The sequence below is a fragment of the Marinococcus halotolerans DSM 16375 genome (assembly GCF_000420725.1).
Taxonomy (GTDB): domain Bacteria; phylum Bacillota; class Bacilli; order Bacillales; family Marinococcaceae; genus Marinococcus; species Marinococcus halotolerans.
The window spans coordinates 1-56,682 of sequence record NZ_ATVM01000012.1 but is presented as its reverse complement, the minus strand read 5'-3'; the positions used below and the strand labels follow the sequence as shown (position 1 = coordinate 56,682).

Here is a 56,682-nt window from a genome sequence, read left to right as displayed (position 1 = left end):
TCAGGGAAATCAGGGAAGAATTTTCTCACCTGTGGTAAAAAAAGCCTTCAGCCTGTGCAGAGAAAGCTGCTGGCTAAAAGCTTTTATATAAGACATTGATTAACTATTGCTGCTTTCGACGGCGTTGGTAAGCGTATTGAATTCCTCATCGCTCAGTTTAATGCCGGCTGCAGCGATATTATCCTCAAGGTGGCTTACCGTGGACGTACCAGGAATTGGAAGAATGACGTCAGAGCGTTTCAACAGCCACGCGAGCGCAAGCTGAGCCGGTTTTGCATTGTGCTCTTCAGCCAGCTGGGCCAGCGGTCCGCCGTCCTGGGCCAGTTCACCGGTAGCAAGAGGGAACCACGGGATAAATGCAATATTGTTATCCGTACAATAGTCGAGCATTTCTTCGGATTCACGATTGGCCAGGTTATAGCGGTTTTGCACAGATGCAATGGAAGCTGTCTTTTGAGCTTCTTTAAACTGCTCTGTATTCACTTCACTGAGTCCAATGTGCCGGATTTTCCCTTCCTCCTGCATTTTTTTCAGTTCGCCGATCTGATCTGCAATCGGCACTTCAGGATCTACGCGGTGCAGCTGCATAAGATCGATGCGTTCGAGTCCTAAGTCCATCAGGTTCAGCTCCACCTGCTGACGCAGGTATTCCGGACGGCCCACAGGACGCCAGTCATTCGGGCCTGCACGGGTGAGACCGACCTTTGTAGCAACTGTCATGTTCTCATTATATGGATGAAGGGCTTCTTTGATGAGTCGGTTGGCCGTAAACGGGCCATAGGCGTCTGCCGTATCAATAAAATTCACCCCAAGCTCTGATGCCCGGCGGAGCACTCGGACAGCTTCATCGGGATTGGAAGGTTCTTTCCATACTCCTTCACCAGTCAGCTGCATTGCTCCGTATCCTAAACGGTTTACTTCTATATCGCCGCCGACCCGGAACGTGCCGGCCTGATCTGCGGTAATGTTTGAATTGCTCATATATAGTCCTCCTTCGGTAAAAAACAAAAGTTTGTACACCTTGTTTATCATACCCGCACCGGGGTCTTTTTAATCAAATGCTATTTTTCCGAAGAATAAAAGCCGGCAGGAAATGTCTTTATATTAAAGAAGATGTCAGAAAGGGAGTTTTCGAGCGGGCACGTAAAGGTATAGAACAGAAGACGCATGAAATTATTCTTAGGCATAAAGAATAATATTCAGCAGAGAAGGGCGTGTAATGAATGAATTCTTCATGGATTGAAATTAACGTAAAGGCTGTACGCAATAACATTCATCAAATTAAAAACCGGATGCCGGATAAATTTTTTGCAGGCATCGTTAAAAGTAATGCCTACGGCCATGGACTGGTTCCTATGGCCAAGTACATTGAAAACGAAGTTGATTATTTAGCTGTAGGGGTGGAGGAAGAAGGCATTGAACTGCGAAACCATGGTGTGAAAGCTCCTATATTAATCTTAGGTCCTTATTTTGACGCAGAACGTACCATTGATTACAATTTAACGCCTACCGTTGATACAACCTGGAAAATGAAAAAATTAGACAGGGCAGCAGGGAAGAAAAACGCAGGGCAGTATCCCTTCCATTTAAAAATTAATATTTCTTTAAATCGTTTCGGTCTGGATGAAAAAGATTTAAGCTCATTTATGGAAGCGTATCAAGCGTTAAAATCAGTGAAGATGGAAGGCGTTTATTCTCATTTTGCTGCCAACAGGCATGCAGAAAAAATTACTGTCCAGAGTGATCGCTTAAAGCAGTGCGTAGAAATCATAACGAAAATTTATGGGATTCATCCTGCATATGTACACATGGCCAACAGTGCGATAGCCGTCAAGTATCCGGACCTTGGCTTTAATATGATTCGTATCGGTAATGCCATGTTCGGTCAGGCAGCGAGCAGAAACGGTCTGCGTTTTGAAGAAACGTTTGAGCTTAAAACACCTCTCCTTGAAACGCGGGAGATAAAAACAGGGAGCACGGCAGGGTACGGAGATACCAAGCCGCTGAATGAGCCGATGACTATCGGACTCATTCCACTTGGAGAAGCACATGGCTTTAACTTTGCCCGCGAGCACCAGTCCGATACGTTAAAAAAGCTGGCCTTTAACATTCTCCGGAATGTTCGTTCCTATGCCCGGCCGCCAGCGAAAATATTCTGGGGCAAAGAGCCTGTTTCGGTCGTCGGGAAGCCAAGTTCGCAGTTTTCGCTGGTGGATGTGACAGGGAAAACAGTCAATGAAGGTGATGCTTTAACAGCAAGAGTTTCAATCATGAATGTGCAGGAATCCATTGAACGAAAGTATATAGAATAACGATAATAAAGCCCACAGCTGCCAGAAAAAGGCGGCTGCGGGCTGTTTTTTTATGGATTTACCAGCTGCTCAAGCACAAAAGCATTTTCCGCGAGTCCATCGGAAGGCCAGCTTCTTCCCTCCAGCAGCCCGAGGGAAAGCGACTGCATGCCGGTAATGTAATAGTTATCTGCGATGGTTTCGCTGTAGGATTCCCCGCTTTCCAATTCGATAGAAACTCTGCACGGTTGTTCTGTTGGAACAAACGCCTGGTGGGCTTTCAGTACGCCTTTCGTACCTACTACTTCGTATTCGTTGCGAAGAGCAGCGTTCATGCCTGAATCAAAGTGGGCGAGCCGGCCGTCGGAAAAAGTAAGGACACCTGCCGCAGCCCAGTCACTGTGGCCGTTTTCATGGAATGAATAAGAAGCGCTCGCATGCGCCGGCTCCCCCATAACCTGGCGAATGGCGTGAATGCAGTAGCAGCCGACATCATACAGGCTTCCGCCGCCGTCAGCCTGGGAATGAAGCCGGATGTTACCTTCGGTATGCTGCAACGGAAAAGTAAACGATGAGCGCATCGTCACCACGTCTCCAATCGCATTGCCTGCAAGCATTTTTTGTACAAGCTGGTGCTGCGGATGGAACCGGTACATGAATGCTTCCATAAACTGAACGCCGTGTTCTGCGCAGGCGTTTTTTATTTCCCCGGCCTCCGCTTGAGTCAGGGCCGCCGGCTTTTCGCATAACACATGCTTCTGCTTTCGGGCAGCATTTATGCTCCATTCTTTGTGGAGATGGTTGGGGAGAGGAATGTAGACCGCATCGATGTCCGGGTCTTCAAGCAGATCATCATAGCTTTGGTACACCTTCGGAATATGAAAGGCTTTGGCTAGTTCCTCTGCTTTGCCGCTGCCGCTTGCGATCGCATACGCCTCGGCATTTTCCGTATGCTGCAGTGCAGGCAGCATCTGTCTTCTGGCGATATCGGCCGTGCCTAAAATGCCCCATCGAATAGTTTTCATCAAAAGCCTCCTAATTAATTACAAAATGCAGTCTCGTGCCCACATTGTACACTATTGTGATAAAAGCTGCCTGCCCGACAGAAATAAGCGGACGACCCGTTGGTTAAAATATTCCCTGCAAAAGAAGAGCCAGTGCCAGGAAAAATCCACAAAGAACCGTACTTTTAATCGAGGCTCCCATGAGCGGTCCGTAGGATTCAGAAGGGTTGGTATCTTCGAGGGCAGCATAGGCCTTGACGAGCGGCCAGGCAGAAGCAATGGCTATCAGCGCGTACCATGGGAGCGCTCCGACGATAATACCTAAGGGGACCGTAAGCATGGCAAGGAGGGTAAAGGCTTTTGAAAGAAGCAGTCCCTTCTTTTCCCCAAGGACTACGACAAGCGTATTTTTTCCGGAATCACGGTCGGCTCTCCAGTGAAGAAAATGATGATTGTAAAGCACCATGGTGGTTAATAAGCCGATCGGCAAAGAGAGAAAAAAGGCCCGGACGTCAAAAAAGCCCGTCTGCACGTAATAGCTGCCAACTACGGGAAGCACCCCGAACGAAAGCAGAATAGCGACTTCGCCGTATCCTTTGCCACGGTAACCGAACTTAAAGGGAGGGGCCACATAAAAATAAGCAAGCAGCCCGCCAAAGGCCGCAAGGATCAAAAGCGGCCACCCTCTGGCAATACTTAAAACGACACCGCATAAAAGGGCCAGGGCCAAAAACGCCCACGTAACAAACGCGAATGTTTCTTCAGAGACCCGGCCTCCTGTCAGCATGCCGGAATTAGTGGAAACGTCGTTTGCCGTGTCCTGTGCCTTTGTATCGACACCGTTACGGTAGTCCCACAAATCGTTCACCATATTGGAAAATAGGTGGGCGCTGAATCCCCCGATCAGTGTAATAACAAACCAGAGCGGCTCAAAAACCCCGTTCCATGCAAAAGCCCCAAGTGCCCCTAACAGGACCGGCATAAGCATAACAGACAAAAAACTTGCCCGGGCTGCCTCCAGCCAGAAAGAAATTGTATGTTTCATAAGCATCGTCCTTTCCACGCGAAGTAAACATAAAGAAGTAAAATAAAACTGCTTATGAATTATATCAAAAAGAAAAGCCGAACACCTGATTAGAGTTTTAAGGAGGCGTGCAGGAGCCCAGGCGGATTACTAATTAAAGGACTCTTCCACAAAAGTGATCCACGCCTGGGCGGCCTGGGTCTGATAGCTGTGCCTGCGCCAGATGAGTGCGAGCCGCCAGTGTAGTAAATCATCGTCCACTGCGAGCACAGAGACATTTCTTGTATCTGCTTTATGAACGACTGTTTCGGGGAGGAGGGCGACACCCAGGCCCGCTACGGCACTCTCAAATAAAAAATCCCACTGAGAGCTTTCATAAAGAATATCTGGTTCAAAGCCGGACTGGATGCATGACTCGAAGACCCGGTCGTACAGGGAAAACCCCTGCTGAAACATTAAAAAGGATTCATGCTTTAAATCCTTCATTTGTATACTTTCACGGCCGGCAAGCGGATGGTTTACCGAGGTGACGGCAAGAATTTTCCGGTCGATGATCTGGCGAACCTCAAACTGTTCGTCATCGACGGGAAGAATGGCTACACCTACATCAATATTTCCTTCAAGCAGCGACTGCTCCATAATTTTTGCGCCTTCTTCGACAATGTGCATGCCGGCTTCGGGATAAGTTCTGCGAAAGCCGGCAATGATTTCAGGGAAAAAGCTGGAGCCGATGACGGGAGGGAGTCCGAGTGTAAAGCTGCCTTTTTTATGCAGCTTGATTTCTTCTGCTTCCTGCCACAAATCCTCTGCGCTGCGAAGTACCTTCCGGGCGTGCTTGCGGATGATTTCTCCTTCTTTCGTTACGAAAAGATGACGGGTGGAGCGGTCGAGCAGACGGAGGCCGATTTCTTCCTCAAGCTGATGAATCGTTTTGCTTAAAGCGGGCTGGGAAATGTGAAGCTTCTCGCTGGCCCGTGAAAAGCTTAGTTCTTTGCATACTTCGAGGAAAAAGCGAAGCTGTTTGATATCCATGAGGCACCTCTTATTCCATTTAGTAATAAATTTATATTATTTATCTATTTTACTTATGAAAGCGCTATTAGTAAAGTGGAAGTACCAATTAAAGAACTGAAAGGGGTTCAAACAATGACGAAGATACAGACGTCTTTTGAAGAGAGCGTAGACCGCATTCAGGAAGGCGATACCCTTATTGTCGGGGGATTTGGTCTGTGCGGCATTCCGGAAAAAGCCATTCAGGCGCTGGCTCAAAAGGGAACGAAAAATTTAACAGTAGTCAGTAACAATTGCGGCATCAACGACTGGGGTCTTGGGCTGCTGCTTGAAAATAAACAGATTAACAAAATGGTGGCTTCCTACGTGGGAGAAAATAAGATCTTTGAAGAGCAGTACCTGAGCGGAGAACTAGAAGTGGAACTCGTGCCTCAAGGGACACTCGCGGAACGTATCCGGGCAGGCGGCGCCGGTATTCCCGGCTTTTACACCCCGACTGGTGTAGGCACCCCAATTGCTGAGGGTAAGGAGCACAAAGTGATCGGCGGCAGACAGTGCATTCTTGAAGAGGCCATCCAGGGGGATGCGGCTCTTGTGAAGGCATGGAAGGGGGATGCCTACGGAAACCTTATTTACCGGAAAACAGCCCGCAACTTTAATCCGCTGGCAGCAGCGGCGGGGAAATTTACAATCGCAGAGGTGGAAGAGCTGGTTGATGTCGGTGAACTCGATCCGGACTTTATCCATACACCGAGCCTGTACGTTCAGCATCTTCTTGTCGGCACCTCGTATGAAAAGCGCATCGAACGTAAAACGGTCCAGCAGGTATAAAAGGAGGAGAAAGACAATGAGCAGTCAAAGAGAAAACATTATCCAGCGGGCGGTAAAGGAAGTCGAAGACGGCACGATTGTGAATCTGGGTATTGGCATGCCAACAATGATTGCCAACTACATTCCGGCAGAGAAAAATATTTTTCTTCATTCCGAAAATGGGCTGCTCGGTATTGGGCCTTATCCCGCGGAGGAAGACGTGGATGCAGATCTGATTAATGCCGGTAAAGAGACAGTGACGGTGAAGCAGGGAGGTTCATTCTTTGATAACGCGGAATCCTTTGCTATGATCCGCGGCGGCCATATTGATCTCGCGATTCTCGGGGGCATGGAGGTTTCCGGAGAGGGAGATCTTGCGAACTGGATGATTCCCGGAAAAATGGTTAAAGGTATGGGTGGTGCCATGGATATCGTGCAGGGAGCGCAAAAAGTAGTTATCATCATGACCCATACGAATAAAGAAGGAGAATCGAAAATCCGTACCGAATGCGCTCTGCCGCTGACCGGCGAAAAGGTAGTGGACCGGTTGATTACGGATATGGCCGTCTTTGATTTCACACCGTCTGGCATGGTGCTAAGAGAAGTACTGAACGGGGCAGACGTAAAAACTGTGGAGCAGTATACAGAAGCTTCTTTTATAATTGATGAAGCGCTGACAGACCGGGAGGGGAAACAATGAAGACAGAAGAGGTTCTGCTGGGCGGAGCGATACGGACTCCGGTCGGCGGCTTTATGGGCAGCTTAAAGGATGTACCAGCTGTAGATATGGGCGCGCTTGTGATTGAAAAAGCGCTTGAACGTGCCGGTGTTCCGAAGGAAGAAGTGGATGAAGTCATTATGGGAAACGTGCTGCAGGCAGGTCTTGGGCAGAACCCGGCAAGGGTCGCTTCTTTAAAGGCCGGTCTTTCTGAAAATATACCTGCAATGACCATTAATAAAGTGTGCGGGTCCGGCTTGAAGGCCGTCCACTTGGCGGCTCAGGCCGTACTGACCGGTGATGCGGACATCGTCGTTGCCGGTGGGATGGAAAATATGAGTCAGGCTCCTTATCTGCAGATGAACGCGCGCAGCGGCTTTGGCATGGGAGACCAGAAGCTCGTTGACAGCATGCTCCGTGACGGACTAATGTGTGCGGTGGAAAACTATCATATGGGTGTGACAGCTGAAAATATTAACCATGAGTACGGCTTTACACGCGAAGAACAGGACACATTCGCCGCAGCCAGTCAGCAGAAGGCCACGGCAGCACGGGATAACGGGGTCTTCAAAGAGGAAATCGTGGCTGTTCACGTACCTCAGCGAAAAGGGGAGCCCCTCGAGGTAGTGGAGGATGAACATATTCGAAGCGGCACCACGGTAGAAAAGCTGAAAAAATTAAAGCCGGCGTTCCAAAAAGACGGAAGCGTGACAGCAGGAAACGCCTCCGGGATCAACGACGGAGCCGCAGCCGTTATTGTTATGAGTGGGAAGAAAGCTAAGCAGCTGGGCATTACAGCCATGGCCCGGATTACCGGCAATGCAAGTGCCGCCGTGGATCCGAGCGTGATGGGACTGGGGCCGGTCCCGGCCATCCGAAAGGCTTTAGATAAAGCGTCTGTTTCGATGGAAGATATAGATCTGATTGAAGCAAACGAAGCTTTTGCTGCCCAGTCACTTGCTGTACAGAGAGATTTGAATATTGATTCAGAAAAGCTGAACGTAAACGGAGGGGCAATTGCGTTAGGCCACCCGATTGGGGCAAGCGGTACAAGAATTTTCGTGACCCTGCTTCATCAGATGAAACGCCAGCAGGTAGATACAGGGCTGGCGGCATTATGCATCGGAGGCGGCCAGGGTGTGGCTACCGTGGTAGAAAGAATTTAAACAAGTGCCTTATATAAGCAACGGGAAACATCTCCGGGCCGTCACCGCTGATCGGCTCCCGGAGATGTTTTTCTTTTAATAAAGAGTCCGGAGCTATTGAAAAAATTCGCAGGACCGTTACCATTTAATCAGAAACGTCAACCGCGATAACGGGGTGGAAATGATGAAGCATTTAGAAGGATTGGATCATATTTACGACATATTGTTTGGCAGTCTGCACCATTGTGTGGTCATTGTCGATGAGCAGGGAATCGTCTCGTATATGAATGAATGCTATTATGATTTTCTCGGCACCAGTCGCAAAAATGCGGTCGGGCGTCACGTAACTGATGTGATTGAAAACACGCGCATGCATATTGTAGTGGCTTCCGGGAAAGCGGAAAAAGCAAATATGCAGTACATTAGAGGCAACTATATGATTGCCGACCGCGTGCCTTTATACGACGAGGGCCGTATTATCGGCGCTCTGGGACTGGTGATGTTCCGGGACAGAAAGGAATGGGCGGAGATGAACCAGCATATTAAAACGTTAATGCTGGAGCTCGAATCGTATCAAAAGCAGGTGGAGCAGCTGAACGGCACATCTTATTCCCTGCAGGATGCGCTCAGCGTGTCCCCTGAAATGGAAGAAGTAAAAAGAAACGTACGCAAAGTAGCTTCAAGCGACGTATCTGTCCTTTTGCGAGGAGAAACAGGGACCGGAAAAGAATTGTTTGCCCAGGGGCTGCATAAGCTGAGCGAAAGAAGCATGAAGCCTTTCGTGAAAGTGAATTGTGCAGCGATACCGGGGGATTTACTGGAGTCCGAGCTGTTTGGCTATGAGGAGGGAGCTTTTACCGGCGCGAAAAAGGGAGGCAAACCAGGGAAATTCCAGCTGGCTGACCAGGGAACCATTTTTCTGGACGAGATAGGGGATATGCCGCTGAATACCCAGGTGAAAATTCTTCGTGTACTTCAGGAGGGAGAGCTTGAACCGCTTGGTGCACAAAGGCCCCGGCAGGTGGACGTACGGGTGGTTGCTGCTACCAATCAGCCGCTCGAACAGCTGATAGAAAAGCAGCAGTTTCGGGAGGATCTGTACTACCGGATCAACGTTATCTCGTTTACAATACCTTCCCTGCGTGAGCGGCCCGAGGATATTCCTCTTCTCAGCAAATTTATGCTCCAAAAAGTTACAGAAAGACTGGGTAAACGAATTACAGCGTTCGATCAGCAGGTGCTTGACCGCTTTTTGGATTACTCGTGGCCGGGCAATGTGCGGGAACTCGAAAATACAATTGAGGCAGCCGTACATCTTACCGAAGGAGAAACAATACAGCTGAGTGATCTTCCGGGACGCATGACGGATGCGGGACAGGTAAGCCGGAAAAGCGGAATAAAACCGTTGAAACAAGTAATCGCTGAAGCAGAAAAGGAAGCGGTAAAGCAGGCACTAAAGGAAGCGGAGGGGGACAAGCGGACAGCATGTGAACTGCTCGGAATAGGAAAATCCAATCTCTACAATAAAATCATGAAATACCATCTGGAATAACAACGGGTTTTTCCAGGTTTCCGGAAACCATTCCATTGTTTTGGAATGGTTTTATTTTTTTGCGCGTGCCTCGTAAAAGAATACGTTAGCGGCGGGTTTCGGAGCAAAAAGTTTTCAAGCAGATGTTGGCACGTTTTTTGCAAATATATAAGATGAGAATGAATTTAAAATGAAATTCGTTTTGTAAGCGATTACTTAAAAACATAATCAGGAGTGATACACATGGTTCAAGGAAGAGTGGTCTTTATCACAGGTGCAGCGAGCGGCATCGGGCTTGCAATCGGAAAAGCATTTGCCCGGCAGCAGGCAAAGGTAGTACTGACAGATATCGATCAAAATAAAGTACAAGCTGCTGCCAGTGAGATTGAAAATGAGGGATTCACCTGCTTAGGCCTGGCCTGCGACGTTACGAATGAAGATGCGGTGGATGAGGCTTTTGCGAAAACGCTTCGAGTGTTCGGCCGGGTGGATATTCTCATTAACAATGCCGGGATGCAGTACGTGGCAAAGCTTGAGGATTTTCCAACCGAAACATTTGAAAAAATGACCAAAATTATGCTGACAGCGCCTTTTTCCATGATCAAAAAAGCGGTTCCGATCATGAAGGAACAAAAGCACGGCCGCATCATTAACATGTCTTCAATCAATGGTGTAATCGGATTTGCCGGAAAAGCGGGATACAACAGTGCAAAGCACGGGTTAATCGGGCTCACAAAAGTAGCTGCTTTAGAGGGGGCAGAGCACGGCATTACAGTAAATGCTCTCTGTCCGGGATATGTAGATACACCGCTTGTTCGTAATCAACTGGAGGATCTGGCGGCAGACCGTGGCGTTACTCTGGAAAAGGTGCTGGAGGAGGTTATCTATCCGCTCGTCCCGCAGAAGCGTCTGCTCGATCCGCAGGAGGTAGCAAACTATGCTCTATTTTTAGCCGGGGATCAGGCAAAAAGTGTTACCGGCCAGAGCGTATTGATTGATGGAGGCTATACGGCGCAATAGTCTGTGTCTGTTTAAGATAGAAAAGGAGGTAAAATTATGCTTGGAATATTGTTAGGCTTAATAACATTAATGGTTCTCGCTTACTTAGGCTGGTCCATCATCTGGGTGGCGCCGGTGGCAGCAGGTATTGTGGCATTGACCGGAGGGCTCGATCTGCTCGATGCATATACAGGCACATACATGAGCGGCTTCGTTGAGTTCGCGCAAGAATGGTTTCCGGTATTTATGCTCGGAGCCGTCTTCGGAAAATTGATGGAAGATACGGGGATGGCGCGTTCTGTCGCTGTAGCACTGACAAAGCTGATTGGCACGAATCGTGCGATTTTGGGAGTCCTGGTGGCTTCTGCCGTGCTTACATACGGCGGTGTCAGTCTGTTTGTTGTTATTTTCGCTGTATATCCGCTTGCCCTATCCTTATTCAGAGAAGCAGATATCAGCCGCCGGCTGCTTCCACCGACAGTGGCATTAGGAGCGTTTACGTTTACAATGACGGCGCTGCCGGGGACGCCGCAGATTCAAAACCTGATCCCTATCGAGTATTTTCGTACAAGCGCCACAGCCGCGCCGTTAATGGGCATCATTGCGGCCCTGGTGATGGCGGTGGGGGGCTACCTCTATTTGCGGTGGCGTGAAAAGCAGATGACGGCCAAAGGAGAGCGTTTCACCGAACCAAAAGACAAGAGTATGATGGAAACAGAAGAGAAAGCCCCGCCCTTCATGCTGTCGATACTTCCGCTGATCACAGTGCTTTTAACACTAAATCTCCTCGGATGGGATATTGTGGTGGCACTTCTGACAGGCATAGTACTTATTATGCTTCTTAACCTGACTAAATTTAAAAAATTCGTCCCTGCCGTCAACGGAGGAGCAAGCGGCTCCGTGCTTGCCATTATTAATACGAGTGCAGCTGTTGGTTTTGGTAGTGTAGTACGGGAGGTTCCGGGATTTGATCAGTTAACCTCATTATTGATGGGAGTGCGCGGCAATCCTTTAATTTCCGAAGCCATAGCTGTTAACATCCTGGCCGGGTCGACAGGGTCGGCTTCCGGCGGGATGGGGATTGCGCTCGAAGCACTTGGGGAAGAATACTACCAGATAGCGATGAATACAGGGGTTGATCCCGAGGCCTTTCACCGCATTGCTTCGCTTTCTTCAGGTGGGCTCGATGCCCTTCCGCACAACGGGGCGGTGCTGACACTTTTAACAATTACAGGCATGAGCCATAAAGACAGCTATAAGGATATTTTTGTTGTCGCTGTATTGATTCCAATTATCTCCGTGATTATCGTTATTCTGCTGAACACGATCGGGATTCTGTAACCAAAGAAAAAGATAATTTTTACGGAAAATTTATGCATTTAAATATATTTATACAAAAGTCTTATGGCTCAAGATAGCGTGCAGCTTGCCACTGCGGTATAAATGGTTAAACAAGCATAAAATCCCTCTGCGCGAAAGACAGAGGGATTTTTCTGTCTTAAATTAATTTTTATGCGTTCATTGTATTGCCTTCCGGCGGGATAGGGTGGGCCTTGAAAAACGAAGCCAGGTGCCATGTGTTGTAGGCAAGCATCTTTACGTGTTTTTTTGTAAACGCGTTTTCTTTTCCAGGGCCATCCATATAGGAGGGCCCTGGACCGGCTTCACCTACCCAGTAAGCATCCACGTTAGGAGGGATAGTGAAGCCAATGTGAGAGAGGCCGTACAAAATAGAAGCCGAGGCGTGCTTTGCTCCGTCTTCATTTCCTGTAACAACAACACCGCCGACTTTGTTGTAGTAAATGGCCTGGCCGGAGGCATTAATTTCTCCGCTGCTGCCATAAAGACGTTCAATGGCAAGTGTGGCCAGGCTGCTTTTTTCTCCCAGCCATAGAGGTGTTCCGATAATAACAATGTCTGCCTTCTGCACTTCTTCAAAGATAATCGGCCACTCGTCTCCCTTCCCTACATCGCCGCTAATGCCATAGGGAATATAGTAATCAGCAAGGCGAATGGTTTTTGTTTCCGCACCTTTGCTTTTTAAAATATCTAGCACTTCATCCGAAAGAGCTTCAGTGTGAGACGGCTCCGGGGACCCTTTCAGGGAGGCGTTTAGCACCAGCGCATATAGATGACTCATAAAACATCTCTCCTTATTATTTATCACGTGGATGAAAATATAGTTCAGAGCACGGCTTACTCCCGATGAGGCAGACGTTCAACTGTAAGAGTCGAGCACTGATGAGAGGGGTATCTGCTTTTTATGCCAGAGAAGAACCGGGGCCTTCACTTCGCCAATGGATGCTAATAAATCATCGACCGCCTGGTCGTCGGTGAAAAGGTTTTTTCCCTGAAGGAAATTTGGTTGTTTTCAAGCGTTTTCCGCCAGCGCCGACAGTCCGGACAGCCGTCAATGGTGTAAAGTGTCACCACTAGAATTACCCCCTTTTATGCTATGATACAGGTATCAGGCATCCAAAGTCCGTAAGGTAACTTACATTTTATAGAAAGAGAGGGCAGAAAAGCATGGACAAACTCTCAATGATTTCTCAGATCAGCTTATTCGAAGAGCTGAAAAAGGACGAGCTTCGCACGATTGATAAAATGAGTGAAATGCGTCCAGTCAAAAAGGGGAGCGTTATTGTTTCGCCGGAAAGGCCTATCCCGGCACTTTTTTTATTGAAGCAGGGTCAGGTGCGGCTGTACCGGATGAATCATCAGGGCAGGCAGTTTACGGTAGATATTTTGACGAGTGGAAACATTTTTGGGGAAACAAGCTCCATTTCTTTAACGGACGAAAATGTTTATGCTGAAGCGATGATGGATACCTACGTGTGCATAATTAACGTGGAAGAGTTTGAACTATTCATTGAACGACATCCAAAGATTTCACTTAAGCTGATTAATATATTATCCAACCGGTTGAAGGAAACCTACTCGATGAGTGAAAAGATCGCTTTGTCGGATGTAAAGTACCGGATTTTGTTTCTGCTGTTAAAGCTGAGCGAAAAGGAAGGGAAACGGCATCATGAATGGCAGTCCATTGAAATGAAATTAACACATGCGGATATTGCAAACATGGTAGGTTCTACAAGAGAAACGACGAGTGCGGTGTTAAGTTCGTTTAAAAAGCAGGGCATTATTAAACAAGAAAAGTTTCTATCCATTAATGCAGACATGGCGTACAAAATATTGGATGAAATATGAGGCGGCAAAAGAGTACCACTTTTGAGAAAGATATATAAACTATACCCATTATAATAGAAAAAATCCGCCCGGTTCATGCTTACTGTGAACTGGGCGGATTTTGTATTTTGATATATGGTTAAAGCAATTCAACCTTCAATCAGCGGAGTAAGCGTAGTGTAGTGGTAATCAGGAGGCAGCTGCAGCTCTTCGGTGGGCTGCTCACTGCGGTTGATCCAGGCCGTAGTAAAACCAAACGCTTTAGCACCGCTGATGTCCCAGCCGTTGCTTGATAGAAAGGTAATTTCATGTCGGGGCGCCCCTGCAGTATCTAAAACAAGCTGGTAAGAAGCCGGCGAAGGCTTAAATTGTTTAATGTCATCGACACTAATAACGTAATCAAGGTATTCACTTACCCCGGCCTGCTCCAGCAGTGGCTCAAGCATGTCTCTTGACCCGTTACTAAATACGATCAGGGTGGCAGACTGGTCTTTCAGCTTCTTCAAAACGTGCAGGCTTTCTTCAAATAGCGTTAAATGTTTGTAGGCCTTCATAAGCTTTTGCTCGGTTTCCTCTGTCCAGTCGGCGTGATGGGCAGCCAAAGAGAACCGCAGCGCATCTTTTGTAACAGAGGAAAAGGGGACGTATTTCCCCATCGCCTGGCGGAGAAAGGAGTACTGGATCTGCTTTTGTCTCCAAAGCTGGCCAATGCTTTCTCCCTGGCCGGGAAAATGCTCCTCGCAGGTGGTATCGACCGATTGAATATTAAACAGTGTTCCGTAAACGTCAAAGGCAAAAATGTTGTTTGCAGACATCGAAAAGCTCCTTTCTAATTTATATTTTTGAAGTAAACATATTTTAAAAAACGGGTAGCCCGTTTACAGCCCAAATGAAGTCATGCCGCCGTCAATGTAAATGTTTTGGCCGTTAACATAGCTCGATCCGGGAGCTGCCAGATACAAAACAGAGGTTTTGAGTTCGTCAAGACGGCCGGTACGCTGGACCGGGGTGCGCTGTTCCACGGAATGCCTGAAATCGTCGCCTTCAAGGGAGCCGGCATTAAAATCTGTTTTAAAGAACCATGGACTGATCGCATTCACCGTAATGCCGTACGGGGCAAGCTCGCCCGACAATTGTTTAGTAAAGTGGATAAGGCCTGCCTTGCTCGGACCGTATACAGAGCTGAAGAACAAGCTTACGCCGCCGGCAACCGAAGCCGTATTCACAATGCGGCCGTAATTAGCTTTTTTCATGTGGGGAACGACGGCCTGAGTCATGAGAAATGCAGACTTCAAATTCGTATTGAACACATGCTCCCAGTCCTCTTCGCTTATATCCTCCACTTTGCCATAAGCGGCGGTACCGGCGTTATTAACAAGTACGTCGATGCGGCCGAAATCATTCATAATACGTGAGACGGTCTGTGCCACCTGGTCTTTATCCGTCACATCGCATACAAGGGGAGTCACCTTCGCATTTGTTTCATTGCTGATCTCGTCAGCTGCCTCTTCAATCTTGCTTTGGGTACGGCCGAGAATGACTACGTGGGCTTCAGCACCGGCCAGTGTTTCGGCCATTGTTTTTCCAATGCCGCTGCCGCCCCCGGTGACAACGGCCACCTGTTTGGAAAGAGAAAATAAGTTCATAGACATACTATCGATCCTTTCATTTTTAGTTCTAAAGATAATACAGAAAGAGAAAACAGGAATACCCTGTACGGATACCCCTGTTGCTATTCATTCAATCCACGGGTTTTTACGCTTTGGCCCAGTTTGCCTGCATATCAACGTCTGCAGCTACCATTGTCGTGAAGACCGGGCAGCGGGCGTCGACTTTTTCCCGGAGCTCTTGGATGCGTTCATCGGATTCACTTGTGTGCACTTTAGCGTTGACCGTGATGCGTTGAAAATAAGGGCGCACATCGTCTTTGCCCATCATGCCGTTGGGATCGAGCTCGCCTTTGACATCAAACTCAATGCCCTGAAGGTCAAAATCGATTTCTTTTGCCACAAAGTTGGCAATTGCATTCTCACATCCGGCTAACGAAGCAAGCAGCGTGCCAAGTGGATTGGCGCCTTCATCGGTGCCTCCCATGCTGGCCGGCTCGTCGATGACAATTTTATGATCCCCGGCAGTGCTTTCGGTGTTCATTCCTTTAGATACGGCGTTAATGTGCTCAATCATAATCAAAATCCTCCTAATGAATAATTGGTGCTGTTTGTCGTATTGCCTTCAGCCTCTGGCCTGAAACAGAGGGTGTAATATAGATTACATTTTCCGTTTCTGATTATTAAAATTGTCTGGCCAGGAAATCATTCATCTGTTCCGGTGTTTTGGCCCTGATCCTTTAGGGCTTGTCAGTAGAAAGGCCGAGCCATCGTTTGACGGGCTCGCGGAAGTAATACGTGATGCCGATTAACAATAAAAATAAAGCCGCAGCAATGATGAATACAAAAATATTGCCCGAAGCAATACTGGCACCAAGAAAGCTGTAGGCAAAAGTTCCAGGGATCATGCCAAGAACAGTAGCAAGAATAAATGAAGAAAAACGGACCCTGGCAATTCCGCCTGCATAGCTGAGCAGATCAAAGCTCACAATGGGAATGAGCCGGAGGACAAAAATGTATAAGAATCCGCGTTTTTCCATCTGATGGAACAGCTTTTCCGACCAGGAGAAGCTGTCCATTTTTAATACAGACCTGCCAAACAGCCTGGCCATGACATAGCCTGTGGAGGCGGCGCCTGTAGCACCGATAATGATATAAAGAACACCGGGCCAGACACCAAAGGCCAGGCCTGCTCCAAGCGACAGTACCGAGGTGGGGAAGAAGACAAAAGGACCAATTGTATAAATAATGAAGAAAATAACCGGCCCCCACCACCCAAACGACAATACGAAGTCGCGGATATCAGGCGGACGGATCTCCAGCTGAAAATGAGTGAAGTAAGAAATGGTGCCGAATGCTAATAAAATTAAAGCAATTTTTAACCAGCGGGGAAGTGGGAGCACAAGTCTTCATTCCTTTCAAAACACAGGCGTACTAAGTGTGACCCGTTGTAAAACCATTTATAACGTTAATAAGCCGGGAACACTATTGTTGAAACAATGTATCACGGTGGAAAGTAATTATTCAAAGTATTAGTACCGGCAGCGTAAGGGAGCTTACATACTAAAAAACGAAACAATATGCATAGTAATCTGGATTACATTAATATTTATACACAAATGAAGAGAAGCCTCGACGGTAGCCCGTCGAGGCTTCTCTTTGCAGATGTATGAAACTGAAGACGATTTTCCTGCTATAATTTATTTTAATTAACTCTCTATATTATCGCTTCATATCTATTCTACGAATTTGTATTGTTAAAAATAATATAATAAAACGAAAGATAGTTAATAAGTAAAATTTCTATACTTAAGCCATTATTAATGGAAATTTATTCAGGGAGGTTTGTTTTGGATAACAACTTCGAACCGCAAAGAAGAATCAAAGAATTGGAAGATAATTTTTTAGTGCAGGATTGGATGGATTCTGTACCTTTGACTGCAGGAGCAGATAACAGTGTACAGGAGCTGGCGGAATTGATGGCAGCTTCCCAAAAAGAGAGTGTAGTAATTGTAAGCAGTGATAACAAACCAATTGGACTCGTCACCCCGCAGCTTTTGCTCCCGTATCTTTTATCTGATACAGGAAACAGTCCCGTTGCTGATTTTTTAGGTAAAGAAGATTTCATTATCATTCAGCAAAACGAACCGCTGCTGAATGTTTATAGAAGTAATGTGGCATGGTTTATCGTGAGGGATGAGAAAAATAAATTATTAGGTTTGCTAAATAGAAATAATATCTCGAACGGGCTGTCGGATTTATTACAAAAAGCAGATAAGCTTGAGCATACAGCTGAAATTTTGGATATCGTTTTAGAAAGAGCTTACGAAGGAGTTGCAGTAGTAGATCATAACGGAGTTGTTATTCAATTTAATGATGCGTACAGTCGTTTTATTGGAATAGATAAACATTACGCGTTAGGAAAGCAAGTAGAAGAAATCATAGAGAACACAAAACTGCATCACACGGTACGTACCGGACTTCCGGAGCGTGGGGCTATCCAGTACATTAATGGCCAGGCAATGGTGGTTCACCGGCTCCCGCTATGGAAGAACGGCAAGGTGGTGGGCGCTGTGGGAATGCTTATCTTTGAAGGGTTAAACGAATTATATAAAATTTATGAAAATATGCAGAAAAGCTATAGAAATGAGCAGTTAACAAACGAAGCTGTGAATATAAGTGCAGAACGCAGTGCCAGGTTCACGCTTGATGAAATCATTGGACAGAGTGAAAGTACAATGCACTCAAAATCATTGGCAAGAAAAATTGCTAAAAAGCAGATAACTGTTCTACTGGCAGGAGAAAGCGGAACCGGAAAGGAGCTGTTTGCTCAAAGTATTCATGAATTAAGCCCTTTCTCCACTGGGAGGTTTATAAGCGTTAATTGCGGAGCAGTACCGGAACATCTAATTGAATCTGAGCTTTTTGGTTATGAGGAAGGAGCTTTTACCGGAGCAAAAAAAGGTGGAAAGCCTGGAAAATTTGAATTAGCTCAGAAAGGAACATTGTTTTTGGATGAAATAGGCGAAATGCCGCCTTACATGCAGACGAAACTATTACGGGTGCTGCAGGAAAGAGAATTTGAAAGGGTAGGAGGCCTCGAGTCAATTAAAACGGACGCGCGTGTTATAGCTGCATCAAATCGAAATCTATATGAAGAAGTAAAAAGGGGCAACTTCCGGGAGGACTTGTACTATAGAATTAATATCGTGGAAATCCCTATTTCTCCTCTTCGGGAAAGAAAGGAAGATATCCCTTCTCTCGTTGCCCACTATTTAACGTCAATATGCAGCAAGCATCAGGTGCAGGTAAAATCTATTTCTTCTGAAGCCCTGCAAGTCTTTATTCAATATAAATGGGAAGGAAATATTCGAGAATTAAGAAATGTAATAGAAAATCTAGTGGTTTTGTTGGAAGAAGAAGTAATTGAAAAGAAACATCTGCCTTCTTACTTATTGGTGGAAACAGAGAGCAGAAGTATAAAAGGAGAACTTCCCATTTTGAGAGCCAATGATGAAGAGAAAGAAAAACAGATTATTAGTAATTACCTTGAAAAAAATCAAGGGAATAAATTAAAAACAGCAAAAGAATTAGGAATTCATCGCACCACTCTCTATCAAAAGTTAAAAAAGTATAACTTGAAGTAAATGTATATCGTAATAACACTTAAACTGTAGATTGTACAAACATTCTACAGTTTTTACTTTGTAAGCGTTATTATAAAGGGGTTTAAAAGTTGGCACGCTTCTTGCAATAAGAATGATATAAAGGAGGAGAAATTTAATGAATATACCTACAGCTTTTCAATCGCCAGCAATTATTCACTATGGTAAAGGGTCCTTTCAACAGGTAGGAAGAGAAACTACCCGAAAAGGGAAAAAAGCACTTATTATCAGCGATCAAATGATGGAAAAATTAGGATACATTGAGAAATGTCGTACTTATTTGCAGGAAGAAAATGTAGAGAGCGTCGTTTATAACGGAGTAGGGTCAGAACCTACAGACAAGTTCGTGGAAGAAGCATTACAATTCTTTCATCAGGAGGAGTGTGATGTAGTTTTATCCATAGGCGGGGGGAGCTGCATTGATACAGCTAAATCGGTAGCAGTGGTCAGTACCAATGGTGGATATATCGGTGATTATATGGGTGGAAAGAAGCAGGCTTCCCGTTTACCTTCGCCTCATATCGCCATTCCCACCACTGCCGGTACTGGCTCGGAAGCTACAGACGTTACGATAATTACAAACACTGCTAATGAAGTGAAAATGATGATAAAACAGCCGGCGTTTTTGCCCGAAGCAGCTATTATCGATCCAGAGCTTTCTAAATCGGTTCCTGCGAAAGTCAAAGCTGCTACCGGAGTAGACGCTTTAAGTCACGCCATTGAAGCATATATTTCTCAAAAAGCACATCCACTGTCAGATATGATGGCACTTTCGGCAATGGAATTAATCGTGCCGAACCTACAAAAAACGTATAACGATTCAGAAGACGTAGAGGCACAGGAAAAAATGGCTTTAGGTGCCCTCCAGGCAGGCTGGGCTTTTTCAAACTCTTCTGTATGCCTGGTTCATGGAATGTCTCGTCCTATTGGAGCTCTTTTTCACGTACCACATGGTTTTTCAAACGCTATGCTCCTGCCAGCTGTAATGGAGTTCAGCCGTGAAGATGCTATTGAGCGTTTAGCTGATTTAGGCAGGATCTTTAAGCCGGAAGCTGAAAAATATTCAAATGAAGAAGCGGCGGATATTGCTATTAGCTCTGTTAAAGAACTATGCCGAAATTTACAAATACCTAACCTGCGGGAATGGGGGATTGAACAAAAAGAATTTGAAAACGCTATCGATAAAATGGTGAAAGATGCATTTGAAAGCGGCAGTCCTGGGAAAAATCCTAAAGTGCCTTCTGCGGAGGAAATGAAAGAGTTGTACCAGGTTTGCTATGACTATAATTATGCTGAAAAAACCGTGAGGTAGCCGGGAGGGGAAAAAATGAGTATTATCGGAATGTTAGGGCTGATTGCTTCTCTTGCTCTGTTAATATATCTTACGATGAAAGGCATCAATATTATCGTAGCAGCACTACTTAGTTCCATTGTTGTTGCATTAACAGGGGGATTAAATCTCCAAAATGCCCTGTTGGATAATTACATGAATGGTTTTACTGATTACTTTGCTTCGTGGTTTTTAGTATTTCTACTTGGAGCAATTTTTGGGAAGATTATTCAGGAAACCAAAGCTGCAGACAGTATCGCTCAATGGACGAAAGAAAAACTTGGAGCGAAGCGGGCGGTTTTTGCGGTTGTAGCTGCTGCTGCTATTATGACGTATGGTGGTGTTAGTTTATTTGTGGTCGGCTTTGCGGTTTATCCTATTGCTGTTTCGTTGTTCCAGGCCGCAAACCTTCCCCATAGGTTTATACCGGCAGCTTTAGTGTTTGGTTCTATTTCGTTTACGATGACAGCCCCGGGATCTCCGGAAATCCAAAATATTATACCAACAGAATTTTTTGATACAGCGCCTACAGCGGGGGGCATCATAGGTGTTTTCAGTGCCCTGCTGGTGATGGTAACCGGTGGTTGGTGGCTTGGGAGAATGGTTAAAAAGGCCAGCGATAATGGAGAGGAATTTTCTCTTCCATATGGACCTTCTAATAAAACGAAGGAAGAAACCGCTGCGGCAGTTGAAGCAGAAGAGCTTGAGCCGGAGCACGATCCGAATCCGGAGAATCAGCAAAAACTGCCGAATATTTTTCTGGCGTTCGCTCCTTTAATTTTAGTAATTATTATTTTAAATGTGTTATCCCAGTTTATCAATCCTACGTCTTCCTTGTTAATCGCTTTAACTACAGGGATCGCATTAGCTTGTGTCAGTATGAGTAAATACCTGCAGGCTTTTTGGGACTACCTGGCTACTGGTACGCAGAATGCTTTAGTAGCTTTAGCAAACACATGTGCCGTGGTCGGATTTGGAAGTGTAGCGGCCCAGGTAGCAGCTTTTGACACCGTAGTTAATGGACTGGTGAATATGCCAGGCCCGCCATTATTAGGTTTAGCTATAGGCGTAACGGTTATTTGTGGCATTACAGGCTCGGCCTCCGGAGGGTTAGGCATTGCACTTCCTATCCTGGCACCTATTTACATGGCTCAAGGCTTGAATCCCGGAGAAATGCATAGAATTTCTGCGCTGGCTTCCGGAGGAATCGACTCCCTTCCGCATAATGGTTATGTTGTCACTACAGTAAGAGTTATTTGTGGAGAAACGCACAAAAGATCTTATAAACCTATATTTTTTGTAAGCGTTATCGTGCCTTGTATTGTTTTATTCTTGGCTGTCATAGCTTATTCAATTTTTTAAACAGTTTACTATATTAAAGGAGGAATTTTATTATGCAGGAACAAGCAGTAACGACCCTGAAAAATTTTATCGGCGGGGAATGGGTGGCGTCCCGGTCCGCCACCGACAAGGTCTACAATCCGGCCACCAGTGAGGTGATCGCCCATGTGCCGCTCTCCTCGAAGGACGAAGTGGACGAGGCGGTGAAGGCGTCGAAAGCGGCGTACCGCGACTGGTCGAAAAAGCCCGTCCCGCAGCGCGCCCGCATCCTGTTTGCCTACCAGCAGCTGCTCATCCGCCACTGGGACGAGCTCGCCGAGATCATTACGCTTGAAAACGGCAAAAACCTGAAGGAGGCCAAAGGGGAAGTGCAGCGCGGCATCGAATGCGTGGAATTTGCCGCGGGGGCCCCGACGCTCATGATGGGCGATCAGCTGCCGGACATCGCGACCAACATTGAGTCCGGGATGTACCGCTACCCGATCGGCGTGGTCGGCGGGATCACCCCGTTCAACTTCCCGATGATGGTGCCGTGCTGGATGTTTCCGCTCGCGATCGCCTGCGGCAACACGTTCGTGATGAAGCCGTCCGAGCGGACCCCGATGCTGGCGAACCGGCTGGCGGAGCTGTTTGAGGAAGCCGGGCTTCCGAAGGGCGTATTGTCCGTGGTGCACGGCGCGCATGACGTGGTCAACGGGCTGCTGGAGCACGAGGACGTGCCAGCGATTTCCTTTGTCGGCTCCCAGCCGGTCGCGGAATATGTGTATAAAAACGGCACGGCGCACGGCAAGCGCGTCCAGGCCCTCGCGGGGGCAAAAAACCACACGCTCGTCATGGAGGATGCGGATCTGGATAACGCGGCCTGGCAGATTTTAAACGCCGCCTTCGGCTCCGCCGGCGAGCGGTGCATGGCCGCCTCCGTCGTCGCGGTGCAGGAAAGCGTCGCTGACGAGCTGGTGGCAAAGATCCAGGCGTATGCCGACGACGTCACCATCGGCAACGGCCGCGAGAAGGACGTGTTCCTCGGGCCGGTGATCCGCGAGGGCCACCTCGAGAAAACGAAGGCCTACATTGATAAAGGCGTCGAGGAAGGCGCAACGCTCGTGCGCGACGGCCGCGAGGACGAGGTCGCCAAAGACGGCTACTTTATCGGCCCGACGATCTTTGACCACGTGCAGCAGACGATGACGATCTGGCAGGACGAAATCTTCGCGCCGGTCTTATCCATCGTGCGGGTGCCGGACCTGACCGCCGGCATTGCATGGGCGAACGAGTCCCGCTTTGCGAACGGCGCCTGCCTGTTTACGAGCTCCGGGCACAGCGTCCGCGAATTCCGGGAGACGATTGATTCCGGGATGCTCGGCATCAATGTCGGCGTGCCGGCCCCGATGGCGTTTTTCCCGTTTTCCGGCTGGAAGGATTCCTTCTACGGCGACCTGCATGCGAACGGCAAGGACGGCGTGGAATTCTACACCCGCAAAAAAATGGTCACCGCACGCTGGTAATCGTACAGCTTCAGCACAATAGCACCACCCCAGGACTGTCTTCTCTTTCCTTTCTATTCTGAGAGAGGAGAAGGCAGTTTTTTTCTTCTATAAAACGACAACAGGAAGGGGATTTTTATGCCCGTATTAACAACAGCACAGGCAATCGTACGTTTTCTGGAGCAGCAGTATATTGAATGGGACGGCGAAGAAATTCCATTTGTAGATGGAATGTTTACAATCTTCGGTCACGGCAACGTACTCGGCCTTGGCCAGGCTCTATCTGAAGCAAAGCGGCTCCGGGTCTACCAGGGAAAAAATGAGCAGGGCATGGGACATGCAGCAATATCATACGCCAAACAGAACAATCGCAAACGCATCATTGCCTGCACGTCTTCTGTCGGACCTGGCTCTGCCAACATGGTGACAGCGGCGAGCGTGGCGACGGTAAACAACATCCCGCTGCTCCTTTTTCCGGGAGACATCTTCGCAAGCCGCCAGCCGGACCCGGTGCTGCAGCAGGTGGAGCAGCCTCATGACTTAACGCTTTCCACTAACGACGCGTTCCGCCCGGTAAGTAAGTTCTGGGACCGAATTACACGACCTGAGCAGCTGATGAACTCCTTAATCCAGGCGATGCGTGTACTGACAAATCCGGCAGAAACCGGTGCTGTTACCGTCTCCGTGCCGCAGGACGTCCAGGGGGAAGCCTATGACTTTCCGGAATCGTTTTTCCAGAAACGGGTCCACCGCGTCTCAAGAAAAGTGCCGGATGAGCGTTCGGTAAAGGAAGCGGCAGCATTGATCCGGAGCAAAAAGCGTCCGTTCATCATTTGCGGCGGGGGTGTCCGTTATTCCGAAGCAGGAGAAAGCCTGAAAAAAATGGCTGAGGCCTGGAACGTGCCAATTGCAGAAACGCAGGCCGGAAAAAGCGCGGTGGAAAGCACGCATGAGTGGAATGTCGGAGGCCTTGGTGTAACTGGTAACCTGGCAGCGAATACACTCGCTCCGAAGGCGGACGTTATTATTGCAGTAGGCACGCGCCTGGCTGACTTTACTACCTCCTCGAAGCAGCTGTTCCGGGATGAAAATGTCGAATTTATTTCGATCAACGTCTCGGAATTTCACGGAGTGAAAATGGACGCCTCGCCGTTGATCGGCGACGCGGAAGCCGTGATTGAAGCGCTTGTAAATGAGACCGGGGACTACACGTCTGAATTTAAAAACGAGACCGAAGAGGCAAAGGCCGCGTGGGCCAGGGAAAAAGAACGCCTTTATTCTGTGCGCTATACGGAGGAAGGATTTACCCCCGAAATTGCCGGGCATCTTGACGAGGAGCTGCAGGAGTACCGTAAAGTACTGGGTACGGACCTGGCGCAGACAACAGCGCTTGGCATCGTGAACCGGGAAATCGATGAAGATGCTGTAGCCGTTGGAGCAGCGGGAAGCCTGCCTGGCGATATGCAGCGCCTGTGGGAGTCGAGCCAGAAGTACCGGTACAACATGGAGTACGGCTATTCCTGCATGGGCTATGAAATTTCCGGGGCGTTCGGGGCCAAGCTCGCGGAGCCGGATAAGGAAGTATATGCCATGGTCGGGGACGGCAGCTTTTTGATGCTGCACTCGGAAATGATTACAAGCGTGCAGGAAAACAAAAAGATTAACGTGATGCTGTTTGATAATTCCGGCTACGGCTGCATTAACAATCTGCAGATGGGTAACGGCATGCAGAGCATCGGGACTGAATTCCGTCATCGTGATGAAGCAAAGGATGAAATGTGCGGCAGCGTGATGCACATTGACTATGCGAAGGTAGCTGAAGGCTACGGCCTGAAAACGTACCGGGTGACGACAGAGGAAGGATTAAAAGAAGCTATCGCTGATGCGAAAAAGCAGACAGTGTCCACGCTGATTGACGTAAAGGTGCTGCCGAAAACAATGACCGGGGATTATGAATCCTGGTGGCACGTCGGCGTTTCAGAGATTTCTGAACGCGAAAGTGTACGGGAGTCCTTTGAAGACAAAGAAAAGCAGCTGCAGCAGGCCCGCAAATATTAAATGGTTAAACGCGTTCAAAGCCCTGGCTTTGAGCGCTTTTTCATATAGAAAGCCAGCTTTTTGATAAATCGCTTACATTTTTTCCGTTTACCCCTTGAATTACCCGGAAGGAAACGATAGTATAAACATAAGTTAAGCGCTTACTCAAAAACAATTATAAATAATAATAAAAAACAGTGCAGGAGGTTTTGAAACGTGAATAAAGTTAAGGTGGGAATACTGGGAGCGGGGCACATAGCCGCTGTTCATGCTGCCCTTTTAAAGCAGGACGAGCGGGTTGAAATTGTTGGGATTGCCGATATTTTTGAGGATAAAGCGAAAGAACTGGCCGCAGAAGCCGGCCCGGACGTTCGCACAGCGGGGTCCATCGAAGAGCTGATTGCGCTAGGCGTGGATACTGTCTATGTCACCACGCCGAACACGATGCATGTCAGTCCGGTTCTTCACTGTTTAAAGAATAATGTAAACGTATTCAGCGAAAAGCCGATGGCAACCTCGGAAGAAGAAGCAAGGCAGATACGCGATGCCGCACGGGAATCCAAAGCCTGCTACAATCTCGGCATGAACCGCCGCTATGCCTATGTGTACAAAAAAATTAAAAGCTACATGGATTCCGGCCAGCTTGATGCGTACTCCGCACATTTCAAAATGAACCGGGGAGAACTGCTGCATCCTGCCTGGACGTCTGATCCGGCGAAGACCGGAGGCTTTTTATACGAAACGCCCTTTCATCTGATGGATCTCTGCCGCTATTATTTCGGAGAAGTAAAGAAAGTAAAATGCGAAGCAACGCAGGCCGTATCAGACAGCGAGCTCGATAATTTTGCGATTCTTTTGACCTTCGAATCCGGCCTGGTCATGACCTTCAATACCTTTGCCCATTCCGGGTGGAGCTTCCCATTTGAAGCAATTGAAATCTACGGGAAATACAGTACAGCATCGACCGCTGAACTCGAAACCGTGAAAATTGCCTGCGGCCTTGAAGGGGAAATTGATTCCTCTGATTACCACCTCATGCCTGTCAGTAAAAAATGGGGCTATGAAGAAGAAGACCGGCTGTTTATTGATGCTCTGGTCAATGGTACAGAACCGCCGGTAAATGCAGAGGAAGCGTACAAATCCACCTTCCTGCTGACAAGCATTTATGAAAGCGCTAAAACCGGTGAAGAAATAAACATTGCCGAGCAGTTAAATAAAGTATTTTCTTAAGGTAAAGAAAGCAGGAGGGGAGAAAAACCAATAGAGGAGAGCGGACAGGAAAATACAGGAGGTGCACAAATGGCACAGAATGATATAAGGGTGGCGGTGCTTGGACTCGGAAGGCTCGGGCTGTTTCATGCAAGCAATATGATGAACAAAGTAAAAGGAGCCGAGCTGATACTGGTATGCGATCCACTCGCCGAGCACGCCGAAATGGTGGCTGAACAGCTTGGGGTCCAGCGCTGGACGTCTGATCCTGAAGAAGTGTTTGCCGACCAGGATGTTGATGCAGTAGTGATTGTAACGCCGACCAGTACGCATGCTGACATGATTACAAAAGCAGCCCGCAGCGGCAAGCAGATCTTCGTGGAAAAGCCGCTGACCTCTACCGTGGCGGAAGCTGAAGAGGTGATTAAGGTCGTGGAAGAAACCGGCGTTGTCTGCCAGGTCGGCTTCATGAGAAGGTACGACCCTGGTTTCCATGATGCCAGAGAGCGCATTGAAGCCGGCGAAATCGGCAAGCCGATTTATTTTAAAGGGTTCTCGAGAGACAGCGGTTCCCCGCCTGCCTCCTTCATTAAAAACAGTGGCGGGATATTTCTGGACTGCTCGATTCACGACTATGACATGGCCCGGTATTTAATGGGCTCGGAAATTTCTTCTGTGTCCGGCCACGGCCGCATTCTTATCAATTCCTTCATGGAAGAATACGGCGACGTCGATCAGGCAATTACGTATTTGGAGTTTGAAAACGGAGGCGCCGGAGACGTGGAAGCAAGCAGAACCTCCCCGTACGGCCATGACATCCGGGCAGAGATTATCGGCACTGAAGGAGCCATCTTTGTCGGCTCCCTGCGCAACAGTGATGTGACGGTGCAAAGCAGTGCCGGGAGCAATCACGAAATAGTGCCAAATTTCCAGACGCGGTTTCGTGAAGCCTATATTCTCGAGCTCGAACAGTTTATTAAATGCGTTAAAGGAGATGAAGAGCCAAGGGTTACTTCGCTGGATTCCAAGATCAATATGCAGGTAGCACTTGCGGCTACCGAATCGTTTAAAAACAATGGGGAACGCATTTACATGAAAGATGTCCACCAGGATAAGGTTTATACCGACTAAAGCAGAAGCGGAAACTATAAGAAAAGGGGTGCAGCATATGGCGGGACTTGGAAACTACGAGTTTCAGCTCGGGATTGCAGCTATAAGCTGGGTGAATGACGACATTCCGGGCCTGGGAGACCACTATTCGTTGGATCAGATTTTAGGAGAAATGCGGGAAATCGGGTACGGGGCGACTGAAATGGGACGTACCTTCCCGCGTAACCTCGAGGAATTAAAAGCGATTCTCGAAAAGCACGATATTACGCTTGCCAGTAAATTCGTCGGAACGCAGTTTTCCAATCTGCAGCATAAGGATCAGGAGGTCCGCGATTTCGAAGAATGGGCCCGGTTTTTGAAAAGCATGGACTGCGAATACGTCATTGTATGTGAAATGGGCAACTCGATGCACTGGGATAAAGATGATCCCGACAAAGCAGAAATCACAGCGCCGTCAGAAGCGCAGTGGAAAAGCATGGTGGACGGCTTGAACGAAGCTGGGCGCATCGCGAAAAAATACGGTCTTGAACTCGTGTATCATCCGCATGCCGGAACGATTGTAGAACAGCGTGAAGACGTCGACCGCCTGATGGCAGAAACCGACGAAGATGCTGTGTCGCTGCTGTACGATACTGGTCATGCCTTTTTCGGCAACTACGACCCAATGGATCAGCTGACACGGTACTACGACCGCATTAAGTATGTACACTACAAAGACGTCCGTGAGGACATTTGGAATAAAACAATTAACGAAAATCTGACGTTCCGGGAAGCTGTGCTCGAAGGCCTGTTTACCGTACCGGGTGACGGATGTATTGATTTTGAACCTGTCCTCGAAGAGCTGATGAAACGGGGGTACCAGGGATGGACAGTGGTAGAAGCAGAGCAGGATCCGGACGTGGCCCCGCCGTACAAATATGCAAAAATGGCAAAGGATCATCTGGATGAAACAATGGAAAAGGTGTTGGAAAAATACGGGGAAAAAGCCGGCAGATAAAACGAACGAAGGCATTTCGAGTGCATATCGAAATGCCTTTTTCTGCTATAGAGAGCCTGAACTCCGGCAGGTCTGCAAATACTGTTGTTTTCCCGCCGGGGAAAAAGCTGAAAAGAGAAGGCTTTCCCGGTGGATAGGAAGGAGCAAAGGATTTATAATAAACGAAACGATAAAAATGAGGAAGATAAAATGAGACCGACAATTTACGACATCGCTGAGCGGGCTGAGGTTTCGATCGCTACAGTGTCAAAGGTGATTAACAATAAAGGAAAAATTGGAGAGAAAACCAAACAGCGGGTGCTCGCCATTATGGATGAGCTTGATTATCAGCCGAGTACGGTGGCCTCGGCCCTGACGGGAAAGCAGACGAATACAATCGGCCTGCTGGTCCCTGATATAGCAAACTCCTTTTTTGCCGAGCTTGCGAGAAGCGTGGAAGATACGGGGCACGCCGGCGGGTTCAATGTCGTTATATGCAATACCGACAACAATCCGGAAAAAGAAATTCAATATTTGTGGTGGCTGAATCAAAAAAGAGTGGACGGTATTATTTTAGGGACAGGGATACAAAACACGAAAGCCCTGCAGGATTTTATGAAACAGAACATTCCCCTCGCGCTCGTGGCAAGAGATGCTTCCGAGATTAACGTAGATACGGTGCTCGTCGATGACTACCGGGGGGGATACGCGGCTACGAAGCATCTGCTTGAGGCAGGACACACCCGGATTGCATTTGTGGTAGGCGAGATGAACAATTCGAGTGATACGGAACGGCTGAAAGGCTTTTATGAAGCATACGATGAACATGGAGTGAGCCGGGAGAAAGCGGTGCTTGTAAAAGACAATCATTCGATTGATGATGCTAAAAAGTCGATGCTTGAGACTCTCCGGAGCACTCCGGATATCACTGCCGTGTTTGCTTTGAATGACTTTTTGGCAATCGGCTGTATTCAAGCAGGTAAAGAAGCAGGGCGCCGGGTACCTGAAGATTTGTCTGTTGTCGGCTTTGATGATACATTTATTGCTACATTGAGCGATCCGCCGCTGACTACAGTAGCGCAGCCTATTCTTGAAATGGGGCGGCTGGTGACCCAGATGCTGGTGGACCGGATCGGCGGTAAAAACGAAACGACACGGACGGTTATTTTAAATCCGGAGCTGCACGTGCGTAAGACGACCGCAGGCATAAAAGAAGCAGAAAGGGATGTTACCAGCTCATGAAATACAACACGCTTGGAAAAACAAACGAAGAGGTCTCTGTCGTAGGTATTGGAACGTATCAATTCGGCGGGGAATGGGGCAAAACCTTCACTCAAAAAGAAGTGGACGGCCTGTTTGAAGCGGCAAGAACGGAAAGCCTTAATTTTATCGATACCGCCGAATGCTACGGAGACCATCTGGCGGAAGAACTGACCGGGGCGGCCATTCAAAAGGACCGCGATCAGTGGTTTGTAGCCTCCAAGTTCGGCCATCATTTTCACGGGCCGAACGACCGGACCCGGCACTACGACCCGGAGGATGTGCAAAAGCAGCTCGAAGCATCCCTAAGGGCACTCCGGACAGACTACATTGATCTTTACCAGTTTCATTCCGGGACAGACGAAGAGTTTCAGGATGATAAGCTGTGGACGATGCTTGATAAACAGAAAAAAGCCGGCAAGATTCGCCACCTCGGTCTTTCCGTAAAAAAACAGGACTACATGGATCAGATCAGGCAGGCAGAGGCTGTCGGTGCAGAAACGATACAGCTCGTGTACAACCGTCTCGATCGTAAAAACGCCGAGGATGCTTTTCCGGAATGTGACCGCCAAAATCTCGGCGTTATCGCAAGAGTGCCGATGGCGAGCGGCTACTTAAGCGGAAAATATACACCTGGAGCTTCCTTTGAAGAAAATGATGTCCGCCACCGCCATCCGCAAAACGAACAGGAAGCGGCTCTTCAGGAAGCCCTGCGGCTTAAGGAAAACCTGCCCGACGATGTGCCTCTTGCCCAGTGGGCACTTGCCTGGTGCCTGTCCAATTCGAGTGTGGACGCGGTCATCCCCGGCTGCAAAACGCCGGAACAGCTGGTAAGCAACGCCAAAGCCGTAGACCTTCTTGATAATAAAGACAATTCCCTGTTCACGATTTAACTAAAACAGCTGACGCCTTTTCCTGAAGAGGAAAGGGCGTTTGGTATGTAAAGAACAAAAAATGTCTTTGTATCAAAGCTGTTGTTTCTTTCGGGTAGCAGAAGGGAATAGTGGTGTAATAATTCATGAACAGGAAGGGTGATGGAGTGTGGCAGAAGTAGAATACTGGAAACAGTTCGTAGTGGAACCGCATATGCTCGAAGCTTCAAAAACTGAAGTATCTGACGTGTTGAAGGTTTGGAAGAACGGGGAAAAGGATGCAATCGTGGTGGTGGACGAAGACAGCCGTCCGGTAGGTATTCTCGATGAAACAAAGGTGTGGAACCACATCTATAAGGAAAAAAGCCTTAATAAAAAGATTAAGGACGGCTGGATTTTAGAAGTGTCCCAGATTACTGAAGGGCAGGTTCCGGAATCATGGGAGCAGCAGTACCCGCCAATTGCGGTCGTAAACAAAAAGGGGAGAGTGACCGGAGTCTGGACGGAAAAAGCATTAAAGGAGCTACATACGTCTGAAACGGCTTCTTCTCCTACCTTCCGGCCCTCCATCGCTTCCTTCCGGCGCATCATAGGGGAAAATGAAGAGATTCACCGGGCTATCCAGACGGCGAAGCGGGCCGCTAAAACGAAAACCCCTGTCTGGCTTTCCGGGGAAACGGGCACAGGCAAGGAATTGTTTGCCCAGGCGATTCATCAGGAAAGCGGAAGAACAGGAGAGTTTGTAGCGGTAAACTGTGCCTCTATTCCGGACACTCACCTTGAAGAAGAATTATTCGGAAAAGAAGTCCCAATGCAGCCCCAGCAGGGTTCTGTCGGTTTACTCGAAGCAGCTCATGAAGGCACGCTGTTTCTCGATGAAGTAGGCAATATGTCTATGGCGATGCAGGCAGCGCTGTTGCGCGTGCTTGAAGATTCGTATGTGCGCAAGATCGGCAACGCGGCACCGATTCCGGTGAATATGAAGATTATTTCTGCCACTAATGAAAATATCGAACAGCTGGTGGAGGAAGGAAAATTCCGCAGGGATCTGTACTACCGCCTGCACGTAGTGCCCGTAGGTCTGCCGCCGCTGCGCGAGCGGCCCGAAGACCTGCCGCTTCTGGTGGAGTACTACAATACCCACTTTTCCACTGAGCTTGGCGTGAAGCCGCTAAAAATAACGAATAAAGCCATGGAAGCCATGAAGCAGTATGATTGGCCAGGGAACATCCGGGAATTGATGAATGTCATCGAACAGCTTGCCGCTATGCACGACGGCGGAAAAATACGTACAGAGGATCTTCCCATCCCTTCTGCAGCAGCACGTGAAGCCGCAGAGCCTGTGGAGGCTCCGCGGGCCGAAAGCGCAAATGCCGCAAACTGGAAGGACCAGAAATCAGCCCAGGAGCAGAATATGATCAAGCAGGCGCTTGAAGAAGCAAACGGTAATAAAACAGAAGCTGCCAAAAAGCTTGGAATTCACCGGACGACGTTGTATAAAAAAATGCGCGATCATCAGATGTAGCAAAAAAAGCAGGAGCTCTCCTGCTTTTTTTGTGCGAAAAATTATAGAGGCTATACTCTTTTTTCTTCGTAGGAATAGACCGACGACTTACGGAAATACAAAAATAAAGCTCCCATCGTCAGCAGTATAATGCCTGCTGTAATTTGATATAAATACTGATAGCCGACAGCGTTCACTAAAAGTCCGAGAAAAAAGGAGCCAAGAGCGATGCCGGAGTCAAACATTATAAAAAATGTAGCTGTTGCATGCCCGCTTCGGTGCGGCTCAGCCGCCTGAATGGACATTGTTTGAAAACCGGGCAGAAGCGTGCCGTAGCCAAGTCCGATCAACGCGGCAGACAACAGCAGCATCCAGCCGGCAGTGGTAAAGCTGAGCGTTACGAGGCCGATGGCAAAAATCAGCAGACAAGGGTACAGAACAGTTCCGGGCCCTCGGGTATCAAATAACGGCCCGGCCACCGGACGTGAAGCAATGACGACTACAGCGAACACAAGAAAAAAGAAACTCGATACCTGAATCAGACCTGCTGCTTCGGCGAACAGGGACATGTATGAAATGACGCCCGCGTAGGAAAAAGAAGCAAGCAGCCCGATAGACGCAATTGGAAGCGCCCGCAGTTCAATAAAATCATGAATGGAGAGCTTCTTTTTTTCAGTAAGCGGCGCGGCAGGGATTCCTGGATCGCGGGCAATGGCGGCACACCAGACGCCAATAATCATAAACACGCCAAGCAGTACAAATAAAAGGGCAAAAGGAGCAAACTGTATCAGCGTCAGTCCGATGAACGGCCCGATAACGACGGCCACATTCATAGAGGTAGTGAAATAACCAAGGCCCTCCCCGCGACGCTCGTTGGGAATAACATCGGCAGCGATAGCACCGGTAGCTGTACTCAAAATGCCAAAGGGGATGCCGTGTATAAACCGGAGCAGCAGCAGCCCCGTGTACGTATCGATAAAAAGGTATAAAAAAGTACAAATAACAAACGCAGCGGCCCCCCAGACCAACGCCCGTTTACGTCCGGTTTTTTCCATGATTTTGCCGGCGAACACCCGGGTGATGATGGTGGCCACAAGCATAATCGTGACGATGAGCCCGCCCTGGGCACTGGTGCCGCCGAGACTGCCAGTAACAAAAAGGGGCAGTGTAGTTAAAAGAGAATAAAATACGGTGAAAACCATGAAATTGGTAATCGTGATACTAATAAAATCCTTTGTCCATATGGGATGGTCGTGCCGGCTCATTGTTCCACGCTCCTTTCGTTCGTAATTTTTCCAAGCAGCTCATGCAGATCTTTTCGTTCCCGGTCTGACAGCTGCGTTAGAGAACGCCTCTCTGCCTCTGCCACCCGTTCTTTAATTCCGGGAAGCATCTTTTTCGTGGTATCGGTGAGGTGAATGATCTGCGTGCGCCGGTCTGAACCGGCACGTTTTTCAATCCAGCCGTTGCGTTCCATCGTGGCAATGGTGCGGGCAATCGTCGGCGCTTCCACCTGCAGATATTTCCGCATATGCGCCTGGGTAGACGGCCCGCCGGTATCAAGCACATACATAATCATATACTGCGCATGAGACAGCCCAAACGGGGCAAGCGTTTCGTTTAGCGTGTTCGAGAGCGTACGCGCCCGCTGATGAATCATATGAACAAGCTGATCTGATTCCATAGAAAAGAAAGCTCCTTTTGAATTTAATTAGCATGCTAACTAATTGCAGCTTTACCAGTATACGAAGTATTTGGATAAAGGTAAACCCTGGAAACGATTACGAAAGGCAAAAAAATTAATAAAGCGTTTGCAATTTAGAAATGTATCTTTTAGAATGAAATAAATCGTTTTACTAAAACGTTTTATCAGGAGGGAAGATATGCGTAAAAATGTGACGCTGCGTGATGTGGCAAAAGAAGCTAATGTTTCCATAAGCACCGTATCCCAGTTTATGAACGGCCGTTTTACATACATGGGCGAAGAAACAAAAGAACGTATCGAGCAGGCTATTTCCCGGTTAAACTACCGGCCCAATGCGATTGCAAGAGGACTGAAGCAGCAAAAAACGACCACGATCGGCGTTATTATAGCAAACGTAGTACACCGGTTTTCTACGCTTGTGGTCAGAGCAATTGAAGATATGTGCATTAAATACAATTACCACGTCATCATCTGCAATGCCGATGACGATGAAACGAAAGAAAAACAGTATATCGACATGCTGATGGCAAAGCAGATTGACGGAATGATTATTATTCCAAGCAGCCAGGACCGAAAAAACTATGAAGACATTCTAAGCTATCAAATTCCGTTAGTATTTCTGGACAGGACGGTAGATCAGTCAGAAGTTCCCTCTGTCGTGGTGAATAATTACAAGGCTTCGTACGAAGCGGTAAAGCATTTAGCAGGCAGGAGCTACCGGAGAATTGGTTTTATCGGTCCGGAGCTGAAAATGAATACAAGAAAAGAACGCTTCCGCGGCTTTGCGGACGCGCTGAAGGCAGCGGGTATCGCTGAAAACGAAAAGCTTGCATATCACGGGGAAGTGAGCGGCGCCCAGGAGGCGCTGAAGGATATGATGAATCAGCAGCAGCCTCCGGACGCGCTGTTTATCTCTAACGACCGCATGCTCGTAGAAGCACTGACATTTGCCAAAGAAAATCAGCTCAATATTCCTGAGGATCTTGCCCTGGTGACGTTTGATGAAGTAGAATACGCAGCTTTCTTTACCCCCTCGCTGACGACCATCGAGCAGCCGGCCTACCAAATGGGGGAAAAAGCAGCAGAGCTTCTGCTGGAGCAGGTGAACGACGGCGTGCCGGCCGAGAAATTGAGCCGTGAATATGTGTATCAGACGACTTTTCATGTACGGGATTCTACTGAAGAAAAAATATAAAAGGAGGTTTTGAACGATGAAAAAAGTAAGCGTTACCATGATGGCGCTCACCGCTGGAATACTGGCAGGCTGCAGCAGCAGTACGGATAGCACGGCCGGGGCAGAAGAAAATGTTCATTTAGTGGCCGCCACCCAGCTTGATGATCAGAGTCCCTACGCTGTTGGGCTGAGAGAATTTAAAGAAGTCGTAGAAGAAGAAAGCGATGGAAGCGTCACGGTGGAGGTACACACGAACGGATCGCTTGGCGGAAGTGAAGCAGAGCTTGCCCAGAGCGCGGAGACGGGCTCAGTGGACCTGGTGGTAGCTTCTCCCGGCTATCTGGCCCAGAAAGTAAAGGAAGTAGATTTTTTCTCCATTTTGTATTTGTTTGAAGACCGGGAGCACTGGAAGCGAGTGGTAGACGGCGAGGTAGGCGATGAAGTAGCACGCGTGACGGAAGAAAAATCAAACTTTAAAGTGCTCGATTACTGGTCGGCAGGCACACGCAATTATTACGGAACGCAGCCGGTGGAAACGCCGGAGGACCTGGAAAATAAGACAGTCCGGACCCAGGATTCACCGGTAGTGACGGATACGTGGCAGGCGCTCGGAGCACAGCCGACGAGTGTAGCCTGGAATGAAATGTATCAGGCGCTTCAGAACGGATTGACGGATGCAGCGGAAAATGATTTTACCAACATTTATTTAGCCAGCCACTACGAAGTAGCGGATCATCTGTCACTCACGGAGCACGACGTTACGACACGGGTGTTTTTCACGACCCAGGAGGCGTATGACGGTATGAATGCCGAGCAGCAGGAAGCAGTTGATACAGCGGTAAGGGAAGCGACTGAAACTGCGCGTGCCACTGATGAGGAATTGGCCAGTGAGTACAAAGAAAAGCTTCAGGAAGAAGGCATGGAAATCAATGAGGTGGATAAGGAAGCCTTTACAGAGCAGACGGAAGACGTACGCAGGGATGCTGTAGAAAACCTCGGGATGGAAGAAGAATACGAGCGGGTCCAGGAACTAAAGGATGAATAGGAGGGTAAGAAGATGAGAGCATTTATCGATACAATACAGCGAATGTTTTTGTGGGGAGGCGCAGCTGCTTTTTCTGTTTTCTTTATATGCGTAGCGCTGCAGGTGATGACCCGCTATATTCCAGGCGTCGCCTTTCTCTGGTCAGCCGAGGTGGCCACATATGCCTTTATATGGATGGTGCTTCTCGGAGCAGCGGCAATGGTTAGAGAACGCCAGCATTTTACTGTGAGCATCCTTTTGGAGAAGCTGTCCGGCAAGTATCTGCTCGCGCTCCAGGTAGTCATTCATTTCTTTTTAATCCTGTTCGGTCTCGCGTTTGTGATCCACGGGGTCCAGATAACAATGCAGTTCAGCAGCTGGACGCTGAACTACCTGCCGGGCGTCAGTCAATTTTTCATCTGGCTGCCTGTGCCAATTGCCGGGGCAGGGATTATGCTGTTTGCGTTTCAGAATGCGATGGACCACTGGCGTCACTACCAAAATATCGTGGAGGTGAATAAAAAATGATAACCGCGATCGGACTTATACTGCTCTTTTTAATATTGATGGTTCTAGGCATCCCTATTGCCTTTGTGATTGGCATTGTGAGTTATATCGGCTTTCTCGTTATGGGTACGGTGCCGCTTGAAGCCGTTATTCAGCAAATGTTTGTCGGCCTGAACTCCTTTATTTTACTTGCTGTACCGCTGTTTATCTTTGCAGCAAACATCATGAACCGGGGAAAAATATCCGAGCGGCTTATCCAGTTTGCGGTGTCCCTCGTCGGTCATATCCGCGGGGGCCTCGCCCACTCCAACGTCGTTGTTTCCATGTTTTTCGGAGGCATATCCGGAGCGTCCACGGCTGATACGGCCGGAGTGGGAAAGATTCTGATCCCAAGCATGAAAAAAGAAAAGTACAGCACAGAAACGTCAGTGGCTGTAACCGCCGCATCCTCCACGATGGGCATGATCATTCCTCCATCGATTCCAATGGTTATTTACGGAAGCCTGGCCGGAGTGTCGATTGGTCAGATGTTTATCGGCGGGATTATTCCAGGACTATTAATCGGCGTTGGCTTAATGGTGTTTATATCAATCATCTCAAAGAAAAATAATTATCCGAAGCATGACCGGCTCGATACAAAGGCGATTGTCAAACACGGCATCCGGAGCTTTCCGCCGCTGCTTACGCCGATTATTATTCTCGTCGGCATCATGGGTGGCTTTGTGACACCGACCGAAGCGTCGATTATCGCCTGCATTTATTCATTTATTCTGGCGTTCTTTTTTTACAAAAGCATCCGCCTGCGGGATATGCCGGAGATCGTTATTGAAACATTGAAGCTCAGCTCGCTTACGCTGTTTGCGCTGGCGACCGCCACGTCGCTTGGACGGCTGATCAGCTTTAACAATATTCCAGCCCACATTTCATCCTTTTTCCAGGAATCGGTGCCGTACGCGTGGCTTCTGATTGTGCTGATTATCGCTTTGTTCTTATTTGTCGGCATGTTTATGGATACCGTGCCTTCGATCATTTTGTTTGTGCCTATTATACTGCCGGCGGCATCAGAGCTTGGCCTCGATCCGATTCATCTCGGAATTGTCGTACTCATGTGTCTGGCTGTAGGCCTTGTGACACCGCCGTACGGTCTGTGTCTGCTGCTTGCAAGTGCGATTGGCGGGCTTTCCATCAGCCGCTCCTTTAAAGCGACGATTCCGTACATTGGCATGATTCTGGTTGTGATTTTAGTAATTGCATTCGTGCCGGGCATTTTCATGTGGCTGCCGAATGCATTTGAATAAGAATGGAGGCAGCAAAGATGCAGGACATCCTTACAATTGGTGACGCAATGATTACAATGAATCCGAAACAGCGCGGGCCGATGCGCTTTACGACTGAGTTTGAACGGAAAATCGGCGGGGCCGAGCTGAACGTGGCCATTGGCTGCGCCCGCCTCGGGATACGTACCGGCATGATCAGCCGTCTGGGCCGCGATGAATTCGGACGCCATATTTTTAACACCCTGCGGGGGGAAGGAATTGACGTTTCGGGAATAGCCCTGGAAGACAACTATGCTACTCCCGTAAATTTTAAAGAAACGCTCGAAAACGGAAACGGACGTACGTTTTACTACCGTTTTCCGTCCCCGACAGAAGAGATAACGCTACAGCACATTAAAGAGCAGCTGAACGGGCAGCCGAAGGTGTTTTATATTACCGGGGTGTTTGCTTCACTCCGCCCGGAAAACGTGGAAATGCTCCGGGAGGCCTTACGCTTTGCAAGAGAACAGGGAGTGCTTACAGCTATGGACCCAAACATCCGTCTGCGCCTTTGGAGCAAAGAAGAGGCCGGGGAGGCGATCCGGTCACTGCTTCCATACGTAGATCTTATGCTGAGTGGAAGGGAGGAAGCGGATATGCTGTTTGGCGTACAGGCAGTAGAAGAGCACCTTGCTTCTTTTCAATCGTACGGCATTGACCGTGTCATTATTAAAGACGGCAGTGCAGGAGCATCGGGAAAAAGCGGAAGCAGTGAAGCCGTACATCAGACGGCGGAAAAGGTAGAAAAGGTGGCTGACACCGTAGGTGCAGGAGACGGTTTTAACGCCGGATTTCTGTACGGCCTGCTGCAGGGCTATCCGCTGGAAAAGGCATTGAAAACCGGTTCGACGGCCGGGGCAAAAGTGGTGCAGGTAGCAGGCGACAATGAAGGGCTGCCGCTTTTAGAGGAAGTGGAGGCAGCGCTTGGGAACGAAGAACGCGTGGAACGTTAAAGGAGGAAGCAATGAACATACAGCTGGCGTTGGACCGGTTACCATGGGACGATTGTTTTTCGATCGTTCATCAAACCGAAGCATATATCGACTGGATTGAAATAGGAACCGGAGTCATTAAAGAATACGGGATGGACATCGTCCGGCAGATGAAGCAGGAATATCCGGATAAAGTGCTGGTTGCCGATATGAAGACTTGCGATGCAGCCAGAGCAGAAACAATCCAGGCCTTTGAGGCAGGCGCAGATGTAACGACGGTAATGGCTTTTGCGTCAGATGCTTCTATTCAGGCCGTGCTGGAAACTGCTGAAGAATACGGCAAAAAGGCCTTTGTGGATCTGTTGAATGTGCAGGAAAAACAGCGCCTTGAGGAGCTCGACAAGCTTGGCATCCGCAGCGCATCGCTGCATATAGGTAAAGACATGCAGCAGGCAGGAACGGGCGACAGTAATTATTACAGGCTGCTGCGGGCATTTCCGCACTGGGAGGTGTCAGCAGCCGGCGGCTTAAAGGCAGATACTCTTCACAAAATCAAGGATGCGCGTCCGGACGTAATTATTATCGGAGGCGCTATTACTAAAAGCGAAAACCCGCGGGCGGCAGCAGAACGCATACGATCGGAGGCAGAAAGACTATGAACGCAGAACATGTGTTAAACACTATTTCCCGGGAAATAACAGAGGTTGTTGGCAGCGTGCGTGCAGAGGAAGTGGAACAGGCTGCTGCACAGCTTAACCAGGCTTCGAGAATTTTTGTAGCCGGAGAGGGGCGTTCCGGACTTGTCGGAAAGATGTTTGCGATGCGGCTCATGCACAGTGGATATAACGTGTTTGTCGTGGGGGAGACCATCACTCCTTCTGTGGATGAGGGAGACTTACTCGTGGTATTATCCGGATCGGGAAATACTTCGATTCTCGTTCATACGGCGGAACAGGCGAAAAAAAGCGGAGCAGAGCTTTTGATCTGCTCCACCAACCGGGAGTCTTCCCTGGGAAAGATCTGCGATACTTTTATTGATGTTCCTGCAGCAACAAAAAAGCGGCTGGAGCACGAGCCCGAAACGATTCAGCCATTGGGAAATCAATTCGACCAGAGTCTGCACCTGATACTGGACGGTCTGATTATTACTGCTGTCCACGTGGGTGGTGAAGCTGACTATGAGCAGATGGCAAGACGCCACTCCAATATGGAGTAGCACATATGTACCAACCGGTCCGGCCAAGAGCCGGACCGGTTGTTTTTTATCGGCCGGGCCGATTTATTCTTCCGCCTGCTGCTCATAGCGGCGTTTGTACTCCCAGAAGCCGGGTACTTCCGGCGGTTCGTACGTGAGTATCTTTTCAATACATTTCAGGCGGAGCTCCTGCTGAAGATCCTCGCGCTCCTGATAGGAAGTCTGGCGCAGCGCCTGCTGGATAAAGGGTTCAAATTTTTGAAGCTCTTCATACAGCGCTTCTTCACTCATGCGCTGAATTTTTGTGGTCCGTTTATTAGTCATCATGCATTGGGTCCTCCTTTTTTGATGAAGAGCATGCCAGGCGTGTCACTTCCCGGCGCAGGTGCTCAATGCGTTGTTCAATCCGCAAAAGCAGGTAAAATGTTACTACGATAGGAAAGCCGACATTGGCCAGCAGTTCGACGACAGCACTGGAATCAATAATATGCATTACCGTCCCTCCTGTTTCCCGGCATAAACACGAAGTGTTTTCAGACCTTTCCGGTGGGCATTTGACACTGCCTGACGGCTGATTTGAAGGTGACTGGCAATGTCTGTATCCTTCCACCCGCAGCTGTATTTTTTAGAGAAAATCCACTGCTGGTACGGGGTCAGCGAACGAAATCCGAGCCAGACCGGATATTGGTGCAGCTCTTCTTCAAGGCTCTGCTCTGCGGCCCGGGTGTAAAAAGAGCCGGCTTCTTCAAACATCTCCTCCTGGTCGGACAGAGGCGTCCGCTGCTGGCGCCGGCGATGGTAGCGGTCATAGCGGATGGACTCCCAGTGCAGGGTTTTTAACATATAAGACCGCCAGATCACATCCTGGTAGTACCGCTTAAAAGATAAATCGACGGCTTTATGAGCCCAGGCAGCATCCTCGTTTAACGCCTGTTTTAACAGCTGCTGATTAACAGCGTCCTCGAGAAATTCGCGGATGAGCCGGGTGTGCAGGAACGAATGATTTTTCTTTCTGAAGTTTTCCCATGCTTCTCTTTTTGACTCAGCGTATGATGAATGTGTCATAGATGCCTCCTCTCCTTACCCCTGTTGTTTATAAAAGACATCTCGCAGATAAAAAGTAAACCATTAATACGAACGTTTGTTCTTATATTTTATACGAACACTTTTCCGATAAACAAGAAAATATTGAAATTAGAGAAATTTACAGGTTAAGTCCTGTTAAAAAAGACTCATTGGTGGCATAATGTGTTTACAAAAAAGATTACTTAAAAACATAAGAGGGAATAAGAAAATATTAGATTTTTGTAAACAGGAGGGGAAAAAGTGAATTTAACATCAGGGCCGTCAAGCAGATACACTTTCTCCATTGAAGAGATGGCTGAAGAAATTATGAGCGTGATCGCTGAGTCCCTTCACGTGGACTCCGTTTATATTGCAAAAAAAGAAGATGCTTATATGGATGTACTGAGTGCCTACAACAATCGCGGGGAGGATCTTGTTTCTCAGGGAATGAAGGTAGAGCATGAAGCCTCGTTTTGTCAGTACGTGCTGAGAAATGACGAACAGGAATACTTTCATTTTTCCGATGCTGTGAATGATGAGGAAACGAAAGAGCTGCTGATGCCGAAAAATTTCAACGTACATACCTTTTTGGGCGTATATATTAAAAACCAGGACGGCGGCCCATTCGGCACGCTATGCGTATTAAACCGCGAGCCGCGTGAATTTAAGAAGGAAGAAATTTCGTTAATGCAGACGTTCGGTAATTTACTGAGTTATCTGATCCGTGTCGACCAGATGAATGAAAAAATAGAAGTGCTCGGGTATCCGATTGTGCCGATAGGCGAAGGAATTGCCGTGCTCCCGCTCGTCGGGGCGATGGATGAAAGCAGATCCAACCGTTTGATGGAAACGGTGCTGCAGGAAGTCTACGGCGGAAAATACGACTATTTTATGATCGATGTGTCAGGTGTTTCCGCATTTAACGAAACGTTTACCACGTATATTTCCCAGGTCATTCAGGCACTGAAGCTGATGGGCATCGATCCTATCCTGACCGGGGTGCGGCCGGACATGGCTGTTCAGGACATCCGCAAAGACATTCTAGGTGAAAATATTATGATCGAAAAAAGCCTGGAGACAGCGCTCAAATCTATTGGCTTCCGGCTGGTCAGAAACGAGTGAACAGCGGACGGCGGGCGATTTACATATCAAGTTGAAAGAAGGAACTGGTATGAGTACAAAAGCAGAACAGATGGATGAAAGAGTGGAAAATGAAAACAAGCTCACCGCTGCCTCGGTGGAACGCATTGTTTCGGAGATTTTCGGCATTTCGCTGCAGAGCATTGCAGCGGACCCTAAAGCGCCTGGTGCCCGGAGGTCGCACCCTGTTTTCACAGCATGGACGACACAGGAATGGGAGGCCGCCGGCAAGGAGGAGCTGCTTGACTATGCACTCGCCCGGCTGCCGGCCGATTCGTCCGGTGAAACGGTGCGGCAGGTTATTAATGACGTGTACCGCGTGAATCTCAGCGGCATTTCCGCTCTCGAAGCCTCGACGTTTTCGCTCTTTTCCAAAGGAAAGTGGATCAAGCAGAACGAAAATGATCTGTTTGTGCTAAACACCGGGTCAACGGATACAGAGGTCAGTGTTTCGGTAACAGAAAGCTTTGAACGCGAGACGGGCTCCCGCGGGCTTCCAGACGGGCTTTGCAGGGAGCTTGAAGCACTGGGGTTTGTTTACCTCCCGGAGAAAAATCAGCTGAATTATTCGAGTCCGGACGGCCGTCCGGTTGACGATGTATTTAAAAAGAAAACGATCGAGGCCCTTGAAGATGCAGGGACGCAGATCCGGACGTAAGCACCCTTTTATACAGAAAGGGTGTTTTTTTATGGTAAATACGCCTTGAGGCGTAGAAAAGATAGACCCCGGGCTGCTCCCGGAATCCTGCGTACCGGCGTAAGATAGAAGTACAGGAAGGGGGAAACACCATGTGGAAAAAAATCGGATTAGCAGCAATAATTACAGTCGCAGCGATCGTCGTTCTGTCTAACCTTGGACCGCTGCTTTTGCTCGCGGCCGGAGTGGCGCTTGCGTATATTGTCTGGCGACAGTTCCAGGAAAGCACATCCACCGCGGCGAGGGTTTTCTGGGTGATCGTGGGTATTACAGCCATACTGCTTGCGCTCACCAATATCTATGCAGTAATCGCGCTTCTCGGCTTGTATGCCATATACTGGAGCGTAAAAAAATGGAACGGGGACGAGGTGGACATCGACCGCCGTTCAAAAACGAAGGACCCGTTTACAGGCTTTGAAGAGGAATGGAAAAAGCTCAAGCGCAGATAAAAAAGGAGGAATGAGCGATGGCAGGCATTTGGCAGCAGTTCAAGGAGGATGTCGAAAACGAATGGGAGCGGTGGAACGTGAAAAAAGAAACAGATAATCCGATCGTATCACTCAACCGCTATATTAAAGAAGCAGAGCGCGAGACGGAAAAGGTAAGCAGGCTCACAGAACGCCAGCGCCGGCTGGTTGAAGAATTTCAGCACGAACAGGACGAAGCAGAGCACATGCTGGATAAACGCAAGCAGCAGGCCGCGGTGGTAAAGCATTATGAAGAGAATGAGCTCTACGATATTGCTGTCAGGGAAATTGAACAGTACGGCGAGCGGGCGCTTAAGCTTGCTTCGATGAAAAAAAAAGCAGAAGAACAGCTGCAGACGCTTGAGAGGCGCCATCAGGAAATGGTGTACAAGCTCAAGGATATGCGTTTGAAACGGATGGAGTGGATGGGCCGGGAAAATGTAGCCCGGGCCAATCACAATATCTCTAAGCTCTACCAGGAGAACGGCCGCGAGCCGGAAGCCCGTTTCAAGGAAGTGGAACAGTATTTAGAAAGCATGGAGCAGCATCATCAAAAGGAGTATGAGCATTCCACCTTCGACGAACGGGTAGCCCGTCTGGAAAAGCGGAAGACAGAGGCGGAGCAGGAAAAAGCGTGATAAAATAGAGACGCTGACTAAGGCGTCTCTATTTTTAACTTACATAAAACAGCAAAGGAGGGTTCCTATGTTTTCCCACATATCAACGAAGATGATCCAATTCGTGTTTTTTACGGGAATCCTCCTGTTCATACTGGAATTTTTTTCGGACGGAGCAGGTTTGCTGCCCATACTCTTTTTCTTCGGTCTGTTTATATTTATCGGAAAACGGACGAAAAGGCGGACACTCTCGGCCGTTTTTTGGTGGACCGGGTGGATCGGCCTGGGTCTTACAGCGGTTACTCTCTGGGCCGTCCAGTTCTGGGTGATCGCCTTTTTTGTTCTGCTGCTTCTGCAGATGCGCCGCTCGGGCCGGGAGCCCGTCGAAGAACAGGCAGAGGTGGAGGAGCCGAGCGGTGGAATGGAGAATTATGACCGGGACGAGCTGCTTGGCAACCGCCTGTGGGGGCGGGAGAAGGTTGGACGGAAGCCATTTCACTGGAAGGATATTAACGTGATCGGCGGCGTCGGCGATAAAGTTGTTGATGCTACCAACACGGTGCTGCCGCAGCAGGCAGTGATTATCGTCCGCCACGGCCTGGGTTCAGTGACTGTCTACGTGCCGTACGAAGTGAACGTGATCATCCGGCACAGCACGCTATACGGGCGCGTACGCCTGTTTGGCAAAGAAGAAGCAAAGCGCTGGAACCAGACGGTTACCTATCACTTGCCAGCGGCAGACGAGGAAGCCTCCACACTTTACATTTTCACTTCGCTTCTCAGCGGGGATCTGGAGGTGGAGCGGCGATGAACAGCTTTGTGAAAGCAGCCGGATGGGGAATTGCCGCAGCCTTCCTTATAAGCGCCGCAGCCGTAATTCCGCTTCTGCTGCTGCTGCCTTTTGACATGTGGGACGTACTGACGGGACAAACCATGAGCGGGCTGCCGTATGTACTTTTGCTTGTAGTTCTGATTGTTCTTCTTGGTACCGCTCTCGGGTTTTTGGTGCTCCGGGCCTGGAACGCCCGCTGGCAGCAGCTGCAGGCTGTGCTGGAGCGGTTGGGCAGAGGAAGCCCTAAAACAATCTGGCCGGCAGAGGTGTACCGGGAAGTAGAAGAGCTGCGTACGGAGCTTGAAATGGTGGAGCGCCAGATGCAGGGACAGGCCGAACGGGGGCAGAAGCTGGCCACAGAACGGGCCGAAGACCGGGAAAAAAGCCTGCAGGAAGTTATCTCGCAGGAAAGAAACCGGATCGCCCGTGAGCTCCATGATTCGGTCAGCCAGCAGCTGTTTGCGGCCTCTATGATGATATCTGCGGTTAATGAACAGGCCGGCGCCGGGGAGGTTTCCCGGGAATGGCAGACCATCGAGCGGATGATCAACCAGTCCCAGCTCGAAATGCGCGCTCTGCTTCTTCATCTGCGGCCGGCCGCACTGAATAAGCAAACACTGCAGGAAGGAATTGCTCAGCTGCTGAACGATCTGACGACGAAGGTGCCGCTGCAGATTAAGCAGGTGATTGAGCCATTTCCGATTGAAAAGGGAGTAGAGGACCAGCTGTTTCGGACCAGCCAGGAATCGATTTCCAACACGCTGCGCCACGCGAAGGCAACTGAGCTGAAGGTTTCCCTGCTGCAGCGGGAAGAATTTATTATTTTGCGTGTCCAGGATAACGGTGTCGGTCTTTATATGGAGGAAGAAAAACCAGACAGCTACGGATTAAGCACAATGAAGGAACGAACGGAGGAAATCGGCGGGCACTTCCATCTGGTGAGCCTGCCGGGAGAAGGCAGCCGCATCGATGTAAAAGTGCCCTGGCTGTCAAAGGGGGAAGAGGTATGATTACCATCCTGTTTGCAGACGACCATGAAATGGTGCGTATTGGGGTGACATCGTATTTATCAACGCAGCCCGATATGGAAGTAACCGCTGAAGCCTCAAGCGGAAGGGAAGCGGTCAGGCTGGCGCTTGAACTCAGGCCGGATATTATCCTTATGGATCTGGTGATGGATGATATGAACGGCATTGAGGCGACAGAAAAAATTATGGAGGCATGGCCTGCAGCCAAAATTATTATCGTCACAAGCTTTATCGATGACGAAAAGGTGTATCCGGCGCTTGAAGCGGGGGCGGTAAGCTATATTTTAAAAACCTCCCGGGCCGGGGAGATCGCAGCGGCGATCCGGAAAACGCACGACGGCCAGTCGATTCTCGAGCCAGAGGTAGCGGGGAAGCTGATGGCAAACATGAAACGGCGGGACCAGAGGGAGCTGCACGAGGAACTGACCGCACGCGAGCTCGAGGTGCTGCGGCTGCTTGCGGAGGGAAAAACCAATATCGAAATTGCCGAAGAGCTGTTTATTGCGCTGAAAACGACGAAAGTACACGTCAGCAGTGTCCTCCATAAGCTCGAGGTGCAGGACCGTACCCAGGCAGTCGTTTATGCGTACAAGCACCGCCTATTTTAAAAAGCTGCCCCCTGAGTAAAGGGGAGCAGCTTTTTTGGTACGGAGGGCTATGCCCACCACATGTCGACCGGACGCTCGGAAATGTTGACGGAATTCAGATTTTGTACGGCCCGCTCGAAGCCTTCATCGAGCGACATAATCGGGTCTTCATGCTCGATGCTGACCACATGGTCATAGCCGAACGTACGAAGCGCACTGATCATATCGCTCCATTCCTTCATGCCGTGGCCGAAGCCGACTGAGCGGAAGCTCCAGGCCCTTGTCTGAACGCTGCTGTACGGCTGCATATCAGTGAGGCCGTACATGTTGACGTTATCCTGGTCAATGTACGTATCCTTGGCGTGAAAGTGGTGAATCGCTCCTTCTTTTCCAAGAATTTTGATCGCGGCTACCGGATCAATCCCCTGCCACCACATATGACTCGGATCAAGGTTGGCGCCCACGGCATCATTGGTCGCCTCACGCAGCTTTAATACCGTATACGGCGTATGAACCAGAAAACCTCCGTGAGGCTCGATACCGACTTTAATGCCGTGCTCTTTGGCGTAGCTGCCGGCCTCCTTCCAATAAGGAATAAGCTTTTGCTCCCACTGCCAGTTGTAAATGTCCGAATACGCGCTCGGCCACGGCGCGACCGGCCAGTTTGGATACCTGGCGCTCTCGTCGCTGCCCGCAACGCCGGAAAACGTATTGACGACTGGAATGTTCAGGAGGCTGGCAAGCTGCACGGTTTTTTTGAACGTATCGTCCGCATCCTTCGCTTCAGCCGGGTCCGGGGAAACCGGGTTGGCGTGGCAGCTGAGCGCACTGACGGTTAACCCCCGGGAGTCCAGGGCTTCCTGAAACTGTTTGCGTGCATCTTCGCTGTGTAAAAGCTCGTCCACATTTGCGTGGGCGCTGCCCGGGTTGCCGCCAGTGCCGAGCTCTACAGCCTGCACTCCGGCACGTTTCACCTTATCGAGCATGTCTGTAAAAGCCAAATCAGCATAGAGAACAGTAAAAACGCCGATCTTCATTATTGAACACCTTCCTTCCCGATAGTAATAAACTGCCCGCGTTCGCTGGACGCAAGAGCCGCCAGAATGACGTCGAGGGCCTGCTTTCCGTCTGCAGCGGATACCGGCACCCCGGTGTCTGAGACGATGCTTTCGGTAAAGGCATCAATCACGCCGGAGCTTTCCTGGCCGTCGGCATCGTTTGTCTGAATGCCGCCCAGCTCGTAGCGGACCGTATGGCCGTTCGTATAGTGGGCAGTCAGCGAATGAACCGGATCATCTTCAAGGCGGAGCGTCCCTTTTTCGCCGTAAATGATCGTGGAGTTGTCCTCGTCAGGGACATACGCCCAGCTGGCCGTGAGGGTGCCGATTAAGCCTCCTGCTGTTTTGAGCAGGCAGACAGCGTTGTCATCCACCGTAATATTTTCCTTCGCATTATTTTCCACGAAAGCGGCCACCTGGGTTACCGGCTCACCGAGCAGAAACTGAATCAGGTCGGATTTGTGCACACCAAGGTCTCCCATGGCACCAATAAAGGCTTCCTCCCTGCGGAAAAACCAGCTGTCCTTACCATCAATGCTCCATCCTTCGGGACCGCCGTGGCCAAACGTCGTCCGGAAGCTGAAGATTTTGCCAAGGTCGCCGCCCACAATCAGCTCCCTTGCCTTCACGTGTGAAGGAACGAAGCGCTGATTGTGGGCAATCATTAGCTTTTTGCCGCTTCGCTTTTCAGCCTCCATCATTTCTTCAGCTTCCTGGGCGCTTGTTGCCATCGGCTTTTCACAAAGCACGTGCTTGCCGGCAAAAAGGGCGTCGATGCTGATTTGGGCGTGCATATGGTTGGAGGTGCAGACACTCACTGCCTCGATCGATTCGTCCTTTAACAGCTCATGATAATCTGTGTACGCCGCAGCCCCGAGATGGGAGGCCGTTTCTGCAGCGCGCTCCTGTACGAGGTCACAGACCGCCCGGATGGTGGTATGAGGATTTGCTTCGTATTCTGGAATGTGGCGGTTTCTCGCAATGCTTCCGCACCCGATAACGCCGATATTTACTGTTTTCATGGGAGTCCACTCCTTTTTATATACGTTGATTATTCTTTTACTGACCCGCTCGTAAGTCCGGAAACAATCCGTCGCTGGAAAATAAGAACGAGAATGACAATCGGGATGGTGACGATAACAGTAGCGGCGGAAATGTCGCCCCACGGTACTGTGTATTCACTCTGATAGAAGGAGATGCCGACCGGAATCGTGCGCCAGGCATCGGCGGTATTGATAGCCAGGGCGAAAAGATATTCGTTCCAGGCTGCGACGAAAACGAGAATTGCCGTAGTAAAGATACCCGGTGTGGCGAGCGGCAGAATGATCTGCCGGTACGTCTGAAATGGCGTAGCGCCGTCCAGCTTGGCCGATTCTTCGAGCTCCCACGGGATTTTTTGAAAAAAGGTGGCCAGAATCCAGATAGCTAGCGGCAGGCTGATGGTAATGTACGGGATAACAAGTCCGATATAGCTGTTGCGAAGTCCCGTGTCCGTCACAAAGTTAAAGATTGGCGACAAAATTGCAATTGGCGGAAACATCGATGATGCCAGGACGAGGCCTAAAATTAAAGTCTTGCCGCGGATGGGCAGCCGCGTAACCGCATAGGCCGTGAACGAAGCAATCAAGAGCGATAAAACCGTGGTCAGGCCGGAAACGACAAAGCTGTTGAGCATGTAACGAAAGAGCGGCCTCGTCGTAATCGCTGATGCGTACGACTCAAGAGTAGCATTGGATGTAAACCATGCAAACGATGTGAGCTCATTCTGGGGCTTCAGGGATGTTAAAAAGATCCAGATGAATGGAAACATAACGAGAAATACGAAGATAGCCAGGAAAATATAAAAGCGGATACCGGCTTGGTTTTTAAGCATGTACAGTCACTCCTTCCACTTATTTTTTCGCTCTTTCCGGAAACAGGTCCGAACCAAGCAGCTTGACGAAGATAAAGCTGATGATGGCCACACAGACAAATACAATGACGGAAAGGGCAGAGCCGGCACCGAAGTTCTGCTGTTCAAACAGGGCCTTGTAGGCAAAGACGGAAATCGATTCCGTAGCGTTTGCCGGACCGCCGCCGGTCAGTACGTAAATCAGGTCAAACACGCGGAAGGCATCAAGGGTCCGGAAGAGCAGGGCCACGAGAATTGCTGACTTTAACAGCGGCAGGGTTACAAAGAAAAACTTCTGGACTCTGCCGGCCCCGTCCACTTCCGCTGCTTCATACTGCGTGTTTGGTATAGTCTGCAGCCCGGCAAGCAGGAGGAGAGCCATGTAAGGCGTCGTTTTCCAGACGTCGGCAAATATGATGGAAAACATGGAGCCGGACGCTGTCGTTAAAAGGGAGCCGGGGTCGGAAATTAATCCGATGGCAGCCATATAGTGGGCGACGATCCCGGACTGCCCGTCGAATAGATAGCTCCACATCATGGCAGCCACGGCTGTTGGAATAGCCCACGGAACGAGGACCGATGCCCGGACGATGCCGCGTCCTTTGAAGGTCCGGTTGATTAACAGGGCGACACCAAGGCCGATGATCAGCTCAGCACCGACAGAAACAATCGTAAAGAAGGTCGTATTCGTTAAAGCGGTCCAGGTCCGGCCATCCGACAGATAATCCGTGTAATTCTGCAGGCCGACAAAGTTCGGGGACAGCACCGAGCCCTGCAGGTTTTCAAGCTGGGCGGCCAGATAGCCAATTTCCAGGGCGATATCACCGTCAGCCTGCTGCTGCACGGAGTTGACGGCTTCAATTTGTTCATCCATTGCGGCTTCAAAATCACTGCCCCATGAGCCGTCGATCGACTGAATGCGCAGGTTATCGTCTGTGATCGGCTCGTAGTCATTGAGCATGCTGTTAACTTCCTGATAGCTTGCCGCCATTTCGTCCTCGGCAACGAGTTCTTCATGATGCTCCTCGACGACCGCCCAGGTTTCGTTAAACGTCTCTTCCCCTTCCGGATAAGCTTCGCTTAACTCGTTAACATTTTGTTCGACAAGGTACCGGTTATCGGCGTATTCTTCGAGATTCAGGCTTTCGCTCATAATACGCTCCGACTTGGTCGGGTCATTCAGCCGGTAGTCAAACAGGCTGTTCCAGCCGGAAAGCATAATGGGCCATATTACGACAAGAAGAATCAAAACGAGCGCCGGGGCGACCATTGCGTAGCCTAATTGTTTTTCGTTTAATTGAAATTTGCGTCCAGGTTTTCCAGCCATGGGGCTTCCTCCTTTGAATCCGTATTATTCTTCATTCAAAACGGCGCTCAATTTGCGTTCCAGGTTGGCAGCAGCTTCTTCAGCCGTAATTTCACCCGCTGCTGCACGCGAAAGCTCAATCTGCATGATATCCGAAACCTCCGGATAGTCCGCCGTCACTGGACGGGGAACTGCATTTTGAAGCGTTTCGACGAACGCATCATCCGCAAATAGAGCATTTGCCTCCTGGATGTCTTCATCGTCATATAACGACTCAATAGTAGGAGCCCGGCTGCCTTCGAGAGCACCGATTTTCTGGCCCTGTTCACTGGACATAAATTTTACAAATTCCCACGAAGCCTCGACCTCTTCAGAATTTTTATTGATCATCGTGGTCCATCCGCCAAGTGCAGAGGCAGTGCCATCGCTTCCGGACGGAAGCGTGGTGAAGCCGACATTATCTGGGATGTTGGATATTTCCGGATCGGTCGAGGTGGATAGCAGATACGGCCAGTTCCTGGCAAAGACGGTGTTACCATTGATAAATGCGTTTTCCGTTTCTATTTCCTGGAAATTTAAAATATTATTAGGCACAAAGTCAGACTGGGTCACATCGATCATTTTTTGAATGCCTTCAATAGCCTCGGGGGAATTAACGACTACCTCCTGGTTTTCATTAATGATCTGGCCGCCATAGGCGCCAATGTATTCAATAGCGTTGGTGACAAGTCCTTCATACTGGGAAGCCTGCATCGCGTAGCCAAAGGACGTGCCTTCCTCGCCCTGAAGATCTGCAGCCATCGTTTCAAGCTCTTCCCACGTTTCCGGCGGTTCGTCTACGATATCCTTCCGGTAAAACAGAAGACCGGCATCTGTGTAAGCTGGCATGGCAAACTGCCGGCCGTTATAGGAAGTGGATTCAATGGTAGCCGGAAAATGAGCGTCAATATCAACGTTATCCCTTTCAATCAGGCGGTCGAGCGGAAGTGCATAGCCGGCCTGGGCAAATTCTGCCGGCCAGACGACGTCAGCGGCAAACACATCGATTTCATCACTGCCGCTGCTTAAAATCGTGGCGTACTGGTTATGCTGTTCGCCTGTATCCGGCGGCATCTCCCGGACCTCCACATTGATATTTGGATGCTCTTCTTCAAATGCCTTGATCGTGGCATCTGTCGCGTTGGTCGTATCCACACCGCGGGCGTACGTAATCGTAACTTCGTCCTCAGCGGTGGGGGAGATGTCCGCAGTTGAACATCCGGCGAGCATTATAAACGCTCCTGTAACGGCTGCAGCTTTTTTCATGCCTATTCCTCCTTATGTGAAATCGATTTCAAAATGCCCGAAACGTTTCGGATGGCGGGGAGAAGTAAAGAAAAAATTACTTGATCCCCGGGGGACTGGTGGATTCCCGGACGGTCAGTGACGCAGGAATTACCAGACTGGCGGGAGTTTTTCTCCCTTCAATCTTATCAATAAGTAATTCGCAGGCTTTGCGACCTAATGTGTACCTGTCCTGATGAACGGTCGTAAGCGGGGGTGAAAAGTACTCCGCGAGCACCAGGTCGTCAAAGCCGATAATGGACAGATCCTGCGGCAGCGCATATCCAAGCTGATGTGCTGCCCGCATGACGCCATGAGCCATCAGGTCACTTGCGCAAAAGACGGCCGTAATGTGCGGGTGGGCCTGAAGCAGCCCGAGCGCTTCCTGCTCTGCCATTTTTTCATCAAAGGCAGCCTCCCGTATGTATTCCTCACGGTAGGGCAGGTTGAATTCCCGGAGTGTTTCTTCGTAGCCTTTCCGTCGCTCCCTGGATACGTAGGCGTAATGATGGCCGTTCATAAATGCGATATGCTCATGACCGAGGCTGATCAAATGTACCAGCGCCTGCCGGGCGCCGTCTGCGTTGTCGGTGGTGACAAAGCTTGCGTTACCGCTGTCCACCTGATTATCGATAAACACGCATGGCAGTCCGGTAGCTGCGAGCTGCTCAGTGGCAGAGTGGTCATGGGGAAGGTTCTGGGTGATTACTCCTTCGAGCTGCCGTTCCCGGCACATTTGATAATACGTACGGTCTCCGGCGGGACGGGATTGAAATAAGATGAGGTCATAGCCGCATTCGTTGGCGTATTCGTTTACGCCGGCCAGAATATCAAGTGTGAACGTATCCTTCGGATTGGAAGGAAAGGATTGGGAGGTTAAAAGCCCAATTGTCTTCGAACGATTCATAACGAGGCCGCGGGCAATATGGTTTGGCGCATAGTCGAGCTGTTCAGCGACCTCCTGAATACGTTGGCGCGTCTGTTCATTGACATCGCTGTATCCATTTAAGGCTCTTGAAACAGTGGTGACGGAAACGCCGGCTGCTTTGGCGATATCTTTGATAGTATTCATGATCAGCCTCCGAAACGTTTTGGAAGAATGACTTTATTATAGAAAACGCTTTCATTTAACGCAACCCTAAATTGAAAATTTTTAAAAATTAAAACAAAAAACAGGGCTTTTCTATGAATCGTAAAAATTGATTAAAACCGCTCTACCTAGTAAACTAGCGGTAAATAAGCGATAAGAAGGAGTGGACAGTATGGAGCATGCTTCAGGCAACAAAAGGACCGTCCAACCTAATAAACAACAAATGCTGAATCGATTAAAGCGCATTGAAGGACAGGTGCGCGGCGTTCACGATATGGTGGAAAACGATCGCTACTGTGTGGATATTTTAAACCAGATTGCAGCCATTCAGTCGGCGACCAATAAAGTGTCACTGGCATTAATGGAGGACCACACCTCGCACTGCGTGGCAAATGCAATTAAAGACGGTGAAGGCGAAGAATCCATTGAAGAGCTGATGACCGTTATGCGGCGGATGATGAAGTGATTTTTGACAATACCCCTGCGGTGTATTATACAATGAGGGTACAGAAAGGATGGTTAAAATGAAAAAAGAAACGATCCAGGTAGAAGGAATGAGCTGTGGCCACTGTGTCTCTGCGGTAGAGGGCGGCGTTGGTGAACTGCAGGGCGTTTCCAATGTAAAAGTAAACCTTGATACTGGAGCCGTAGACGTAGAATACGATCCAGAAGTAACCTCGCGAAAAGATATTGATGAAGCGATAGATGACCAGGGATACGATGTTGTATCTGCGTAAATAAGTAAGAAGGAGCGGATCGTGGCTGCACGATCCGCTTTTTTATCACAGTTTTTGTTTGCTAAATACTATACGGGGGTATAATATTAGAGGAAAGCCTGCGATGGAAATGAGGTGTGGGTATGGAAAAGCAGAAAACCAATAACAACCTTTCCCACTGGAACGCGTCTGTGGAGGGCATGACCTGTGCGGCATGCTCCCGAAGGATTGAAAAGCAGGTGGGGAAAATGGAGGGGGTTTCAGAAGCCTCCGTTAACTTAACGACCGAACAGCTTTCGGTGCAGTATGATCCAGGTGAAGTATCGCCGCATGACATGGAAGAAAAAGTAGAACAGAGCGGCTACAGTATACGCCGCAGTGAAGCAGTGTTTGACGTCTCCGGAATGACATGTGCAGCCTGTGCCAACCGGGTAGAAAAGAAGCTGAATAAACTACCCGGAGTGTCGGAAGCCACCGTCAACCTGGCGATGGAGCGTGCCACGGTCCACTATCTGGACGGGGAAGTTTCTGTAGAGGAGATGGAACAGGCAGTAGACAAATTAGGGTACGGGTTAACCGAACGCACCGAGGAAGAGACGGAGGACCCGAGAGAAAAAGAACAGCAGAAAAAAGGATGGCAGCTGCTGATTTCTGCGCTTTTAACCCTTCCGCTTGTATGGACGATGGTATCCCATTTCGGATTTCTGTCCTTTCTCTGGTCCCCGGAAGTATTGATGAATCCATGGGTTCAGTTAGGCATTGCGACGCCGGTTCAGTTTATCATCGGCTCCACGTTTTACCGGAGCGCCTATAAATCACTTCGGAGCGGCAGCGCCAATATGGATGTGCTGGTCGCCCTCGGAACCTCGGCTGCCTATTTTTACAGCCTGTATTTTGTGCTGACAGGCAATGCATCCGAAGGGCTGTATTTTGAAACGTCAGCAGTGATCATTACCCTTATTCTTCTTGGCAAGTGGTTTGAAGCGAAAGCGAAGGGACGGACCTCGCGCGCGATTAAATCACTGCTCTCGTTAAAAGCTGAAACCGCCCTGGTGGAACGAAACGGAGAAGTAACAGAAATAAAGAGCGAAGACGTCCAGGAGGGCGACATTGTCCACGTGAAGCCGGGAGCCAGGGTGCCGGTGGACGGGGAGGTCATAGACGGCCGCTCGTCTGTGGATGAATCCATGCTTACGGGTGAAAGTATTCCGGTGGAAAAAGACACGGGAGACACGGTGATTGGTGCGACGGTGAATGGAAACGGGCGTATCCGCATGCGCGCCACCCGGGTCGGCAGGGACACGGCGCTGTCCCAGATTGTGCGGGTCGTCGAAGAAGCCCAGGGCGGTAAGGCGGAGATTCAGCGCCTCGCCGACCGCGTATCCGGAGTGTTCGTGCCGATTGTAATCGGCATCGCGCTATTGACCTTTCTCACCTGGATCCTTTTTGTGCAGCCCGGATCGCTTGAAGCAGCGCTCCTGCCGACTATTGCCATTCTTGTTATTGCCTGCCCATGTGCGCTCGGCCTGGCAACCCCGACGTCTATTATGGCGGGCTCCGGCAGAGCTGCTGAAAACGGCGTGCTGTTTAAAGGCGGGCAGTACCTGGAAAGCACCGGGGCAGTGGAAACCATTCTGCTCGATAAAACCGGTACGATTACAAAAGGAGAGCCGGCAGTGACAGATATTGTACCGGGTCCGGACTGGACGGAGCAGGAGCTGCTGAGGCACGCTGCTGGAGCGGAGCAGTCCTCCGAGCATGCGCTGGCTCAGGCGATTGTCCAGGATGCGGCGCAGAAAAATCTTACTCTGCAGCCTGCTTCTTCGTTTGAAGCAATTCCCGGCAAAGGAGTGCTCGCAGTTACAGACGCCGGTACTATAGCAGTTGGGACGAGTGCCTGGCTGGCGGAGCGCCGTGTGGAAGGTGTTCCGGAAGGAGCGGAAAACGAAACACTGGAGGATCAAGGTAAAACAGTTATGGGAGTGGCGGTAAACGACCGCTTTGCCGGCTGGATTGCCGTCGCTGATACAGTGAAAGAGACATCCAGACGGGCAGTGGAACGCATGCAGGCGGCTGGGCTTGAAGTCGTGATGATTACCGGTGATAACGAGAAAACGGCCCGCGCCATTGCAGCAGAAGTAGGGATTGACCGTGTGATTGCGCGCGTACTTCCTGAACAGAAAAGCAGCGAAGTAACACGGCTGCAGCGTGAAGGACGGCGCGTCGCCATGGTCGGAGACGGAATTAACGATGCACCGGCGCTTGCGACCGCTGATATCGGCATGGCTGTTGGCACAGGCACGGACATCGCCGTGGAGGCAGCGGACATTACGCTGATGCGCGGGGATTTAAACAGCGCAGCAGATGCTGTACTCATGAGCCGGGCAACGATGAAAAACATCAAAGAAAATTTATTCTTTGCGTTTGTGTATAATTCCGTCGGCATTCCTATCGCTGCCATCGGACTACTCGCTCCGTGGGTGGCCGGTGCAGCCATGGCGTTCAGCTCAGTTTCTGTTGTACTGAATGCCCTGCGCCTGCAGCGGATGAAAATTTCATAATAAAAAAGAGGCAGAGCTTAGTGAACTGACCCCCGTCAAGTAGACAATGAAAATAAGTAAAACTCTTAAGCGGCTTGATTCCGGTATTCTATCGGGGTCAAGCCGTTTAAATGTTCCTGGTATCGCTGGTGGTTGTAAAACCCGATATAGCGGCGAATCGCGTCCACCAGGTCCTCATAGGTGGCATAAAACGAGTCCGGCAGATAGTATTCCTCGCATTTCAGCGTGCCAAAAAACCCTTCCATGGGCCCGTTGTCCAGACATCGGGACACCCGCGACATGCTGTGATCCAAGCCGTGGGCCTCTACGATGGCTTTAAAGCCGCGCGAGGTGTACT

Annotated in this window: 58 protein-coding genes; 36 read left to right on the top strand and 22 right to left on the bottom strand. The window is 49.3% G+C overall.

Going from position 1 to position 56,682, the window contains the following annotated elements:
* Positions 1 to 99: 99 nt before the first annotated feature.
* Positions 100 to 981, bottom strand: a complete 882-nt coding sequence (locus tag G548_RS0109955) for an aldo/keto reductase (protein ID WP_022794011.1) — start codon at positions 979 to 981, stop codon at positions 100 to 102.
* 242 nt (positions 982 to 1,223) lie between these two features.
* Between G548_RS0109955 and alr the strand changes: the two genes are divergently transcribed.
* The gene (gene alr / locus G548_RS0109950; protein WP_022794010.1) at positions 1,224 to 2,312 is read left to right on the top strand and encodes an alanine racemase; all 1,089 of its coding nucleotides are present in this window, start codon (positions 1,224 to 1,226) and stop codon (positions 2,310 to 2,312) included.
* Between the two features lie 50 nt (positions 2,313 to 2,362).
* Here alr and G548_RS0109945 read toward each other — a convergent pair whose 3' ends face one another.
* From G548_RS0109945 to G548_RS0109935, 3 genes are all read right to left on the bottom strand, one after another.
* Positions 2,363 to 3,316 carry a Gfo/Idh/MocA family protein gene (locus G548_RS0109945; protein ID WP_022794009.1) on the bottom strand — a complete coding sequence of 318 codons (954 nt, stop codon included), beginning with the start codon at positions 3,314 to 3,316 and terminating at the stop codon, positions 2,363 to 2,365.
* Positions 3,317 to 3,419: 103 nt separating this feature from the next.
* Complete coding sequence (locus G548_RS0109940; protein WP_022794008.1) at positions 3,420 to 4,340, bottom strand: prenyltransferase; 921 nt, start codon at positions 4,338 to 4,340, stop codon at positions 3,420 to 3,422.
* A 129-nt stretch (positions 4,341 to 4,469) separates the two neighbouring features.
* Entirely contained in the window at positions 4,470 to 5,351 is an 882-nt protein-coding gene (locus G548_RS0109935; protein WP_022794007.1) for a LysR family transcriptional regulator, read from the bottom strand.
* 114 nt (positions 5,352 to 5,465) lie between these two features.
* Here G548_RS0109935 and G548_RS0109930 point away from each other — a divergent pair, with 114 nt between their 5' ends.
* The 6 genes from G548_RS0109930 to G548_RS0109905 all read left to right on the top strand — a co-directional run bounded on the left by G548_RS0109930 (position 5,466) and on the right by G548_RS0109905 (position 11,874).
* A complete protein-coding gene (locus G548_RS0109930; protein WP_022794006.1) occupies positions 5,466 to 6,161 on the top strand; it encodes a CoA transferase subunit A in 696 nt (231 codons plus the stop codon).
* A 16-nt stretch (positions 6,162 to 6,177) separates the two neighbouring features.
* The gene (locus G548_RS0109925) at positions 6,178 to 6,840 is read left to right on the top strand and encodes a 3-oxoacid CoA-transferase subunit B (protein ID WP_022794005.1); all 663 of its coding nucleotides are present in this window, start codon (positions 6,178 to 6,180) and stop codon (positions 6,838 to 6,840) included.
* The gene (locus tag G548_RS0109920) at positions 6,837 to 8,024 is read left to right on the top strand and encodes an acetyl-CoA C-acetyltransferase (protein WP_022794004.1); all 1,188 of its coding nucleotides are present in this window, start codon (positions 6,837 to 6,839) and stop codon (positions 8,022 to 8,024) included. The genes G548_RS0109925 and G548_RS0109920 overlap by 4 nt, the downstream gene beginning before the upstream one ends.
* Positions 8,025 to 8,187: 163 nt before the next feature.
* Entirely contained in the window at positions 8,188 to 9,555 is a 1,368-nt protein-coding gene (locus G548_RS0109915) for a sigma-54 interaction domain-containing protein (RefSeq protein ID WP_027847325.1), read from the top strand.
* Positions 9,556 to 9,777: 222 nt separating this feature from the next.
* Positions 9,778 to 10,554 carry a 3-hydroxybutyrate dehydrogenase gene (locus G548_RS0109910; protein WP_022794002.1) on the top strand — a complete coding sequence of 259 codons (777 nt, stop codon included), beginning with the start codon at positions 9,778 to 9,780 and terminating at the stop codon, positions 10,552 to 10,554.
* 36 nt (positions 10,555 to 10,590) lie between these two features.
* Positions 10,591 to 11,874, top strand: a complete 1,284-nt coding sequence (locus tag G548_RS0109905) for a GntP family permease (protein ID WP_022794001.1) — start codon at positions 10,591 to 10,593, stop codon at positions 11,872 to 11,874.
* Positions 11,875 to 12,043: 169 nt separating this feature from the next.
* On the opposite strand, the gene G548_RS0109900 is transcribed toward G548_RS0109905, so the two are convergent.
* A complete protein-coding gene (locus G548_RS0109900; RefSeq protein WP_022794000.1) occupies positions 12,044 to 12,673 on the bottom strand; it encodes a flavodoxin family protein in 630 nt (209 codons plus the stop codon).
* Between the two features lie 164 nt (positions 12,674 to 12,837).
* On the bottom strand, positions 12,838 to 12,966 hold the full coding sequence (locus G548_RS19200) for a glutaredoxin domain-containing protein (RefSeq protein WP_022793999.1): 129 nt from the start codon (positions 12,964 to 12,966) through the stop codon (positions 12,838 to 12,840).
* Between the two features lie 93 nt (positions 12,967 to 13,059).
* Here G548_RS19200 and G548_RS0109890 point away from each other — a divergent pair, with 93 nt between their 5' ends.
* Positions 13,060 to 13,740, top strand: coding sequence for a Crp/Fnr family transcriptional regulator (locus G548_RS0109890; RefSeq protein WP_022793998.1), 681 nt, complete (start codon positions 13,060 to 13,062; stop codon positions 13,738 to 13,740).
* A 128-nt stretch (positions 13,741 to 13,868) separates the two neighbouring features.
* Here G548_RS0109890 and G548_RS0109885 read toward each other — a convergent pair whose 3' ends face one another.
* From G548_RS0109885 to G548_RS0109870, 4 genes are all read right to left on the bottom strand, one after another.
* A complete protein-coding gene (locus G548_RS0109885) occupies positions 13,869 to 14,534 on the bottom strand; it encodes a haloacid dehalogenase type II (protein WP_022793997.1) in 666 nt (221 codons plus the stop codon).
* A 63-nt stretch (positions 14,535 to 14,597) separates the two neighbouring features.
* Positions 14,598 to 15,371: an SDR family NAD(P)-dependent oxidoreductase gene (locus G548_RS0109880; protein WP_022793996.1), complete on the bottom strand. Its 774-nt coding sequence runs from the start codon at positions 15,369 to 15,371 to the stop codon at positions 14,598 to 14,600.
* A 103-nt stretch (positions 15,372 to 15,474) separates the two neighbouring features.
* Entirely contained in the window at positions 15,475 to 15,903 is a 429-nt protein-coding gene (locus tag G548_RS0109875) for an OsmC family protein (protein WP_022793995.1), read from the bottom strand.
* 163 nt (positions 15,904 to 16,066) lie between these two features.
* Positions 16,067 to 16,729, bottom strand: a complete 663-nt coding sequence (locus G548_RS0109870) for a TVP38/TMEM64 family protein (protein ID WP_022793994.1) — start codon at positions 16,727 to 16,729, stop codon at positions 16,067 to 16,069.
* A gap of 447 nt (positions 16,730 to 17,176) precedes the next feature.
* On the opposite strand from G548_RS0109870, the gene G548_RS0109865 reads away from it, so the two are divergent.
* The 11 genes from G548_RS0109865 (at position 17,177) to G548_RS17855 (ending at position 32,135) form a co-directional block, all read left to right on the top strand.
* Complete coding sequence (locus G548_RS0109865) at positions 17,177 to 18,973, top strand: sigma-54-dependent Fis family transcriptional regulator (protein ID WP_022793993.1); 1,797 nt, start codon at positions 17,177 to 17,179, stop codon at positions 18,971 to 18,973.
* A gap of 136 nt (positions 18,974 to 19,109) precedes the next feature.
* Positions 19,110 to 20,303, top strand: a complete 1,194-nt coding sequence (locus G548_RS0109860; RefSeq protein ID WP_022793992.1) for an iron-containing alcohol dehydrogenase — start codon at positions 19,110 to 19,112, stop codon at positions 20,301 to 20,303.
* A 15-nt stretch (positions 20,304 to 20,318) separates the two neighbouring features.
* Complete coding sequence (locus tag G548_RS0109855) at positions 20,319 to 21,683, top strand: GntP family permease (RefSeq protein ID WP_022793991.1); 1,365 nt, start codon at positions 20,319 to 20,321, stop codon at positions 21,681 to 21,683.
* 32 nt (positions 21,684 to 21,715) lie between these two features.
* The gene (locus G548_RS0109850) at positions 21,716 to 23,167 is read left to right on the top strand and encodes a CoA-acylating methylmalonate-semialdehyde dehydrogenase (RefSeq protein ID WP_022793990.1); all 1,452 of its coding nucleotides are present in this window, start codon (positions 21,716 to 21,718) and stop codon (positions 23,165 to 23,167) included.
* 117 nt (positions 23,168 to 23,284) lie between these two features.
* The gene (gene iolD, locus G548_RS0109845) at positions 23,285 to 25,204 is read left to right on the top strand and encodes a 3D-(3,5/4)-trihydroxycyclohexane-1,2-dione acylhydrolase (decyclizing) (RefSeq protein ID WP_022793989.1); all 1,920 of its coding nucleotides are present in this window, start codon (positions 23,285 to 23,287) and stop codon (positions 25,202 to 25,204) included.
* Between the two features lie 195 nt (positions 25,205 to 25,399).
* Positions 25,400 to 26,413, top strand: coding sequence for a Gfo/Idh/MocA family protein (locus G548_RS0109840; protein ID WP_022793988.1), 1,014 nt, complete (start codon positions 25,400 to 25,402; stop codon positions 26,411 to 26,413).
* A 69-nt stretch (positions 26,414 to 26,482) separates the two neighbouring features.
* Entirely contained in the window at positions 26,483 to 27,523 is a 1,041-nt protein-coding gene (gene iolG / locus G548_RS0109835) for an inositol 2-dehydrogenase (RefSeq protein WP_022793987.1), read from the top strand.
* Between the two features lie 37 nt (positions 27,524 to 27,560).
* On the top strand, positions 27,561 to 28,499 hold the full coding sequence (iolE, locus tag G548_RS0109830) for a myo-inosose-2 dehydratase (RefSeq protein ID WP_022793986.1): 939 nt from the start codon (positions 27,561 to 27,563) through the stop codon (positions 28,497 to 28,499).
* Between the two features lie 189 nt (positions 28,500 to 28,688).
* Positions 28,689 to 29,720, top strand: a complete 1,032-nt coding sequence (locus tag G548_RS0109825; protein WP_027847322.1) for a LacI family DNA-binding transcriptional regulator — start codon at positions 28,689 to 28,691, stop codon at positions 29,718 to 29,720.
* Positions 29,717 to 30,631, top strand: a complete 915-nt coding sequence (locus tag G548_RS0109820; protein WP_022793984.1) for an aldo/keto reductase — start codon at positions 29,717 to 29,719, stop codon at positions 30,629 to 30,631. Before G548_RS0109825 ends, G548_RS0109820 begins: the two co-directional genes overlap by 4 nt.
* Before the next feature lie 148 nt (positions 30,632 to 30,779).
* Positions 30,780 to 32,135 carry a sigma-54 interaction domain-containing protein gene (locus G548_RS17855; RefSeq protein ID WP_022793983.1) on the top strand — a complete coding sequence of 452 codons (1,356 nt, stop codon included), beginning with the start codon at positions 30,780 to 30,782 and terminating at the stop codon, positions 32,133 to 32,135.
* A gap of 50 nt (positions 32,136 to 32,185) precedes the next feature.
* On the opposite strand, the gene G548_RS17850 is transcribed toward G548_RS17855, so the two are convergent.
* Entirely contained in the window at positions 32,186 to 33,379 is a 1,194-nt protein-coding gene (locus tag G548_RS17850; protein WP_022793982.1) for an MFS transporter, read from the bottom strand.
* The gene (locus G548_RS0109805) at positions 33,376 to 33,798 is read right to left on the bottom strand and encodes a MarR family winged helix-turn-helix transcriptional regulator (RefSeq protein ID WP_022793981.1); all 423 of its coding nucleotides are present in this window, start codon (positions 33,796 to 33,798) and stop codon (positions 33,376 to 33,378) included. Before G548_RS0109805 ends, G548_RS17850 begins: the two co-directional genes overlap by 4 nt.
* 199 nt (positions 33,799 to 33,997) lie before the next feature.
* On the opposite strand from G548_RS0109805, the gene G548_RS0109800 reads away from it, so the two are divergent.
* From G548_RS0109800 to hxlB, 7 genes are read left to right on the top strand one after another with little or no spacing between them, the layout of a single operon-like run.
* On the top strand, positions 33,998 to 35,014 hold the full coding sequence (locus G548_RS0109800; RefSeq protein ID WP_022793980.1) for a LacI family DNA-binding transcriptional regulator: 1,017 nt from the start codon (positions 33,998 to 34,000) through the stop codon (positions 35,012 to 35,014).
* 16 nt (positions 35,015 to 35,030) lie between these two features.
* Positions 35,031 to 36,038, top strand: coding sequence for a TRAP transporter substrate-binding protein (locus G548_RS0109795; protein WP_022793979.1), 1,008 nt, complete (start codon positions 35,031 to 35,033; stop codon positions 36,036 to 36,038).
* A 12-nt stretch (positions 36,039 to 36,050) separates the two neighbouring features.
* The gene (locus G548_RS0109790; protein WP_022793978.1) at positions 36,051 to 36,545 is read left to right on the top strand and encodes a TRAP transporter small permease; all 495 of its coding nucleotides are present in this window, start codon (positions 36,051 to 36,053) and stop codon (positions 36,543 to 36,545) included.
* Positions 36,542 to 37,822: a TRAP transporter large permease gene (locus tag G548_RS0109785; RefSeq protein ID WP_022793977.1), complete on the top strand. Its 1,281-nt coding sequence runs from the start codon at positions 36,542 to 36,544 to the stop codon at positions 37,820 to 37,822. The genes G548_RS0109790 and G548_RS0109785 overlap by 4 nt, the downstream gene beginning before the upstream one ends.
* Positions 37,823 to 37,839: 17 nt before the next feature.
* Positions 37,840 to 38,793, top strand: a complete 954-nt coding sequence (locus tag G548_RS0109780) for a sugar kinase (RefSeq protein WP_022793976.1) — start codon at positions 37,840 to 37,842, stop codon at positions 38,791 to 38,793.
* Positions 38,794 to 38,804: 11 nt separating this feature from the next.
* Positions 38,805 to 39,431 (top strand): 3-hexulose-6-phosphate synthase, encoded by a 627-nt coding sequence (gene hxlA, locus G548_RS0109775; RefSeq protein WP_022793975.1) that lies wholly within the window; start codon positions 38,805 to 38,807, stop codon positions 39,429 to 39,431.
* Entirely contained in the window at positions 39,428 to 39,988 is a 561-nt protein-coding gene (gene hxlB / locus G548_RS0109770) for a 6-phospho-3-hexuloisomerase (protein WP_022793974.1), read from the top strand. The genes hxlA and hxlB overlap by 4 nt, the downstream gene beginning before the upstream one ends.
* 63 nt (positions 39,989 to 40,051) lie before the next feature.
* Here hxlB and G548_RS0109765 read toward each other — a convergent pair whose 3' ends face one another.
* From G548_RS0109765 to G548_RS0109755, 3 genes are read right to left on the bottom strand one after another with little or no spacing between them, the layout of a single operon-like run.
* Positions 40,052 to 40,291 (bottom strand): helix-turn-helix domain-containing protein, encoded by a 240-nt coding sequence (locus tag G548_RS0109765; RefSeq protein ID WP_211219001.1) that lies wholly within the window; start codon positions 40,289 to 40,291, stop codon positions 40,052 to 40,054.
* Positions 40,284 to 40,460 (bottom strand): YvrJ family protein, encoded by a 177-nt coding sequence (locus G548_RS19020; protein WP_022793972.1) that lies wholly within the window; start codon positions 40,458 to 40,460, stop codon positions 40,284 to 40,286. Before G548_RS19020 ends, G548_RS0109765 begins: the two co-directional genes overlap by 8 nt.
* Positions 40,460 to 41,032, bottom strand: a complete 573-nt coding sequence (locus G548_RS0109755) for an RNA polymerase sigma factor (protein ID WP_022793971.1) — start codon at positions 41,030 to 41,032, stop codon at positions 40,460 to 40,462. The genes G548_RS19020 and G548_RS0109755 overlap by 1 nt, the downstream gene beginning before the upstream one ends.
* 261 nt (positions 41,033 to 41,293) lie before the next feature.
* Here G548_RS0109755 and G548_RS0109750 point away from each other — a divergent pair, with 261 nt between their 5' ends.
* From G548_RS0109750 to G548_RS0109720, 7 genes are all read left to right on the top strand, one after another.
* The gene (locus G548_RS0109750; protein ID WP_022793970.1) at positions 41,294 to 42,154 is read left to right on the top strand and encodes a GAF domain-containing protein; all 861 of its coding nucleotides are present in this window, start codon (positions 41,294 to 41,296) and stop codon (positions 42,152 to 42,154) included.
* Between the two features lie 49 nt (positions 42,155 to 42,203).
* Positions 42,204 to 42,830, top strand: a complete 627-nt coding sequence (locus G548_RS0109745) for a hypothetical protein (RefSeq protein WP_022793969.1) — start codon at positions 42,204 to 42,206, stop codon at positions 42,828 to 42,830.
* Positions 42,831 to 42,961: 131 nt separating this feature from the next.
* Positions 42,962 to 43,318 carry a lmo0954 family membrane protein gene (locus G548_RS0109740; RefSeq protein ID WP_022793968.1) on the top strand — a complete coding sequence of 119 codons (357 nt, stop codon included), beginning with the start codon at positions 42,962 to 42,964 and terminating at the stop codon, positions 43,316 to 43,318.
* 17 nt (positions 43,319 to 43,335) lie between these two features.
* Positions 43,336 to 43,974: a hypothetical protein gene (locus G548_RS0109735; protein WP_022793967.1), complete on the top strand. Its 639-nt coding sequence runs from the start codon at positions 43,336 to 43,338 to the stop codon at positions 43,972 to 43,974.
* A gap of 160 nt (positions 43,975 to 44,134) precedes the next feature.
* Positions 44,135 to 44,764 (top strand): cell wall-active antibiotics response protein LiaF, encoded by a 630-nt coding sequence (liaF, locus tag G548_RS0109730; RefSeq protein ID WP_169435240.1) that lies wholly within the window; start codon positions 44,135 to 44,137, stop codon positions 44,762 to 44,764.
* Positions 44,761 to 45,795: a sensor histidine kinase gene (locus tag G548_RS0109725; RefSeq protein ID WP_022793965.1), complete on the top strand. Its 1,035-nt coding sequence runs from the start codon at positions 44,761 to 44,763 to the stop codon at positions 45,793 to 45,795. The genes liaF and G548_RS0109725 overlap by 4 nt, the downstream gene beginning before the upstream one ends.
* Positions 45,792 to 46,421 carry a response regulator gene (locus G548_RS0109720; RefSeq protein ID WP_022793964.1) on the top strand — a complete coding sequence of 210 codons (630 nt, stop codon included), beginning with the start codon at positions 45,792 to 45,794 and terminating at the stop codon, positions 46,419 to 46,421. The genes G548_RS0109725 and G548_RS0109720 overlap by 4 nt, the downstream gene beginning before the upstream one ends.
* 47 nt (positions 46,422 to 46,468) lie before the next feature.
* Here the strand turns inward: G548_RS0109720 and G548_RS0109715 are convergent, their stop codons facing one another.
* The 6 genes from G548_RS0109715 to G548_RS0109690 all read right to left on the bottom strand — a co-directional run bounded on the left by G548_RS0109715 (position 46,469) and on the right by G548_RS0109690 (position 53,050).
* Entirely contained in the window at positions 46,469 to 47,437 is a 969-nt protein-coding gene (locus G548_RS0109715) for a sugar phosphate isomerase/epimerase family protein (RefSeq protein ID WP_022793963.1), read from the bottom strand.
* On the bottom strand, positions 47,437 to 48,480 hold the full coding sequence (locus G548_RS0109710) for a Gfo/Idh/MocA family protein (protein ID WP_022793962.1): 1,044 nt from the start codon (positions 48,478 to 48,480) through the stop codon (positions 47,437 to 47,439). The genes G548_RS0109715 and G548_RS0109710 overlap by 1 nt, the downstream gene beginning before the upstream one ends.
* Positions 48,481 to 48,509: 29 nt before the next feature.
* Positions 48,510 to 49,331, bottom strand: a complete 822-nt coding sequence (locus tag G548_RS0109705) for a carbohydrate ABC transporter permease (protein ID WP_022793961.1) — start codon at positions 49,329 to 49,331, stop codon at positions 48,510 to 48,512.
* 19 nt (positions 49,332 to 49,350) lie between these two features.
* Positions 49,351 to 50,676 (bottom strand): carbohydrate ABC transporter permease, encoded by a 1,326-nt coding sequence (locus G548_RS0109700; RefSeq protein ID WP_022793960.1) that lies wholly within the window; start codon positions 50,674 to 50,676, stop codon positions 49,351 to 49,353.
* A 24-nt stretch (positions 50,677 to 50,700) separates the two neighbouring features.
* Complete coding sequence (locus G548_RS0109695) at positions 50,701 to 51,960, bottom strand: ABC transporter substrate-binding protein (RefSeq protein WP_022793959.1); 1,260 nt, start codon at positions 51,958 to 51,960, stop codon at positions 50,701 to 50,703.
* Positions 51,961 to 52,036: 76 nt separating this feature from the next.
* Positions 52,037 to 53,050 carry a LacI family DNA-binding transcriptional regulator gene (locus tag G548_RS0109690; RefSeq protein WP_022793958.1) on the bottom strand — a complete coding sequence of 338 codons (1,014 nt, stop codon included), beginning with the start codon at positions 53,048 to 53,050 and terminating at the stop codon, positions 52,037 to 52,039.
* Positions 53,051 to 53,231: 181 nt separating this feature from the next.
* Here G548_RS0109690 and G548_RS0109685 point away from each other — a divergent pair, with 181 nt between their 5' ends.
* The 3 genes from G548_RS0109685 to G548_RS0109675 all read left to right on the top strand — a co-directional run bounded on the left by G548_RS0109685 (position 53,232) and on the right by G548_RS0109675 (position 56,345).
* Positions 53,232 to 53,534, top strand: a complete 303-nt coding sequence (locus tag G548_RS0109685) for a metal-sensitive transcriptional regulator (protein WP_425411522.1) — start codon at positions 53,232 to 53,234, stop codon at positions 53,532 to 53,534.
* Between the two features lie 58 nt (positions 53,535 to 53,592).
* Positions 53,593 to 53,805 (top strand): copper chaperone CopZ, encoded by a 213-nt coding sequence (gene copZ, locus G548_RS0109680; RefSeq protein WP_022793956.1) that lies wholly within the window; start codon positions 53,593 to 53,595, stop codon positions 53,803 to 53,805.
* A 122-nt stretch (positions 53,806 to 53,927) separates the two neighbouring features.
* Complete coding sequence (locus tag G548_RS0109675) at positions 53,928 to 56,345, top strand: heavy metal translocating P-type ATPase (protein WP_022793955.1); 2,418 nt, start codon at positions 53,928 to 53,930, stop codon at positions 56,343 to 56,345.
* Positions 56,346 to 56,410: 65 nt separating this feature from the next.
* Here the strand turns inward: G548_RS0109675 and G548_RS0109670 are convergent.
* Positions 56,411 to 56,682, bottom strand: a 272-nt coding sequence (locus G548_RS0109670) for an IS3 family transposase (RefSeq protein ID WP_022793954.1), incomplete at its 5' end; no start/stop codon positions are given.

Bases quoted from the DNA above. Each gene is read 5' to 3' on its own strand.
- G548_RS0109735 (WP_022793967.1), top strand. From the start codon at position 43,336: ATGGCAGGCATTTGGCAGCAGTTCAAGGAGGATGTCGAAAACGAATGG.
- G548_RS0109945 (WP_022794009.1), bottom strand. From the start codon at position 3,316: ATGAAAACTATTCGATGGGGCATTTTAGGCACGGCCGATATCGCCAGA.
- G548_RS0109905 (WP_022794001.1), top strand. From the start codon at position 10,591: ATGCTTGGAATATTGTTAGGCTTAATAACATTAATGGTTCTCGCTTAC.
- G548_RS0109940 (WP_022794008.1), bottom strand. From the start codon at position 4,340: ATGAAACATACAATTTCTTTCTGGCTGGAGGCAGCCCGGGCAAGTTTT.
- G548_RS0109805 (WP_022793981.1), bottom strand. From the start codon at position 33,798: ATGGAATCAGATCAGCTTGTTCATATGATTCATCAGCGGGCGCGTACG.
- G548_RS0109790 (WP_022793978.1), top strand. From the start codon at position 36,051: ATGAGAGCATTTATCGATACAATACAGCGAATGTTTTTGTGGGGAGGC.
- hxlB (WP_022793974.1), top strand. From the start codon at position 39,428: ATGAACGCAGAACATGTGTTAAACACTATTTCCCGGGAAATAACAGAG.
- G548_RS0109725 (WP_022793965.1), top strand. From the start codon at position 44,761: ATGAACAGCTTTGTGAAAGCAGCCGGATGGGGAATTGCCGCAGCCTTC.
- G548_RS19020 (WP_022793972.1), bottom strand. From the start codon at position 40,460: ATGCATATTATTGATTCCAGTGCTGTCGTCGAACTGCTGGCCAATGTC.
- G548_RS0109915 (WP_027847325.1), top strand. From the start codon at position 8,188: ATGAAGCATTTAGAAGGATTGGATCATATTTACGACATATTGTTTGGC.
- G548_RS0109720 (WP_022793964.1), top strand. From the start codon at position 45,792: ATGATTACCATCCTGTTTGCAGACGACCATGAAATGGTGCGTATTGGG.
- G548_RS0109745 (WP_022793969.1), top strand. From the start codon at position 42,204: ATGAGTACAAAAGCAGAACAGATGGATGAAAGAGTGGAAAATGAAAAC.
- G548_RS0109705 (WP_022793961.1), bottom strand. From the start codon at position 49,331: ATGCTTAAAAACCAAGCCGGTATCCGCTTTTATATTTTCCTGGCTATC.
- G548_RS0109875 (WP_022793995.1), bottom strand. From the start codon at position 15,903: ATGATTGAGCACATTAACGCCGTATCTAAAGGAATGAACACCGAAAGC.
- G548_RS0109855 (WP_022793991.1), top strand. From the start codon at position 20,319: ATGAGTATTATCGGAATGTTAGGGCTGATTGCTTCTCTTGCTCTGTTA.
- G548_RS0109825 (WP_027847322.1), top strand. From the start codon at position 28,689: ATGAGACCGACAATTTACGACATCGCTGAGCGGGCTGAGGTTTCGATC.
- G548_RS0109880 (WP_022793996.1), bottom strand. From the start codon at position 15,371: ATGTCTATGAACTTATTTTCTCTTTCCAAACAGGTGGCCGTTGTCACC.
- G548_RS0109860 (WP_022793992.1), top strand. From the start codon at position 19,110: ATGAATATACCTACAGCTTTTCAATCGCCAGCAATTATTCACTATGGT.
- G548_RS0109850 (WP_022793990.1), top strand. From the start codon at position 21,716: ATGCAGGAACAAGCAGTAACGACCCTGAAAAATTTTATCGGCGGGGAA.
- G548_RS0109695 (WP_022793959.1), bottom strand. From the start codon at position 51,960: ATGAAAAAAGCTGCAGCCGTTACAGGAGCGTTTATAATGCTCGCCGGA.
- G548_RS0109920 (WP_022794004.1), top strand. From the start codon at position 6,837: ATGAAGACAGAAGAGGTTCTGCTGGGCGGAGCGATACGGACTCCGGTC.
- G548_RS0109935 (WP_022794007.1), bottom strand. From the start codon at position 5,351: ATGGATATCAAACAGCTTCGCTTTTTCCTCGAAGTATGCAAAGAACTA.
- G548_RS0109800 (WP_022793980.1), top strand. From the start codon at position 33,998: ATGCGTAAAAATGTGACGCTGCGTGATGTGGCAAAAGAAGCTAATGTT.
- G548_RS0109690 (WP_022793958.1), bottom strand. From the start codon at position 53,050: ATGAATACTATCAAAGATATCGCCAAAGCAGCCGGCGTTTCCGTCACC.
- hxlA (WP_022793975.1), top strand. From the start codon at position 38,805: ATGAACATACAGCTGGCGTTGGACCGGTTACCATGGGACGATTGTTTT.
- G548_RS0109885 (WP_022793997.1), bottom strand. From the start codon at position 14,534: ATGTCTGCAAACAACATTTTTGCCTTTGACGTTTACGGAACACTGTTT.
- alr (WP_022794010.1), top strand. From the start codon at position 1,224: ATGAATTCTTCATGGATTGAAATTAACGTAAAGGCTGTACGCAATAAC.
- copZ (WP_022793956.1), top strand. From the start codon at position 53,593: ATGAAAAAAGAAACGATCCAGGTAGAAGGAATGAGCTGTGGCCACTGT.
- G548_RS0109785 (WP_022793977.1), top strand. From the start codon at position 36,542: ATGATAACCGCGATCGGACTTATACTGCTCTTTTTAATATTGATGGTT.
- G548_RS0109740 (WP_022793968.1), top strand. From the start codon at position 42,962: ATGTGGAAAAAAATCGGATTAGCAGCAATAATTACAGTCGCAGCGATC.
- iolG (WP_022793987.1), top strand. From the start codon at position 26,483: ATGGCACAGAATGATATAAGGGTGGCGGTGCTTGGACTCGGAAGGCTC.
- G548_RS0109780 (WP_022793976.1), top strand. From the start codon at position 37,840: ATGCAGGACATCCTTACAATTGGTGACGCAATGATTACAATGAATCCG.
- G548_RS0109890 (WP_022793998.1), top strand. From the start codon at position 13,060: ATGGACAAACTCTCAATGATTTCTCAGATCAGCTTATTCGAAGAGCTG.
- G548_RS0109910 (WP_022794002.1), top strand. From the start codon at position 9,778: ATGGTTCAAGGAAGAGTGGTCTTTATCACAGGTGCAGCGAGCGGCATC.
- G548_RS0109955 (WP_022794011.1), bottom strand. From the start codon at position 981: ATGAGCAATTCAAACATTACCGCAGATCAGGCCGGCACGTTCCGGGTC.
- G548_RS0109675 (WP_022793955.1), top strand. From the start codon at position 53,928: ATGGAAAAGCAGAAAACCAATAACAACCTTTCCCACTGGAACGCGTCT.
- G548_RS0109900 (WP_022794000.1), bottom strand. From the start codon at position 12,673: ATGAGTCATCTATATGCGCTGGTGCTAAACGCCTCCCTGAAAGGGTCC.
- G548_RS0109755 (WP_022793971.1), bottom strand. From the start codon at position 41,032: ATGACACATTCATCATACGCTGAGTCAAAAAGAGAAGCATGGGAAAAC.
- G548_RS0109715 (WP_022793963.1), bottom strand. From the start codon at position 47,437: ATGAAGATCGGCGTTTTTACTGTTCTCTATGCTGATTTGGCTTTTACA.
- G548_RS0109795 (WP_022793979.1), top strand. From the start codon at position 35,031: ATGAAAAAAGTAAGCGTTACCATGATGGCGCTCACCGCTGGAATACTG.
- G548_RS0109820 (WP_022793984.1), top strand. From the start codon at position 29,717: ATGAAATACAACACGCTTGGAAAAACAAACGAAGAGGTCTCTGTCGTA.
- G548_RS0109710 (WP_022793962.1), bottom strand. From the start codon at position 48,480: ATGAAAACAGTAAATATCGGCGTTATCGGGTGCGGAAGCATTGCGAGA.
- G548_RS0109930 (WP_022794006.1), top strand. From the start codon at position 5,466: ATGACGAAGATACAGACGTCTTTTGAAGAGAGCGTAGACCGCATTCAG.
- G548_RS0109700 (WP_022793960.1), bottom strand. From the start codon at position 50,676: ATGGCTGGAAAACCTGGACGCAAATTTCAATTAAACGAAAAACAATTA.
- G548_RS17850 (WP_022793982.1), bottom strand. From the start codon at position 33,379: ATGAGCCGGCACGACCATCCCATATGGACAAAGGATTTTATTAGTATC.
- iolE (WP_022793986.1), top strand. From the start codon at position 27,561: ATGGCGGGACTTGGAAACTACGAGTTTCAGCTCGGGATTGCAGCTATA.
- iolD (WP_022793989.1), top strand. From the start codon at position 23,285: ATGCCCGTATTAACAACAGCACAGGCAATCGTACGTTTTCTGGAGCAG.
- G548_RS0109925 (WP_022794005.1), top strand. From the start codon at position 6,178: ATGAGCAGTCAAAGAGAAAACATTATCCAGCGGGCGGTAAAGGAAGTC.
- G548_RS0109765 (WP_211219001.1), bottom strand. From the start codon at position 40,291: ATGACTAATAAACGGACCACAAAAATTCAGCGCATGAGTGAAGAAGCG.